46 protein-coding genes, 1 tRNA gene and 3 pseudogenes (2 of these 50 only partly in view) are annotated in these 57,671 nt (G+C 71.1%); 21 read left to right on the top strand and 29 right to left on the bottom strand.

Annotation, left to right across the window (positions count from 1 at the left end; translation table 11 throughout):
* Together BFN33_RS14860 and BFN33_RS14855 are read left to right on the top strand one after the other, a co-directional pair.
* On the top strand, nt 1-457 hold the final stretch of the coding sequence (locus BFN33_RS14860) for an Ig-like domain-containing protein (RefSeq protein ID WP_069760494.1). Its footprint begins 776 nt before the window's first position; 457 of the gene's 1,233 nt are visible here — the last part of the coding sequence; its start codon lies off the left edge, out of view; the stop codon is at nt 455-457.
* 168 nt (nt 458-625) lie between these two features.
* Nucleotides 626-2,011 carry a glycoside hydrolase family 16 protein gene (locus BFN33_RS14855; RefSeq protein WP_069760493.1) on the top strand — a complete coding sequence of 462 codons (1,386 nt, stop codon included), beginning with the start codon at nt 626-628 and terminating at the stop codon, nt 2,009-2,011.
* 56 nt (nt 2,012-2,067) lie between these two features.
* On the opposite strand, the gene BFN33_RS14850 is transcribed toward BFN33_RS14855, so the two are convergent.
* The 5 genes from BFN33_RS14850 to BFN33_RS14830 all read right to left on the bottom strand — a co-directional run bounded on the left by BFN33_RS14850 (nt 2,068) and on the right by BFN33_RS14830 (nt 6,825).
* Entirely contained in the window at nt 2,068-3,087 is a 1,020-nt protein-coding gene (locus BFN33_RS14850) for a TolB-like translocation protein (protein WP_069760492.1), read from the bottom strand.
* Nucleotides 3,084-4,385, bottom strand: coding sequence for an MFS transporter (locus tag BFN33_RS14845; protein WP_069760491.1), 1,302 nt, complete (start codon nt 4,383-4,385; stop codon nt 3,084-3,086). The genes BFN33_RS14850 and BFN33_RS14845 overlap by 4 nt, the downstream gene beginning before the upstream one ends.
* Before the next feature lie 5 nt (nt 4,386-4,390).
* On the bottom strand, nt 4,391-5,281 hold the full coding sequence (locus BFN33_RS14840; RefSeq protein WP_069760490.1) for an alkaline phosphatase family protein: 891 nt from the start codon (nt 5,279-5,281) through the stop codon (nt 4,391-4,393).
* 231 nt (nt 5,282-5,512) lie between these two features.
* A complete protein-coding gene (locus tag BFN33_RS14835) occupies nt 5,513-5,899 on the bottom strand; it encodes a VOC family protein (RefSeq protein ID WP_069760489.1) in 387 nt (128 codons plus the stop codon).
* Nucleotides 5,900-5,910: 11 nt separating this feature from the next.
* Nucleotides 5,911-6,825, bottom strand: coding sequence for an AraC family transcriptional regulator (locus tag BFN33_RS14830; protein WP_069760488.1), 915 nt, complete (start codon nt 6,823-6,825; stop codon nt 5,911-5,913).
* A 146-nt stretch (nt 6,826-6,971) separates the two neighbouring features.
* On the opposite strand from BFN33_RS14830, the gene tkt reads away from it, so the two are divergent.
* From tkt to BFN33_RS14785, 9 genes and pseudogenes are all read left to right on the top strand, one after another.
* Complete coding sequence (tkt, locus tag BFN33_RS14825; protein ID WP_069760487.1) at nt 6,972-9,047, top strand: transketolase; 2,076 nt, start codon at nt 6,972-6,974, stop codon at nt 9,045-9,047.
* A 19-nt stretch (nt 9,048-9,066) separates the two neighbouring features.
* Nucleotides 9,067-10,212: a transaldolase gene (tal, locus tag BFN33_RS14820; protein WP_069760486.1), complete on the top strand. Its 1,146-nt coding sequence runs from the start codon at nt 9,067-9,069 to the stop codon at nt 10,210-10,212.
* The gene (gene zwf / locus BFN33_RS14815) at nt 10,209-11,744 is read left to right on the top strand and encodes a glucose-6-phosphate dehydrogenase (protein WP_069760485.1); all 1,536 of its coding nucleotides are present in this window, start codon (nt 10,209-10,211) and stop codon (nt 11,742-11,744) included. The genes tal and zwf overlap by 4 nt, the downstream gene beginning before the upstream one ends.
* Nucleotides 11,741-12,676 (top strand): glucose-6-phosphate dehydrogenase assembly protein OpcA, encoded by a 936-nt coding sequence (gene opcA / locus BFN33_RS14810; RefSeq protein ID WP_069760484.1) that lies wholly within the window; start codon nt 11,741-11,743, stop codon nt 12,674-12,676. Before zwf ends, opcA begins: the two co-directional genes overlap by 4 nt.
* A pseudogene (locus BFN33_RS14805) lies at nt 12,669-13,463 on the top strand (glucose-6-phosphate isomerase); the annotation flags it as partial. The gene opcA and the pseudogene BFN33_RS14805, both read left to right, overlap by 8 nt.
* Nucleotides 13,464-13,525: 62 nt before the next feature.
* Nucleotides 13,526-14,545, top strand: a pseudogene (pgi, locus tag BFN33_RS14800) (glucose-6-phosphate isomerase); the annotation flags it as partial.
* 10 nt (nt 14,546-14,555) lie between these two features.
* On the top strand, nt 14,556-15,434 hold the full coding sequence (gene gnd / locus BFN33_RS14795; RefSeq protein ID WP_069760742.1) for a phosphogluconate dehydrogenase (NAD(+)-dependent, decarboxylating): 879 nt from the start codon (nt 14,556-14,558) through the stop codon (nt 15,432-15,434).
* Between the two features lie 7 nt (nt 15,435-15,441).
* Nucleotides 15,442-16,029: a histidine phosphatase family protein gene (locus tag BFN33_RS14790; protein ID WP_069760483.1), complete on the top strand. Its 588-nt coding sequence runs from the start codon at nt 15,442-15,444 to the stop codon at nt 16,027-16,029.
* Between the two features lie 99 nt (nt 16,030-16,128).
* On the top strand, nt 16,129-17,592 hold the full coding sequence (locus BFN33_RS14785) for a membrane-associated oxidoreductase (protein WP_069760482.1): 1,464 nt from the start codon (nt 16,129-16,131) through the stop codon (nt 17,590-17,592).
* 7 nt (nt 17,593-17,599) lie between these two features.
* Here BFN33_RS14785 and BFN33_RS14780 read toward each other — a convergent pair whose 3' ends face one another.
* Nucleotides 17,600-18,475 (bottom strand): shikimate dehydrogenase, encoded by an 876-nt coding sequence (locus BFN33_RS14780; protein WP_069760481.1) that lies wholly within the window; start codon nt 18,473-18,475, stop codon nt 17,600-17,602.
* 130 nt (nt 18,476-18,605) lie between these two features.
* On the opposite strand from BFN33_RS14780, the gene BFN33_RS14775 reads away from it, so the two are divergent.
* Both BFN33_RS14775 and BFN33_RS14770 read left to right on the top strand, forming a co-directional pair.
* Nucleotides 18,606-19,271, top strand: a complete 666-nt coding sequence (locus tag BFN33_RS14775; protein WP_069760480.1) for a TetR/AcrR family transcriptional regulator — start codon at nt 18,606-18,608, stop codon at nt 19,269-19,271.
* Between the two features lie 125 nt (nt 19,272-19,396).
* Nucleotides 19,397-20,737 carry an MFS transporter gene (locus tag BFN33_RS14770; protein ID WP_069760479.1) on the top strand — a complete coding sequence of 447 codons (1,341 nt, stop codon included), beginning with the start codon at nt 19,397-19,399 and terminating at the stop codon, nt 20,735-20,737.
* Between the two features lie 83 nt (nt 20,738-20,820).
* On the opposite strand, the gene BFN33_RS14765 is transcribed toward BFN33_RS14770, so the two are convergent.
* Together BFN33_RS14765 and BFN33_RS14760 are read right to left on the bottom strand one after the other, a co-directional pair.
* On the bottom strand, nt 20,821-21,231 hold the full coding sequence (locus BFN33_RS14765) for a VOC family protein (RefSeq protein WP_069760741.1): 411 nt from the start codon (nt 21,229-21,231) through the stop codon (nt 20,821-20,823).
* 127 nt (nt 21,232-21,358) lie between these two features.
* Nucleotides 21,359-21,808, bottom strand: coding sequence for a PPOX class F420-dependent oxidoreductase (locus BFN33_RS14760; protein ID WP_069760478.1), 450 nt, complete (start codon nt 21,806-21,808; stop codon nt 21,359-21,361).
* Between the two features lie 159 nt (nt 21,809-21,967).
* Between BFN33_RS14760 and BFN33_RS14755 the strand changes: the two genes are divergently transcribed.
* Nucleotides 21,968-23,194: a serine hydrolase gene (locus tag BFN33_RS14755; RefSeq protein WP_069760477.1), complete on the top strand. Its 1,227-nt coding sequence runs from the start codon at nt 21,968-21,970 to the stop codon at nt 23,192-23,194.
* Here BFN33_RS14755 and BFN33_RS14750 read toward each other — a convergent pair.
* The 4 genes from BFN33_RS14750 to ribA form a co-directional block, all read right to left on the bottom strand.
* Nucleotides 23,191-24,363 carry a saccharopine dehydrogenase family protein gene (locus BFN33_RS14750; RefSeq protein WP_069760476.1) on the bottom strand — a complete coding sequence of 391 codons (1,173 nt, stop codon included), beginning with the start codon at nt 24,361-24,363 and terminating at the stop codon, nt 23,191-23,193. The genes BFN33_RS14755 and BFN33_RS14750 overlap by 4 nt on opposite strands.
* The gene (locus BFN33_RS14745; protein WP_069760475.1) at nt 24,356-25,420 is read right to left on the bottom strand and encodes a saccharopine dehydrogenase; all 1,065 of its coding nucleotides are present in this window, start codon (nt 25,418-25,420) and stop codon (nt 24,356-24,358) included. Before BFN33_RS14745 ends, BFN33_RS14750 begins: the two co-directional genes overlap by 8 nt.
* A complete protein-coding gene (locus BFN33_RS14740) occupies nt 25,417-26,565 on the bottom strand; it encodes an FAD-binding oxidoreductase (RefSeq protein ID WP_069760474.1) in 1,149 nt (382 codons plus the stop codon). The genes BFN33_RS14745 and BFN33_RS14740 overlap by 4 nt, the downstream gene beginning before the upstream one ends.
* Before the next feature lie 148 nt (nt 26,566-26,713).
* A complete protein-coding gene (gene ribA, locus BFN33_RS14735) occupies nt 26,714-27,373 on the bottom strand; it encodes a GTP cyclohydrolase II (protein WP_057612671.1) in 660 nt (219 codons plus the stop codon).
* A 38-nt stretch (nt 27,374-27,411) separates the two neighbouring features.
* On the opposite strand from ribA, the gene BFN33_RS49760 reads away from it, so the two are divergent.
* Nucleotides 27,412-28,164 (top strand): creatininase family protein, encoded by a 753-nt coding sequence (locus BFN33_RS49760; RefSeq protein ID WP_079140830.1) that lies wholly within the window; start codon nt 27,412-27,414, stop codon nt 28,162-28,164.
* Nucleotides 28,165-28,274: 110 nt separating this feature from the next.
* Here the strand turns inward: BFN33_RS49760 and BFN33_RS54280 are convergent.
* The 5 genes and pseudogenes from BFN33_RS54280 to BFN33_RS14710 form a co-directional block, all read right to left on the bottom strand.
* Nucleotides 28,275-29,558: pseudogene (locus BFN33_RS54280) on the bottom strand (lysylphosphatidylglycerol synthase transmembrane domain-containing protein); the annotation flags it as partial.
* Entirely contained in the window at nt 29,555-30,562 is a 1,008-nt protein-coding gene (locus BFN33_RS14725; RefSeq protein WP_069760473.1) for a class I SAM-dependent methyltransferase, read from the bottom strand. The pseudogene BFN33_RS54280 and the gene BFN33_RS14725, both read right to left, overlap by 4 nt.
* On the bottom strand, nt 30,559-31,743 hold the full coding sequence (locus BFN33_RS14720) for a glycosyltransferase family 4 protein (protein ID WP_069760472.1): 1,185 nt from the start codon (nt 31,741-31,743) through the stop codon (nt 30,559-30,561). The genes BFN33_RS14725 and BFN33_RS14720 overlap by 4 nt, the downstream gene beginning before the upstream one ends.
* Entirely contained in the window at nt 31,740-32,138 is a 399-nt protein-coding gene (locus BFN33_RS14715) for a 6-carboxytetrahydropterin synthase (RefSeq protein WP_069760471.1), read from the bottom strand. The genes BFN33_RS14720 and BFN33_RS14715 overlap by 4 nt, the downstream gene beginning before the upstream one ends.
* 115 nt (nt 32,139-32,253) lie before the next feature.
* A complete protein-coding gene (locus BFN33_RS14710) occupies nt 32,254-33,234 on the bottom strand; it encodes a zinc-binding alcohol dehydrogenase (protein WP_069760470.1) in 981 nt (326 codons plus the stop codon).
* Nucleotides 33,235-33,354: 120 nt separating this feature from the next.
* Between BFN33_RS14710 and BFN33_RS14705 the strand changes: the two genes are divergently transcribed.
* The gene (locus tag BFN33_RS14705; protein ID WP_069760739.1) at nt 33,355-34,146 is read left to right on the top strand and encodes a CDP-alcohol phosphatidyltransferase family protein; all 792 of its coding nucleotides are present in this window, start codon (nt 33,355-33,357) and stop codon (nt 34,144-34,146) included.
* Between the two features lie 19 nt (nt 34,147-34,165).
* Here BFN33_RS14705 and BFN33_RS14700 read toward each other — a convergent pair whose 3' ends face one another.
* The 5 genes from BFN33_RS14700 to BFN33_RS14680 form a co-directional block, all read right to left on the bottom strand.
* On the bottom strand, nt 34,166-34,615 hold the full coding sequence (locus BFN33_RS14700; RefSeq protein ID WP_069760469.1) for an N-acetyltransferase: 450 nt from the start codon (nt 34,613-34,615) through the stop codon (nt 34,166-34,168).
* A gap of 959 nt (nt 34,616-35,574) precedes the next feature.
* Nucleotides 35,575-36,786: an MFS transporter gene (locus BFN33_RS14695; RefSeq protein WP_069760468.1), complete on the bottom strand. Its 1,212-nt coding sequence runs from the start codon at nt 36,784-36,786 to the stop codon at nt 35,575-35,577.
* Nucleotides 36,783-38,525, bottom strand: a complete 1,743-nt coding sequence (locus BFN33_RS14690) for an ABC transporter permease subunit (RefSeq protein WP_069760467.1) — start codon at nt 38,523-38,525, stop codon at nt 36,783-36,785. The genes BFN33_RS14695 and BFN33_RS14690 overlap by 4 nt, the downstream gene beginning before the upstream one ends.
* 3 nt (nt 38,526-38,528) lie before the next feature.
* Nucleotides 38,529-40,013 (bottom strand): ABC transporter substrate-binding protein, encoded by a 1,485-nt coding sequence (locus BFN33_RS14685; protein ID WP_069760466.1) that lies wholly within the window; start codon nt 40,011-40,013, stop codon nt 38,529-38,531.
* Nucleotides 40,014-40,020: 7 nt separating this feature from the next.
* Nucleotides 40,021-40,557, bottom strand: coding sequence for a GNAT family N-acetyltransferase (locus BFN33_RS14680; RefSeq protein ID WP_079140828.1), 537 nt, complete (start codon nt 40,555-40,557; stop codon nt 40,021-40,023).
* Between the two features lie 115 nt (nt 40,558-40,672).
* Here BFN33_RS14680 and BFN33_RS14675 point away from each other — a divergent pair, with 115 nt between their 5' ends.
* Both BFN33_RS14675 and BFN33_RS14670 read left to right on the top strand, forming a co-directional pair.
* On the top strand, nt 40,673-41,638 hold the full coding sequence (locus BFN33_RS14675) for an ATP-binding protein (protein WP_069760464.1): 966 nt from the start codon (nt 40,673-40,675) through the stop codon (nt 41,636-41,638).
* 43 nt (nt 41,639-41,681) lie between these two features.
* Nucleotides 41,682-42,074, top strand: a complete 393-nt coding sequence (locus tag BFN33_RS14670; RefSeq protein ID WP_069760463.1) for an SCO5389 family protein — start codon at nt 41,682-41,684, stop codon at nt 42,072-42,074.
* Between the two features lie 54 nt (nt 42,075-42,128).
* On the opposite strand, the gene fusA is transcribed toward BFN33_RS14670, so the two are convergent.
* Together fusA and BFN33_RS14660 are read right to left on the bottom strand one after the other, a co-directional pair.
* Entirely contained in the window at nt 42,129-44,174 is a 2,046-nt protein-coding gene (fusA, locus tag BFN33_RS14665) for an elongation factor G (RefSeq protein ID WP_069760462.1), read from the bottom strand.
* Between the two features lie 300 nt (nt 44,175-44,474).
* Nucleotides 44,475-45,587, bottom strand: a complete 1,113-nt coding sequence (locus BFN33_RS14660; RefSeq protein WP_069760461.1) for a serine hydrolase — start codon at nt 45,585-45,587, stop codon at nt 44,475-44,477.
* A gap of 128 nt (nt 45,588-45,715) precedes the next feature.
* Here BFN33_RS14660 and BFN33_RS14655 point away from each other — a divergent pair, with 128 nt between their 5' ends.
* Nucleotides 45,716-47,911 (top strand): NB-ARC domain-containing protein, encoded by a 2,196-nt coding sequence (locus BFN33_RS14655; protein ID WP_069760460.1) that lies wholly within the window; start codon nt 45,716-45,718, stop codon nt 47,909-47,911.
* A 367-nt stretch (nt 47,912-48,278) separates the two neighbouring features.
* On the opposite strand, the gene BFN33_RS14650 is transcribed toward BFN33_RS14655, so the two are convergent.
* Nucleotides 48,279-49,535, bottom strand: a complete 1,257-nt coding sequence (locus BFN33_RS14650) for a hypothetical protein (protein WP_069760459.1) — start codon at nt 49,533-49,535, stop codon at nt 48,279-48,281.
* A gap of 216 nt (nt 49,536-49,751) precedes the next feature.
* On the opposite strand from BFN33_RS14650, the gene BFN33_RS14645 reads away from it, so the two are divergent.
* Nucleotides 49,752-52,967, top strand: coding sequence for a tetratricopeptide repeat protein (locus tag BFN33_RS14645; RefSeq protein ID WP_370743288.1), 3,216 nt, complete (start codon nt 49,752-49,754; stop codon nt 52,965-52,967).
* Nucleotides 52,968-53,260: 293 nt separating this feature from the next.
* Here the strand turns inward: BFN33_RS14645 and BFN33_RS14640 are convergent, their stop codons facing one another.
* Nucleotides 53,261-53,731, bottom strand: coding sequence for a hypothetical protein (locus BFN33_RS14640; RefSeq protein ID WP_069760458.1), 471 nt, complete (start codon nt 53,729-53,731; stop codon nt 53,261-53,263).
* A gap of 165 nt (nt 53,732-53,896) precedes the next feature.
* Nucleotides 53,897-53,984 (bottom strand) — tRNA-Leu (locus BFN33_RS14635).
* Nucleotides 53,985-54,167: 183 nt separating this feature from the next.
* Between BFN33_RS14635 and BFN33_RS14630 the strand changes: the two genes are divergently transcribed.
* A complete protein-coding gene (locus BFN33_RS14630; RefSeq protein ID WP_069760457.1) occupies nt 54,168-54,596 on the top strand; it encodes a PAS domain S-box protein in 429 nt (142 codons plus the stop codon).
* Between the two features lie 67 nt (nt 54,597-54,663).
* Here BFN33_RS14630 and frc read toward each other — a convergent pair whose 3' ends face one another.
* Together frc and oxc are read right to left on the bottom strand one after the other, a co-directional pair.
* The gene (gene frc, locus BFN33_RS14625; RefSeq protein WP_069760456.1) at nt 54,664-55,920 is read right to left on the bottom strand and encodes a formyl-CoA transferase; all 1,257 of its coding nucleotides are present in this window, start codon (nt 55,918-55,920) and stop codon (nt 54,664-54,666) included.
* Between the two features lie 29 nt (nt 55,921-55,949).
* Nucleotides 55,950-57,671: the 3' portion of an oxalyl-CoA decarboxylase gene (gene oxc, locus BFN33_RS14620; RefSeq protein ID WP_069760455.1), read on the bottom strand. Its footprint extends 27 nt past the window's final position; the window shows 1,722 of its 1,749 coding nt (coding positions 28-1,749); its start codon lies beyond the right edge, outside the window; its stop codon occupies nt 55,950-55,952.

The following is a 57,671-nucleotide window of genomic DNA, read 5'->3' as shown; positions in this document are numbered from 1 at the left end:
GGAGATGGTGGTCAGGAGGGACGGCGAGACGATCGCCACCCATCCCGTCTCCGGCGGCGACTCCGACCACACCACCTGGTCCGGGATCATGGTGATCAGCGAGCGGTTCAAGCAGACCCGCATGGAGTCCTCGACGGTCGGCCTCGGCGACGAGTACGACATCTCCGACGTCCCGCACGCCCAGCGCCTGACCACGTCCGGCACCTTCGTGCACGGCAACTACTGGGCGGCCACCGCGGTGTTCGGCAGCCGGAACACCAGCCACGGCTGCGTCGGCCTGCACGACGCCAAGGGCGCGAACGACAGCTCCGTGGACGGCTACAAGTTCTACGAGAGCTCCATGCTCGGCGATGTCGTGATCGTCAAGAACTCCGGCGACAAGACCGTGGAGGCGTCGAACGGGCTCAACGGCTGGAACCTGTCCTGGTCGGACTGGAAGGCGGGCAGCGCCGTTTAGCCCGTATGCGGCGTTCAGGACGTGAACTTCCCTTCCCCCAAAGGACTTTCCCTGCTTTAAGTCTTGACGGCCTCCGTGACGGAGAGCACATTGGGCCCACTTTGAGAGCGCTCTCAAACGCTCTCAGGGGCACCCGCGCACTCATCTCCGTACCCGAGAGGCACCTCCATGAGCGAAACCTCCGGCATACCCGGACGGCGGCGAGCCCTCGTCGCCGTACTGAGCACCCTCGGTCTGGCCGCCGCCCTCGCGACGGCCGCCACCCTCCCCGCCGACGCCTCCGCCCCCACACCTCCCACCGGCTGGTCACAGGTCTTCCTGGACGACTTCAACGGCTCCGCCGGGACCGGCGTCAACACCTCCAACTGGCAGTACTCGACGGGCACTTCCTATCCCGGCGGCCCCGCCAACTGGGGCACCGGCGAGGTCGAGAGGATGACCAACAGCACCAGCAACGTGGCGCTGGACGGCAACGGCAACCTGCGCATCACGCCGATCCGCGACTCGGCAGGCAACTGGACCTCGGGCCGTATCGAGACCAACCGCACCGACTTCCAGCCCCCGGCCGGTGGCAAGCTGCGCGTCGAGGCGCGCATCCAGATGCCCAACGTCACCGGCACCGCGGCCGAGGGCTACTGGCCGGCGTTCTGGGCGCTGGGCGCGCCCTACCGCGGCAACTACCAGAACTGGCCGGGCGTCGGTGAGCTGGACATCATGGAGAACGTCCAGGGCATGAACCGCGTGTGGGCCACGATGCACTGCGGCACCAACCCGGGCGGCCCGTGCAACGAGACGACGGGCATCGGCAACAACGTCCCCTGTCCGGGCTCGGCCTGCCAGTCGGCGTTCCACACCTACACCATGGAGTGGGACCGCTCGGTGAGCCCCGAGACGATCCGCTTCTTCGTGGACGGCACCCAGTTCCACTCGGTCAACGCGAGCCAGATGGACGCGACGACCTGGGCCAACGCCACGGGCCACGGCTTCTTCCTCATCCTCAACGTGGCGATGGGCGGCGCCTTCCCGGACGCGCTCGGCGGCGGTCTCGACTCCGGAACCCAGTCCGGGGTGCCCATGACCGTCGACTACGTCCAGGTGCTGTCGGCGAGTGGGAGCGGTACCACTCCGCCGCCGACGGGCGGCGTCGGTGCCTACGGCACCATCCAGGCGGAGTCATACAACGGCCAGAGCGGCGTGAACGCCGAGACCACGACGGACACCGGCGGCGGCCAGGACATCGGTTCGCTCGCGAACGGTGACTGGGCGCTGTACCAGAACGTCGACTTCGGCTCCACGGCGGCGACTCAGTTCTCGGCGCGGGTGGCGAGCGGCGCGGCGGGCGGCGTCAGCGGTCTGGTCGAGGTGCGCCTGGACAGCCGTACCGCCACTCCGGTCGGCAGCTTCTCGATCGCCAACACGGGCGGCTGGCAGTCCTGGAGAACGGTTCCGGCGAACATGAGCGCCGTCACCGGCACCCACAACGTCTATCTGACCTTCACCAGCGGCCAGCCGGCCGACTTCGTGAACGTGAACTGGTTCACCTTCGGTCACTGACCCATGCGTTGACGCCGCCCCGCGAGTCCTGTGCGGTCTCGCGGGGCGGCGTCGTGTCACCCCAGGTAGGCGGGGGCGACCGCGGAGGTCATCAGGCGGCGGGCCGTGCCGGTGCCGTCGGCGGGGACGGTCCACAGGTCGGAGCCGTAGTCGCCGGGGAGGGCGTAGACGAGGGTGTCGTCGGCCCACAGTGCCTGGTCGTCGATGTCGCGCGACTCGGCGGTCGCGGTCTCCCTCATGGTGCGCAGGTTCAGGACGTACAGGCGCCAAGGGGCGTCGGGCGAGGCGCCCTTGACACGTTTCTTGTAGGCGACGCGGGTGCCGTCCGGCGAGAGGGAGGGGCATTCGACGTTGCGGTGCAGCGTGGTGAGCGTGCGCGCGGTGACGTCGCCCCGCACGAGGTACGTCCGGCCGCCGGTCGCCAGCGTGGCGTAGAAGTGGTCGTCGTCGGCGAAGGTGACGCCCCAGACGTTGGTGTCGGCGGCATGGTAGGTCCGGCCGTCCTTGACGATGTGGAAGGTCTCCAGGTTGTCGGCGATCGCCCAGGTGCGGGTGTCGACGACGGCCGTGCGGGTGGAGAAGTTCGTTCCGGCGTACGAGTCCCCGCTGACGAACACCGTCCAGGCGACCATGTGTCCGGAGGGCGAGACCCGGGCCCGGGTGGGGATGCCGGCCACCGGGAAGCGGTGGCGTTCGCGCAGGTGGGCGTCGAGCACCACCGCGCGGTAGGTGTCCTGCAGCGCGCCGTGCACGGCCTGGAGGCAGATGCCGGTACCGGCGGCCGCGTGGAAGCGCAGGCACTTCACCCCCGAGGCGGTGCGCGGGCCCTCAGGGTCGTCGGCGGGGACGGTGGTGATCTCGTCGCGGTGCGGGCCCCAGGCCAGATTGCGTACCAGCAGCCGCCGTTCGGTGGTCGGCCGGAGCGAGACGGTGCCGGCCCGCACGGTGGGGCCGTTCGCCTGCTGCTGGTCCCGCATGCCCGAGCGGTGGGCGGCGTACAGCACCGACCCGGTACCGACCGCGCCGAGCAGCACGACGGCGACAAGGAGGGTCACCAGACGGGTCGTTCGGGTCATGCGGACACCTCCTCGGTGGTTGCGGGGCTCTCGTCCGTGCCGCGCAGGACGAACGCGGACACGACGGCGGCGGCGGCCAGTGCGGCCGCGGTGACGGTGAGCGCGGTCCGGCCGTCCCACAGGCTCCAGGCCGCCCCGAAGGCGAGCGAGCAGGCGAACCGGGCCAGCGCCTGCCCGGTGCCCACCAGTGCCTGTCCGGCGCCCTGGTGCCGGGCGGGGACGACTCCGGCCGTGGCGGCCGCGAGCACTCCGTCGGTGGCCGCGTAGAAGGTGCCGTGCAGTACGAGGACGGCGAGCACCGCCGGGACGCCGTGCCACGGGGAGAGCACCAGGCCGTAGCCGAGCAGCAGGACACCGTGGCCGGCCAGGAAGAGCCGACGGCGGCTGACGCGGTCGGCCAGTGCGCCGAGCGGCACGGCGAGCAGCAGGAAGAAGGCGGCGGTGCCCAGCGGCAGCAGCGGGAACAGGTGGGCGGGCAGGTTCCCTGCACGCTGGAGCAGCAGATACAGGAAGGAGTCGCTGACGGTGGTCAGGCCGAGCAGGCTCGCGCAGACGGTGAGCCGGCGCAGCTCGGGACGGCGCAGCAGCCCGAGGGCTTCCCGGAGCAACGGCCTTTCCTGTTCGGGCTGTTGCGGGACCGCCGGGGTGATACGGCCGGGCACGAAGAGCACCAGCACCAGGACGCCGAGGGCGGCGACGCAGCCGCTGACCGCGAAGACCGCGTCGTAGCCGTCGACGGTGGCCCGCAGGACGGCGAAGGCGACGAGCGGGCCGAGAAGCGCGCCGGTGGTGTCCATGGCCCGGTGGACGCCGAACGCCCTTCCCCGGTGGGCGGGTTCGCTCGCCAGCGAGATCATCGCGTCGCGTGGGGCGGTGCGCAGTCCTTTGCCGGTGCGGTCGACCGCGAGCACGGCGCCGAGCACGGGGAGGGTGTGGGCGAGGAGCAACAGCGGTTTGCACAGCGCCGACAGACCGTAGCCGAGGCCCGCCACGACCTTGTGGCGGCGGCCTCCCCGGTCGGCGAGGTGGCCGCCGGCCAGCCGGACGAGGGCGCCGACGCCGTTGTTGATGCCGTCGAGGAGGCCGAAGCCGAGCGGCGACAGGCCGAGGCCCGCGACCACGTACAGCGGCAGGACGGCCGTGACCATCTCCGAGGAGACGTCCGTGATCAGGCTGACCGCGCCCAGGGCCAGCACGGTGGAGGGCACGGCGGCCGGCCGCCGCCTCGGACGGGTGTCCGGGACGGCGGCGGCCTCGGTGCCGCGGGAACCCGCGCTCCGGGAGTCCGCGAGGTACACGGGCGTCAGTTCCAGATGCCGGTGATGTCGGAGGCCGAGGCGGCGTTGCCCGCGTGGGCGCTCAGACCGGCCAGGTCCTCCACCGTGCGCAGCACGTTGTAGTGGTTGTAGGTCGTGGAGCTGGAGCTGCCGGGGGCCACGTGCTGCCCGTAGAACAGGGTGGGGATGCGGTTGCCGGAGAGCTTGTTGTCCTCGTCGAAGGTGACGGCGAGGATGCTGTTGTGGGTCTTGGCCCAGGTGGCGTAGGCGCCCAGGTTGTTCTTGATCCAGGTGTCGCCGGTGGCGACCGAGCAGTCGTGCATGTCGCTGCACAGGTTCGGGACGACGAAGGACACCTTGGGCAGGGTCGTGTAGTCGGCCGGGAACTGCGCGAAGGTCTTCGCGGTGCTGGTCGGCACGTTGGAGAAGCCGAACCACGGATTGTGCTTCTGCGCGTAGTTGCCGCTGCTGCAGGTCGTCGAACCCTGGCTGGGCAGCGACTCGTTGTAGCTGGCCCAGGTCTTGCCCGCGGTGATCAGCTCGGAGGCGAGGTTGGGCTTGTTGATGGAACCGACGCCGACGCAACTGTCGTCGGTACGGCCCTGGTTGGAGCCGGAGAAGAGCATGTAGTAGTTCGGCTCGCTGGGGTGGGTGAGGCCGTAGGACTGGGTGAGCTCGGCGCCACCCGCCTTGAGGGTGTTGTTGAGGTAGGGGGCGCTGGAGCTGCCGATGACCTGCGAGTAGGCGTGGTTCTCCAGCACCACGACCACGACGTGGTCGGGGGTGGGGAGAGCGGCTGCCTCGGCGGTGGAGGCCGTTGCGGCCCACACACCGATCGAGGTGGCGGTGAGGGCGAGGGCTCCGGCGAGTGCGGAGAGGGAACGTCGGTTGCGCTGCGGTGCCTTGACGGCGGCCATGACTGTCCTCCGGACAGAGGTGACGGACGTTCGGGGGAGCGGCGCCGCAACCCTAGGAGCCTTCGGCCGGGTCCGCGTGAAGGCCGGGCGAACCGTGGGTTCCGCCGGGCAAAGATCACCCCATGCACAGGTCACGCACGGCAAAGCGCGAGTCAAGTGGCCGTCGGGCGGGCGCGGTTCGACGGGCTGTCATCAGCGGATGCCGTCAGTGGATGCCATCAGCAGATGCCGTCAGCCCTCGTCGATGAGACAGAACTCATTCCCCTCGGGATCGGTCAGCACCAGATGGTCCGGGTACCGGTCCCGGACCGTCGCGCCGAGTCCGACGAGCCGCTCGGCCTCCGCTTCCCTGTCCGTGACGGAAAGGTCCAGGTGGACCCGGTTCTTGCAGCTCTTGCCCTCCGGCACCAGCTGGAACCAGAGCCGGGGCCCGCCCCGCGAGGACTCGACGAGCACGGTCGGGTCGTCCTCGACGTCGGCGATCCCGAGGGCCCTCAGCCGGGCCAACTCCTCGTCGTCGTACGGGGCGACGGCACAGCCGTCCAGCGCGGCCGCCCAGAACCGTGCCGTGGCGGCGGGGTTGGCGCAGTCGAAGACGATGTCTCGCAGTCGGGCCATTCGGTGCACTCCTAGAGAAGTTCCGTCCGGAACGCCGCCGGCGTCATGTCGGTGTGCTGATGGAAGAACTTGGAGAAGTTCGCGGCGTCGGGAAACCCCACCGCCGCCCCCACCCGACCGATCGGCAGGTCCGTGTGGGCGAGCAGCCGCTTCGCCTCCAGCACGACCCGCTTGTCGATGAACCCTTTGGGCGTCTCCCCCGTGGCGGCGCGCACCGCACGCACCAGGGTCCGGCGGGAGTAACCCAGCGCGTCGGCGTACGCGCTGACACTGTGGTTCGTGGCGAAGCCCTTCTCCACCGCGTCCCGGAACAGGGTGAACGTCGACTCGGTCCGCCGCCCCGCCTCGGCCGAACTCGCCGCGAGATGGGCCAGGCGCAGCAGGAACGCCGTCAACGAGTGCCGCAGGACCGAGGTGTGCAGGCTCAGCGGGAGGGTCGACGTGTCCTCGTACTCCCGTTGCAACTGGTCCAGTGCGGCCTGGAGGCCCGTCAACTGGGCGCCGGAGGGCCGCAGCAGCGGCGGCAGGTCGTAGCGGTAGAGCCCCGTCGCCTCCACCGTCGCCCGCGGCAGGAAGCCCGGTTGCATGGTCAGCACGGTTCCGCGGTACTCGCTCGTCGGTGAGAAGCGGTGGACCTGACCCGGCCGGATCCACACCAGGTCGCCCGCCGTCGCCTCGTACTCGGCGAAGTCGATCATGTGGCGTACGGGACCGCCGTCGAAGAGCATCACGACATGGAAGTCAATGCGGTGAACCCGCTCCAGCGGGGCATCCGCGTGCCAGATGCGGCCGGTGCCCATCGCGCCGACCTGCATACCGACGCCGCCCACGCTCAGCTCTATGGGGAAGGGGAACGTTCTGATCCCGTCCACTCCGCCGTCACCGTCTCCGCCAAGGATGGAGTCTTGGGTTGTTCTGTCCGCCATGTCCTGCTCGCGCCGCCTGCCTGGAGCGTTCCGTGTCCCACTTTCACCACAGGCTGACACACGGCGACCTTCCCTCGTAAAAGTCAGACTTTTAAGTTTGAACGCGTCAGACCAGCTACTTCGCTCCGATCGAGGACTTCTTGAAGATGAGCACGCAGACACCGGACCGCTTCGAATGGACCGAACTCGACCGGCGTGCCGTCGACACCGCCCGCCTCTTGGCGGCGGATGCCGTGCAGCAGGTCGGGAACGGACACCCGGGCACCGCGATGGCCCTGGCCCCCGCGGCGTACACGATCTTTCAGAAGGTGATGCGTCATGACCCGGCCGACCCCGAGTGGACCGGACGTGACCGCTTCGTCCTCTCCCCCGGTCACACCTCGCTGACGCTCTACACCCAGCTCTACCTCTCCGGGTACGAGCTGGAGCTCGACGACCTGAAGGCCTTCCGGACCCACGGCTCCAAGACGCCCGGTCACCCGGAGTACGGGCACACCGCCGGTGTCGAGACCACCACCGGTCCGCTCGGCCAGGGTGTCGCCAACGCCGTCGGCATGGCGATGGCCGCCCGCTACGAGCGCGGTCTCTTCGACCCGGAGGCCCCCGAGGGCGAGTCGCCCTTCGACCACACCATCTGGGCGATCGTCTCCGACGGCGACCTGGAGGAGGGCATCTCCGCCGAGGCCTCCTCCCTCGCGGGCCACCAGAAGCTCGGCAACCTGGTCTTCGTCTACGACGACAACCACATCTCCATCGAGGGCGACACGGCGACCGCGTTCTCCGAGGACGTGCTGAAGCGGTACGAGGCCTACGGCTGGCACACCCAGCGCATCGAGCCCGGCGCCGACGGCGACATCGACGTAGCCGCCCTGTACGCGGCGCTGAGGTCGGCGCAGGCCGAGTCCGAGCGGCCCTCGATCATCGCGATGCGCACCATCATCGCCTGGCCCGCCCCGAACGCCCAGAACACCGAGGCCGCCCACGGTTCCGCGCTCGGTGCCGACGAGGTCGCCGCCACCAAGCGGGTCCTCGGCTTCGACCCCGAGCGGAGCTTCCAGGTCGACGACGAAGTGCTCGCCCACACCCGCCAGGCGCTGGACCGGGGCGCCGAGGCGCACGCCGCCTGGGACAAGCAGATCTCCGGGTGGCGCGGTGAGCAGCCCGAGCGGGCCCGGCTCTTCGACCGGATCGTCGCCGGCCAGCTCCCCGAGGGCTGGGAGTCCGCGATCCCGGTCTTCGAGGAGGGCAAGTCCGTCGCCACCCGCGCCGCCTCGGGCAAGGTGCTCCAGGCCCTCGGCGCGGTGCTCCCCGAGCTGTGGGGCGGTTCCGCCGACCTCGCCGGCTCGAACAACACGACCATCGACAAGTCGAGCTCCTTCCTGCCGAAGGGCAACCCGCTGCCGGAGGCCGACCCCTACGGCCGTACCGTCCACTTCGGCATCCGCGAGCACTCGATGGCCGCGGAGATGAACGGCATCGCGCTGCACGGCAACACGCGGATCTACGGCGGCACCTTCCTGGTGTTCTCCGACTACATGCGCAACGCCGTACGGCTGTCCGCGCTGATGCAGCTGCCCGTCACCTACGTCTGGACGCACGACTCCATCGGCCTGGGCGAGGACGGCCCCACCCACCAGCCGGTCGAGCACCTCGCGTCGCTGCGCGCCATCCCGGGCCTGAACATCGTCCGCCCGGCCGACGCCAACGAGACCGCGACCGCCTGGGCCGAGATCCTCCGCCGGCACGCCAGCGACCCGGCCCCGCACGGACTCGCGCTGACCCGGCAGGGTGTGCCGACGTACGCGCCGAACCCGGACGCGGCCAAGGGCGGGTACGTCCTGTTCGAATCGTCCAAGGAGACCCCGGACGTCGTCCTCGTCGCCACCGGCTCCGAGGTCCAGCTCGCCGTCGCCGCGCGGGAGCAGCTGGAGGCGGAGGGGGTCGGCACCCGAGTGGTGTCGATGCCGTCCGTGGAGTGGTTCGAGCAGCAGCCGCGGGAGTACCGGGAGAGCGTCCTTCCGCCGTCCGTGCGAGCCCGTGTCGCGATCGAGGCCGGTATCGGCCTGACGTGGTACCGCTTCGTAGGTGACGCGGGACGCATCGTCTCCCTCGAACACTTCGGTGCCTCCGCCGACGCGAAGACCCTGTTCGCCGAGTTCGGCTTCACCGCCGAGAACGTCGCCGCAGCAGCCCGGGAATCCGTGGCCGCCGCGCGTGGTTGATCCGACCGCCAGAAAGAAGATGATCACTGTGACCGAAGCGACCGCGACCGCGGGAGCACTCAAGCGCCTCTCCGACGAGGGCGTTGCCATCTGGCTGGACGACCTGTCGCGCAAGCGGATCGAGTCGGGGAACCTCGCCGGACTCGTCGCCACGAAGCACGTCGTCGGCGTCACCACCAACCCGTCGATCTTCCAGGCCGCCATCGGCTCGGGAGAGGGCTACGAGGAGCAGCTGACCGACCTCGCCACCCGGGGCGTCACGGTCGACGAGGCCGTACGGATGATGACCACGGCCGATGTCCGCGCCGCCGCCGACGTGCTGCGCCCGGTGTACGACGCGACCGGCGGCCGGGACGGCCGGGTCTCCATCGAGGTCGACCCGCGCCTCGCCCACAACACGGCGGCGACGATCGCCGAGGCCAAGCAGCTCGCCTGGCTGGTCGACCGCCCGAACGTCATGATCAAGATCCCGGCGACCACGGCGGGCCTCCCGGCGATCACCGAGGTCATCGGCCTCGGGATCAGCGTCAACGTCACGCTGATCTTCTCGCTGGAGCGCTACCGCGAGGTCATGGACGCCTACCTGGCCGGTCTGGAGAAGGCCGCCAAGAAGGGCCTCGATCTCTCCACGATCCACTCCGTCGCCTCCTTCTTCGTCTCCCGCGTCGACTCCGAGATCGACAAGCGGCTCACCGTCCTCGGCACGGACCGGGCCCTGGCTCTCAAGGGCAGGGCGGCCCTCGCCAACGCGCGGCTCGCCTACGAGGCGTACGAGGATGTCTTCACCGGGGAGCGCTGGAACTCCCTGGGCGGCGCCCGCGCCAACAAGCAGCGCCCGCTGTGGGCCTCGACCGGCGTGAAGGACCCGGCGTACAAGGACACCCTCTACGTCGACGACCTGGTCGCGCCCGGCACGGTCAACACCATGCCGGAGGCCACGCTCGACGCCACCGCCGACCACGGGCGGATCACCGGCGACACGGTGACCGGCGGCTACGCGCAGGCCCGCGCCGACCTGGCCGCCGTGGAGGCGCTGGGGATCTCGTACGACGAGGTCGTGCAGCAGCTGGAGGACGAGGGCGTCGCCAAGTTCGAGGTGGCCTGGCAGGACCTGCTGGACGCCGTCACGAAGTCGCTGAACAGCAAGGGAGTTGACGCGGAATGACCGTCACCGCCGACTGGGAGAACCCGCTGCGCGACGAGCGCGACCGGCGCCTCCCCCGGATCGCCGGACCGTCCGGACTCGTCATCTTCGGGGTCACCGGCGACCTGTCCCGCAAGAAGCTGATGCCGGCCGTCTACGACCTCGCCAACCGTGGCATGCTGCCGCCGGGCTTCTCGCTCGTCGGGTTCGCCCGCCGGGACTGGGAGGACGAGGACTTCGCGCAGATCGTGCACGACTCCGTGCGCGAGCACGCACGGACCGAGTTCCGTGAGGAGGTCTGGCAGCAGCTCGCCGAGGGGATGCGGTTCATCCCGGGCGACTTCGACGACGACACGGCGTTCGAGCAGTTGCGCCAGACCGTCGACGAGCTGGACAAGGTCCGCGGCACCAGCGGCAACTACGCCTTCTACCTCTCCGTACCGCCGAAGTTCTTCCCGAAGGTCGTCCAGCAGCTCAAGAAGCACGGGCTGGCGGACGCTCCGGAGGGTTCCTGGCGGCGCGCGGTCATCGAGAAGCCGTTCGGCCGCGACCTGAAGAGCGCCCGCGAGCTCAACGCCCTCGTGCACGACGTGTTCGAACCGGACCAGGTCTTCCGCATCGACCACTACCTCGGCAAGGAGACCGTCCAGAACATCCTGGCGCTCCGCTTCGCCAACCAGATGTACGAGCCCATCTGGAACCGGTCGTACGTCGACCACGTCCAGATCACGATGGCCGAGGACATCGGCATCGGCGGCCGGGCCGGCTACTACGACGGCATCGGCGCCGCCCGTGACGTCATCCAGAACCACCTGCTGCAGCTCATGGCGCTGACCGCCATGGAGGAGCCGGCCGCCTTCGACGCCGAGTCGCTGCTCACCGAGAAGCTGAAGGTCCTCAGGGCCGTGAAGCTGCCGGAGGACATCGGGGCGCACGCCGTGCGCGGGCAGTACGCGGGTGCCTGGCAGGGCGGCGAGAAGGTGGTCGGGTATCTGGAGGAGGAGGGCATCGACCCCGCCTCCACCACGGACACGTATGCGGCCATCAGGCTGAACGTCGACAACCGCCGCTGGGCGGGCGTCCCCTTCTACCTGCGCACCGGCAAGCGGCTCGGCCGCCGGGTCACCGAGATCGCGGTCGTCTTCCAGACGGCCCCGCACTCGCCCTTCGACTCGCAGGCCACCGAGGAGCTCGGCTCCAACGCGATCGTCGTCCGGGTGCAGCCGGACGAGGGCATGACCGTCCGGTTCGGGTCGAAGGTGCCGGGCACCTCGATGGAGATCCGGGACGTGACGATGGACTTCGCCTACGGCGAGTCGTTCACCGAGTCCAGCCCGGAGGCCTACGAGCGGCTCATCCTGGATGTTCTTCTCGGGGACGCGAACCTGTTCCCCCGCCACCAGGAAGTGGAAGAGTCCTGGAAGATCCTCGACCCGATCGAGGAGCACTGGGCGAACCACGGCCGTCCGGCGCAGTACGCGTCGGGTACCTGGGGACCCGAGGAAGCCGACGAGATGCTCGCACGAGACGGACGGAGCTGGCGCAGGCCATGAAGATCGACCTGACCGACACCACGGCAAGCAAGATCAACAAGGCGCTGGTGCAGGGTCGCCGCGCCATCGGCACACCGGCCGTGGGCATGGTCCTGACGATGGTGATCGTCACGGACGAGGAGAACGCCTACGACGCGATCAAGGCGGCCGAGGAGGCCTCGCACGAGCACCCCTCGCGCACCCTGGTCGTCATCAAGCGGCACGCCCGCACCCCGCGCGACCGCACCAACTCGCACCTCGACGCCGAGGTCCGGGTGGGCGCCGACGCCGGCACCGGCGAGACGGTCGTCCTGCGGACCTACGGCGAGGTCTCCGAACACGCCGACTCCGTCGTGCTGCCGCTGCTGCTGCCGGACGCCCCGGTCGTCGTGTGGTGGCCGGTGGAAGCGCCGGAGAACCCCGCGAAGGACCCGCTGGGCGCGCTGGCCCAGCGCCGGATCACCGACCTGTACGCCGTCGAGAACCCCCTCGACGTGCTCGCGACCCGGGTCCGCTCCTACGCGCCCGGCGACACCGACCTCGCCTGGACCCGGCTGACCCCCTGGCGGTCCATGCTCGCGGCGGCCCTGGACCAGGCCCGTGCGGAGATCATCTCCGGGGCCGTGGAGGCCGAGGCCGACAACCCGGCCGCCGAGCTGCTCGCGCGCTGGCTGGAGGCGCGGCTGAAGGTGAAGATCGACCGCGTGGTCACCGCCGGTCCGGTCGTCACGGCCGTCCGCCTGGGCACCGCGAACGGCGAGGTCGTCATCGACCGCCCCGAGGGCCCGCTGGCCACGCTGTCCCTGCCGGGCCAGCCCTCCCGGACCCTCGCACTGAAGGTCCGCACCACCTCCGAACTCATCGCCGAGGAGCTGCGGCGCCTCGACGCGGACGAGATGTACGCCGTCGCTCTGCGGGGCGAGGCCACCAAGGAGACCCCCTCTCATGTCTGACTCCCCCAAGCTGACGCACCGCCCCGAGTGGACCGCGCTGGCGGACCACCGCGCCGAGGGCACCCCCCGTCTGCGTGAGCTGTTCGCGACGGACCCCGGGCGCGCGGAGCGGTACGTCGTGCGCGTCGGCGATCTGCGCATCGACTACTCCAAGCACCTGATCACCGACGAGACCCTGGCCCTGCTCCAGGAACTGGCCACCGCCACCGACGTGTTCGGGCTGCGGGACGCCATGTTCCGCGGCGAGCGGATCAACGTCACCGAGAACCGGGCCGTGCTGCACACCGCGCTGCGCGCCCCCGCCAACGCGGTGGTCGAGGTGGACGGGGAGAACATCGTCCCCCGCGTGCACGCCGTGCTCGACAGGATGAGCGACTTCGCGAACCGGGTCCGCTCCGGCGAGTGGACCGGTCACACCGGCAGGCGCATCAAGAACGTCGTCAACATCGGCATCGGCGGCTCCGACCTCGGTCCCGCGATGGCGTACGAGGCCCTGCGGGCTTACACGGCACGGGAGTTGACCTTCCGTTTCGTGTCCAACGTGGACGGCGCCGACCTGCACGAGGCGGTGCGGGACCTGGACCCGGCGGAGACCCTCTTCATCGTCGCGTCCAAGACCTTCACCACGATCGAGACGATCACCAACGCCACCTCGGCCCGCACCTGGCTGCTCGAAGGCCCGGCCGGACTCCACGACGACAAGGCCGTCGCCAAGCACTTCGTCGCCCTGTCGACGAACGCCGAGAAGGTCACGGACTTCGGCATCGACCCGGACAACATGTTCGAGTTCTGGGACTGGGTCGGCGGCCGCTACTCCTTCGACTCGGCGATCGGCCTGTCGCTGATGCCACGATCGAGACGATCACCAACGCCACCTCGGCCCGCACCTGGCTGCTCGAAGGCCCGGCCGGACTCCACGACGACAAGGCCGTCGCCAAGCACTTCGTCGCCCTGTCGACGAACGCCGAGAAGGTCACGGACTTCGGCATCGACCCGGACAACATGTTCGAGTTCTGGGACTGGGTCGGCGGCCGCTACTCCTTCGACTCGGCGATCGGCCTGTCGCTGATGATCGCCATCGGCCCGGACCACTTCCGCGAGATGCTCGACGGCTTCCGGATCGTCGACGAGCACTTCCAGAACGCGCCCGCCGAGGCCAACGCCCCCCTGATCCTCGGCCTGTTGGGCATCTGGTACGGCAACTTCCACGACGCCCAGTCGCACGCGGTACTGCCGTACTCCCACTACCTGTCGAAGTTCACCGCCTATCTCCAGCAGCTGGACATGGAGTCCAACGGCAAGTCGGTGGACCGTGACGGCAACCCCGTGGAGTGGCAGACCGGCCCGGTCGTGTGGGGCACGCCCGGCACCAACGGGCAGCACGCCTACTACCAGCTCATCCACCAGGGCACCAAGCTCATCCCGGCCGACCTGATCGGCTTCGCCCGGCCGATCGACGAGCTGAGCGACGAACTCAAGGCGCAGCACGACCTGTTGATGGCCAACCTGTTCGCGCAGGGGCAGGCGCTCGCCTTCGGCAAGACCGCCGAGGAGGTCCGCGCGGAGGGCGTGGCCGAGGAGCAGGTGGCGCACCGCACCTTCCAGGGCAACCACCCCACGACCACCATGCTGGCCAAGGAGCTCACCCCCTCGGTCCTGGGCCAGCTGGTCGCCCTCTACGAGCACAAGGTGTTCGTCCAGGGCGCGATCTGGAACATCGACTCCTTCGACCAGTGGGGCGTCGAGCTCGGCAAGGTCCTCGCCAAGCGCGTCGAACCCGCCCTGACCGAGGGCGCCGACGTCCCCGGCCTCGACCCCTCCACCACCGCCCTCGTGGCCGCCTACCGTGAACTGAAGGAAGTGCTCTGACATGACAGCGATGCAGCTCGGCCTCATCGGCCTCGGCAAGATGGGCGGCAACATGCGCGAGCGCATCCGCCGCGCCGGCCACACCGTCATCGGCTACGACCGCAACCCCGACGTCTCCGACGTGGCGAGCCTGTCCGAGCTGGTCGAGAAGCTCGAAGCGCCACGCACGGTGTGGGTGATGGTCCCGGCCGGCGCCGCCACCCAGTCCGTCGTGGACGAGCTCGGCGAGCTCCTCTCCCCCGGTGACATCGTGGTCGACGGCGGCAACTCCCGCTGGAGCGACGACGAGAAGCACGCCGAGGAACTGGGCGCCAAGGGCATCGGCTTCGTCGACGCCGGTGTCTCCGGCGGTGTGTGGGGCCTCCAGAACGGCTACGCCCTGATGGTCGGCGGCGACAAGGACCACGTGGACCGGCTCCAGCCGATCTTCCACGCGCTCAAGCCCGAGGGGCCGTACGGCTATGTCCACGCGGGCAAGGTAGGCGCCGGGCACTTCTCCAAGATGGTCCACAACGGCATCGAGTACGCCATGATGCAGGCGTACGCCGAGGGCTGGGAGCTGCTGGAGAAGGTCGAGTCGGTGGACAGCGTCCGGGAGGTGTTCCGCTCCTGGCAGGACGGGACCGTCATCCGCTCCTGGCTGCTCGATCTCGCGGTCAACGCCCTCGACGAGGACGAGCACCTGGACAAGCTCAAGGGGTACGCGCAGGACTCCGGCGAGGGCCGCTGGACCGTGGAGGCGGCCGTGGACAACGCGGTGCCGCTGCCGACGATCACCGCCTCGCTCTTCGCACGGTTCGCGTCCCGCCAGGACGACTCCCCGCAGATGAAGATGATCGCGGCGCTGCGCAACCAGTTCGGCGGCCACGCCGTCGAAGCGAAGAAGTAGGCGCGCGGTGGGGGATCTTTTCCTGGTCCGCCACGGCGAGACGGAGTGGAGCGTGTCGGGACAGCACACCAGCTGGACCGACCTGCCCCTCACCCAGCACGGCGAGGAACAGGCCAAGTCACTCGCTCCGCTCCTCTCGGGCCGGACCTTCTCGCTCGCCCTGACCAGTCCGCTGGGCCGCGCGATACGCACCGCCGAACTGGCGGGCATCACCGGGGCCCTGACCGATCCCGACCTCCACGAGTGGGACTACGGCGCCTACGAGGGCGTCACCACCGTCGAGATCCACCGCACCCGCCCCGACTGGTACCTGTGGACCGACGGGGTCCCGCCCGGCCCGCAGGGGCACCCCGGCGAGTCCCCCGAGGAAGTGGGCCGGCGCGCCGACCTGGTGCTGTCCCGGGTGGACGCCGCCCTCGCCGAAGGTGACGTGGTCCTGGTGGCCCACGCCCACTTCCTGAGGGTGCTGACGGCCCGCAGGCTCGGTCTCGCCCCGGCCGAGGGCCGGCTGTTCCAGCTGGCGACCGGGACGGTGAGCCGGCTGTCGACGGAACACGACCGTCCGGTGGTCGCGGAGTGGAACACCAGGGCGTAGCACGGCAGTTGTGGACGGCCCGGGAGCACAGGCTCCCGGGCCGTCCTCGTCCGCAGGGCCTGTTGACACCGTGCCGTGGGCGATGGAGAGTCGCGGCTGATGGAGATCGACAACTTGACCCCGGCCGAACGGCGTGTGTGGCGTGCCTTCCCGAAGGGCGAGGCCGTGGACTTCCGTACGGCGGAGGACGAAGACGTGGCGGAGGGCGCCGAGTGGGGTGCCGAACGCACGGTCCGGGCCACCGTGTTGCGGGCGCTGATGCTCAACGGGCCGCAGGAGGACGGTGAGATACCCGCCCTCAAGCTCGCGGGCGCCCGGATCACCGGTGTGCTCGGGCTCCAGTACGGGACGGTCGACCACGCCGTACGCCTCAGCCATTGCCACTTCGACGACGTACCGCTGCTGTACGGCTGCCGGCTGCGCCAGCTGAACCTCAGCAACTCCGTGCTGCCGGGACTGACCGCCGCCACGATGCGCGTGGACGCCGTGCTGCGGCTGACGGACTGCAAGGTGAACGGCCCGGTCCGGCTCGGCGGTGCGCAGATCTCCGGAGCGCTGTTCATGGACCGCGCCGAGATCACCGCGGTCGACGCCGGTGAACCCGCGCTCCAGCTCAACCACATGACCATCGGCGACGACCTGTGGGCGCCGGGCCTGCGCACCCACGGCGAGGTCCGCCTCAACGGCGCCACCGTCGCCGGTTCCGTCAACCTCATCGACGCCCGGCTCAGCCACCCCGGCGACATCGTCCTCGACGCGCAGACCCTCGTCGTGGAGGGCGACGTCCACTTGCGCCGGGTGCACACCTTCGGCTGGATCGGTCTGCGCGGCGCACGGATCGCGGGCCGGCTCGACTTCTCGTACGCGCACCTGTCGAACCCGGGCGACGCGGCGCTCAGGGCGAACAGTTCCACCATCGGGGAGCTCTGGCTGCGCAAGGGGCCGCGCATCGAGGGCACCCTGAGCCTGCGCCGCGCCCAGATCGACGACCTGTTCCTGGAACCCGAGGTGGTGCCGGAAGAGGTGCAGTTCAACAAGCTCGTCTACACCTCGCTCACCCCCCAGGAGCCCGCCGACCGCCGCCTGCCGATGCTGGAGCGGGACCGTGAGGGCTATGTCCCGCACGCCTACGAGCAGTTGACCGCCGCCTACCGCCGCATCGGCGACGACCGCGCCGCACGACTGGTCCAGCTCGCCAAGCAGCGCCGCCACCGCGCCACCCTCGCCTGGTACGGGCGCCTGTGGGGCCACGTCCAGGACGCCACCGTCGGCTACGGCTTCCACCCGCTGCGGGCCTGCGTCTGGCTGGTCTCCCTGCTCGCCGTCGGCACGGTCGCCTACAGCCTCCATCACCCGCCACCGCTCAAGGCGGACGAGGCCCCGCACTTCAACGCGCTGTTCTACACCCTCGACCTGCTGCTGCCAGTGATCTCCTTCGGCCAGGAGGGCGCCTTCGCCCCGCGGGGGTGGTACCAGTCGCTGTCGTACGCGCTGGTCATCGCGGGCTGGATCCTGGCGACGACGGTCTTCGCCGGTGTGACGCGGACCGTCAACCGTCAGTGAACACGGGCTACTTGGGGGCGCCTGCCACGCCCGCCAGTTCCGCGATGTCGCCGAGCATCCGCGCCGCGTCCGGCTCCCGCCCGGTGAACAGCCGGAACGCGTCCGCGGCCTGGAAGACGGCCATCCCTCCCCCGTCCAGAGTGGCGCAGCCGAGCGCTCGGGCGGTCCGGAGCAGCTCCGTCTCCAGCGGGCGGTAGACCACCTCGGCGACCCACAGCCCGGGGCGGAGCAGGTCGGCCCGGAAGGGCAGGCCGGGGTGGGCGGCCATGCCGGTGGGAGTGGCGTGCACGATGCCGTCGGCGTCGGCGAGCAGCCGCGGCAGTCGGCCGGGGATGGCCGCGGCCGCCCGGCCCTCGCCGAAGTGACGGTTCAGCGAGGCCCCGAGAGCCACGGCCCGGTCGGCGAGCGCGTCGACGACGGTGACCCGGCCGGCGCCCAGGGTCAGCATGGCGTGCGCGACGGCCGCCCCCGCACCGCCCGCCCCCAGCTGCACCACCCGTTCGAGCGGCACGTCGGGCAGCCCGCGCGCGAAGGACGCCGCGAAACCGGTGACGTCGGTGTTGTGGCCGGTCGCCCGGCCGTTCTCGAAGACCACGGTGTTGACCGCGCCGAGCGCCTCGGCCTGCGGGGCGAGCGCGTCCAGGTGCCCGATGACCAGCTGCTTGCACGGGTGGGTGATGTTCAGCCCGTCGAAGCCCAGGTCACGGGCGGCCCGCACCAGATCCCCGACCGCCTCGGGGCGCACCCCGAGCACGTCGATGTCGATGAGCCGGTACAGACAGCGCAGGCCCTGCCGGTCCGCCTCCCGCTCGTGCAGCGCCGGGCTCAGCGACGGGCCGATGCCGGCGCCGATGAGTCCGACGAGAAACGAGTCCTTGGCCACGCGGACCTCCCGAGGCGAGCTCTAATGTACGAACCAGTACGTTAGCTATATCAGCCGGGCTGCCGCCGGGGAAGACTCCGACCGCGCCTTCTAGAATCTGCGCCACCGGCCGCACTCCCGAAGGAACCCGATGACCAGCGTCGACGAACCGGCACGACCGAACGGGCGGATCCGCGACGCCGCCCGCACCCAGGCCGAGATCCTCGACGTGGCGACCCAGGAGTTCGCGCGGGCCGGCTACGACGGCGCCCGCGTCGACGAGATCGCCGCCCGCACCCGCACCACCAAGCGGATGATCTACTACTACTTCGGCGGCAAGGAGCAGCTGTTCACAGCCGTCCTGGAGCGGGCGTACGGCGTGATCCGCGAGGCCGAGCAGGAGCTGGACGTCGAGCACCTGGACCCGGTCGCGGCGATCCGGCGGCTGGCCGAGGTGACCTTCGACCACCATGAGCAGCACCCGGACTTCATCCGCCTGGTCAGCATCGAGAACATCCACGGGGCCGAGCACATCGCCGCCTCCGAGAAGCTGGGGAAGATCGGCTCGCCCGCGCTCGACGTGATCCGCCGCATCCTGGCCTCGGGGCAGGAGTCCGGCCTGTTCACCGCCGACGTGGACGCGGTCGACCTGCACGCGATGATCAGTTCGTTCTGCTTCTTCCGGGTCGCCAACCGGCACACCTTCGGCGCCCTCTTCGGCCGCGATCTGGTCGCCGCCGAGCAGCGGGAGCACTACCGGACCATGTTGGGGGACATGGTGATCGCCTACCTGACGGCGGACCGCGCGGCGGACTGACCCGGCACGTCCGGACCCCTTGACACCCGGGATGCGCGGGCGCACCATCCTCGGCAACCGCTACTAACTATCCAGTGGGTTAATTAACTGGATAGCTCCCGGAGTCCCCCCGAAGGAGCACCCCCGTGTCCGTCCCCGCCGAAGCCGTCGGGCAACCGAAGAAGGCGGCGACCGCCGCCTGGATCGGCAGCGCCCTCGAGTACTACGACTTCTTCATCTACGGCAGTGCCGCAGCCCTGATCTTCCCCAAGGTGTTCTTCGACGAGTCCGACCCGGCCACCGCGACCCTGCTGTCGCTGGCCACGTTCGGTGTCGCCTACGCGGCCCGGCCGGTCGGCGCGCTCTTCCTCGGGCATGTCGGCGACCGGGTCGGCCGTAAGAAGATCATGGTCTTCACGCTGATCCTGATGGGCCTGTCGACCTTCCTCATCGGCTGTCTGCCGACCCGCCACCAGGTCGGCACCCTCGCCCCGGTCCTGCTGGTCCTGTGCCGCGTCCTGCAAGGCATCTCGGCGGCCGGTGAGCAGGCCAGCGCCAACTCCATGAGCCTGGAACACGCACCGGCACACCGGCGGGGCTTCTTCACCAGCTTCACGCTCAGCGGCACCCAGGGCGGACAGCTGCTCGCCACCCTGGTCTTCCTGCCGGTCGCCGCGCTGCCCGAGGACCAGTTGCTGTCCTGGGGCTGGCGAGTGCCGTTCTGGCTGAGCGTGGCGGTCGCCGTGGTCGGCTTCGTCATCCGCCGCAGGCTGGACGAGACACCGGCGTTCGAGCAGCAGGCCGCCTCCGAGGGCGTCCCGAAGCTTCCGCTGGTGGTCCTGCTGCGGGAGCACTGGGCGGATGTGCTCCGGGTGATCGGGGGCGCGCTGATCGCCTCGGTCTCCACGATCTTCACGGTGTGGGCGCTGGCGTACGCGACGAGCGACGCGGTCGGGATGAGCCGTTCCTCGATGCTGTGGGTGGGCGCGCTGGCCAACCTCGTCGCGCTCGCCGCGATCCCCCTGTGGGCCACGCTGTCGGACCGCGTCGGCCGACGTCCGGTCTTCCTGATCGGCGCGGCGGGCAGCGCGGTGACGATGTTCCTCTACCTCTGGGCGATCTCCACGGGCAACTACCCGCTGACCCTGCTGCTCGGCATCGTCGCCTTCGGCGTCGTCTACAGCGCCGCGAACGGGGTCTGGCCGTCCTTCTACGGCGAGATGTTCTCCACCCGGGTCCGGCTGTCGGGCATGGCGATCGGCACCCAGATCGGTTTCGCGGTGGCCGGTTTCGCGGTCACCTTCGCGGCACGGATCGCGGGCCCCGACGGCACCGACTGGTCCTCGGTGGCCCTGTTCACCGCGGCCCTGTGCGTCCCCCCGCTGATCGCCGCCCTGACGGCCCGCGAGACCCACAAGGTCCCCACGGAGGACCTGGGCTCCCGTACCTCCCGGGAGGCGCCCCGCCCGGAGAAGGTGACGGCCTGACCCTCCCCGTTCCGCTCCCCCACGTCGAGCCCCCCGGGTGCCCTGCCGGCACCGGGGGCTCGGACGTGTCCGGTCCGGGGCGCCTACGCGTTGGACCAGCCCCGCGTGCACAGCACCAGCCGGTACCCGTCCGGGTCCTCCACCGTGACGCCCCACTCGTTCCAGTAGGGGTTGGGCGACGGCACCCGTTTGCCGCCGTGGGCCTCGAGGCGGGCCAGGAGGTCCTCCGGTACGGGCCCGTCGACGTAGATCACCAACAGGTCCTCCTCGGTGGGGCGGGGTTCGACGGGGTGGCCCTGCTCGTGGACGAGTTCCAGGTGCCAGTCGGCGTCCGGCCACCCGAGCATCAGCAGGTCGTGCTCGCCGGGTTCGGGGCCGCCCTCGGCGCGCCACACGACTCCCAGACCGAGCCCCTCCACCCAGAACCGCTCGGCGGCGGCCAGGTCCCGGGACGGGCGGGCGATGCGGATGTGGCTGCGGCCGTTGACCGGCATGGTGACCTCTTCCCCCTCGGTGTGGCGGTCAGCGTAGGCAGGCACCGATCACCGGCGCATCGGCCATGCGCCCTGCTTCCCGAGTCGTAGGACCTCTCCCGCCGGGGTGCGCGGGGCGTCCCCTCGGTCAGCCGCGGTCCGTCCGGGCCGGAATCCCGTACGCCCGTTCCACCCGCAACCGCAGCACCAGCCTGCGGTCCCGGACCATCGCCGCGCGGTAGTCGTCCCAGTCGGGGTGTTCGCCCTGGACGTCCCGGTACAGACGGACGAGTTCCTCGACCGTGTCGTCGTGCGGGTCGTCCGCGACGGGGGTGAGGTCGGCCGTGCCCTCGGCGACCGTGTACGCCCATCGGTCCGGCGTCGTCACGTGGTACGAGGCGCGGGGGTCCCGGCGCAGGTTGCGGGTCTTGGCGCGGTCGTCGGTGAGGGAGACCCGGATGATCCGCTCGTCGGGGTAGTAGGCGTGGCTGACGTTCGACAGCTGGGGCCGGCCGTCGCGTTTGAGGGTGACCAGCACCCCGCCGTGGCCCTGGGAGAGCAGCCGGAGCAGTGCGTCCTGCGTCGCGTCCTGAGTCATACCACGATCAACCGGCCCGGCCGCACCCGGCATTCCCGTGACCGGCGATTCGCCGCCGACCCGCGGCTCGTGGCGGTTTCCTGAGCGACGATGATGTCTGAGGTGGTCCGGGCCGGGTATATCGGTCCGCACCTCGTAGGACGGCGACGGAGGAGAGCGATGGCACAGCTTCGGCAAGAGGTCGATCCCGCTGAGGTGGGGCTGGACGGCAAGGCGCTGGACCGCCTCGACCAGCACTTCGCCCACTACGTCGACGAGGGCCGGATGCCCGGCTTCCTGGTGTCCGTCGCCCGCGGCGGACGCGTCGCCCACCTCACGGCGCACGGCCACCGTGACCTCGCGGCCGGCCTGCCGGTCGAGGCCGACACCCTGTGGCGGATCTACTCGATGACCAAACCGGTCACCTCGGTGGCCGCCCTCCTGCTGGTGGAGGAGGGACGGCTGTCGCTGGACGACCCGGTGGCCGACTATCTGCCGGCGTTCGCGGAGCCCCGGGTCTACGTCGACGGTTCCGGCGAGAGCCTCACCACCCGCCCGGCCGACGGTCCGATCCTGATCCGGCATCTGATGACCCACACCGCGGGTCTGACTTTCGCCTTCTACCACTGCCACCCGGTCGACGCCCTCTACCGCGAGGCCGGCCTGGAGTCGTCCGTGCTGCCGGGCTCGGACCTCGCCGAGACCGTCGCGGTGTACGCGAGCCTGCCGCTGCAGTTCGAGCCGGGTACGCAGTGGAACTACTCGGTCGCCTCCAACGTCCTGGGCCGGGTCATCGAGATCGCGTCCGGTCAGACCCTCGACGCCTTCTTCGCCGAGCGCGTCCTCGGGCCGCTCGGGATGACCGACGCCGGCTTCTGGGTGCCGGACGAACAGACGGACAGGCTCTCGGAGTTGTACGGCGAGAAGGACGACGGCACCATCGAGCCGGTCCCCGGCCTGCCGCTGCGGGGCCGCCCCCGCCTGCTGTCCGGCAGCGGTGGCATGGTGGCGTCCGCCTACGACGTCCACCGCTTCGCGGAGCTGCTGCGCCGCCGCGGCGAACTGGACGGCACCCGTCTGCTGTCCGCCGAGACGGTGGACCTGATGACCTCCAACCACCTCCCGGACGGCGCCGACCTGCGCTCCTTCGGTGCCAAACCCGCCCACGACGAGTCCGGCAACGACGGCGTCGGCTTCGGCCTCGGCGTCTCCGTGGTGACCGACCCGGCCCGTACCCTGGCCCCTTCCGGCCTCGGTTCCTACGGGTGGAGCGGGGCGGCGTCCACGACCTTCTGGGTCGACCCGGGCCGCGATCTGACCGTGCAGTTCTTCACCCAGGTGCGGCCGAAGACGCTGAAGCTGTTCCCCGACCTCAAGCGGCTGGTCCACGAGGCGGTCGTGGACTAGGCGCCCCGGGTCGCCTGGTGATCGACCCGGAGCGTGAAGTGGACGCCGTCGCGGGCGAGTTCACCCAGCCACTGCTCGGACCGGGCCGCCGTCTCCGCCGCCCGGTTCAGGCCTGCCGGAACAGAGCCGTCCAGGATGTGACCGGTGCCGAGGGCGAGGGTGCGGGAGACACAGCGGGCCATGGCGCTGTCCTCCTCGTCACCCACCAGGTCGAGGAGGTAGCCGCCGGACCAGGTGCGGCCGTCCTTCGCGCGCACGTCGAGGGAGACGGCGAGGACGACCCGGTCGCGGTCGGCGTCCGTCGTCGGGTATCTGGCCGCCAGATCCTGGGCCAGGGCGGCGATCCGGGTGTCGTCGCCGGTCCTCAGCTCCTCGAAGACCGGTTCCCAGGCGCGCAGCCAGCCGTCAAGACGGAGGGTGCCGCGCACGAAGGTCCGCGGTGTCCAGGCGGCCGGCAGTCCGTACTGCTCGATGAAGGGGACGCTGTCGCGGTTGGGGTAGACCTCGAAGGTCTCGCCGTCCACGACATGGCGCCGGGTCGCCTCCCAGGGTCGGTCGGCGGTGGTCGGGTTGCCGTTGTCGAGGTAACGGGCGGGTGAGCGCAGGGCGTTCAGGACGCCGGCGGGGGCCCAGCTGAAGCGGTACCTGAAGTCGTTCGGGACGGCGGGGACACCACCGCAGTAGGAGGTGAGGCTGTACGACGCCGGTGTCGCGTCGCCGATCACACCGCGGGCCCGGGCGACGAGGCTGTGCGCGAAGAGGTGGTCGATGCCCGGGTCGAGGCCCGCCTCGGTGAGGACGACGATCCCGGCCTTCTCCGCCTCCGGCACCTGTTCGAGGACGGCGTCGGACACATAGCTGGAGCAGGCGAAGTGGGCCTTTCCCCGCACACAGGCGGCGAGGATCCCGGCGTGCTCGGGCGCGGGCAGCATCGACACGACGACGTCCCCGGGCGCCAGTGCGGCCGCGAGCGCGGACAGCGAGTAGGCGCCCGGCTCGGCCCGTCCGGTGAGCCCCAGTGCCGCGACGGCCTCGGCGGCACGCTCCTCGGTGCGGTGCCACAGGCGGACCCGGTCGGCGGTGTCGCACAGCTCGGCAAGGCCGCTGCCGGTGGAGAGCCCGGCGCCGATCCAGTGGACGGTGCCGGTCGCGGGAACCAGGTCAGGCACGGCGGAACTCCCCTTCGTCGATGCCGAGTTCACGGCACGCCTGATGGAACCGGTCCAGACAGCGCCCCCAGGGGCCGGCGACCCCGAACGCCGGCAGCAGGGGCAGCAGGGACGCCGAGAAGTCGACGCTGGCCTCCTCCGGGAGCAGGGACGGCAGGTTGTCGATGGCGATCAGGTCGAGCGGGGGCTCCTTGTGCAGCCGGCGGACGGGCTCGGCCCACTCGGTGACACGGTCGTAGACCGGCAGGACGTTCAGGGGCGAGCCGACGTCGCAGGTGACGTCGGAGAGGGTGCGCAACCGGCGGGCCGGGTCGTCCAGGTCCGCCTCGCGGACGAAGGGCGGGACGGGAGTGGTGGCGAGGACGCAGTTCACGAGCAGGTCGTGGGCGAGCAGGGCGGGGCGGTCCAGGGCGCGGGTCTCCTCGAGGTCCCAGCAGACCGGCTCGACCCCGGCGGCCCGGAGCGCGACGCGCGCGCCCCGGCCGCTGCGGCCCAGGGCCCCGATCACCAGCGCCCTGAACTCCTCGTCCCCGGCGACGGGCCGCAGCACCTCCGCCAGCTCCTCCTGCGAGGTGGGCGTGAGGGGCGCGGACAGCCTGCCCCGGTGCTGGAGCACGGCCAGGGCCGCACCCAGGTAACCGGCCCAGTAGCCGAAGGCGGTGAGCCTGCGGCCCTGGTCGTCGACCAGGTACTCCAGGTCGAGGAGCGCCCCTCCCCCGGCGGCGAACCGGCGCAGCAGTTCCGGGGCGCCCGGCTGCCCCTTGTAGGCGTGCCCGAAGAAGACGTGCCGGTGCGGCAGGGCGGCGGGCTCGTCGGGGAGTTCCTTCAGGCCTACGACCACGGCGTCCAGCGGCGCCCGGGACGCCCACGAACCCGCGGGCGCGACTCGGCAGCCGGCCGCCTCGTACTCCTCGACCGGGAAGATCCGCTGCGGGGACTCCTCGACGGTCAGCGTCACCCCGCTGTCGACGAGCCGCCGGGCGTCGGACGGCACGACGGGTGTGCGTCGCTCGGTGGAACGGACCTCGTGGCGCAGCCACAGATGGAGCTCGGTCATACGCGGTTGGCCTCCGGGCGCGGGGCGTCGGCCGCGAACCGGCCGGCGCTGAGCGGGCTGATGTCCACGAAGGGTACGCGGCCGAGGTACAGGTCGCGGACGACCTCGCCGACGGCCGGCCCCTGGAGGAAGCCGTGACCGGAGAAGCCGGTCGCGTACAGGAAACGGGACACCGAAGTGGCCTCGCCGATCAGGGCGTTGTGGTCGGGGGTGAGCTCGTACAGGCCGGCCCAGCCGCCGGTGCGGCGCAGGTCGAGCAGGGCGGGAGCGCGAAGGCTCATGGCCTCGGCGAGGCGGGGGATCCAGCGGTCGTGGGTGGCGGTGTCGAAACCGGGTGTCTCGTCGGGGTCGGACATGCCGAGGAGGAGGCCGGGGCCCTCGCCGTGGAAGTAGAGGCTGCTGGTGAAGTCGATGGTCATGGGGAGGTCGGGCGGCAGCCCCTCGACCGGTTCGGTGACCGCGATCTGGCGGCGCAGCGGCTCGACCGGCAGGTCCACGCCGACCATCGCGCCGACGGCCCGCGACCAGGCGCCGGCCGCGCAGATCACCGTGCCGGTGGCGATCCGGCCCCTGCTCGTCACGACGGCCCTGATGTCGTCGCCGCGCAGTTCGATGCCGGTGACCTGCGTGTGCCGCAGGATCGTCGCGCCGTGGCGGCGGGCGTCGGCGGCGTAGCCGTGCACGACGGACTCGGGGGTGCAGTGGCCGTCCTCGGGCGAGAAGGCGACGGCGAGCAGGCCGTCGGTGGTGATGAGGGGGGACAGCCGGCGCGCCTCGGCCGGGTCGGTCATGCGGCTCGGGACGCCGACGGAGTTCTGGAGGCGCACGCTCTCCTCGAAGGAGGTGACCTCTTGCGGGGTCGACAGGAGGAACAGATAGCCGACGCGGTGCAGTCCGATGTCCTGCCCCGTCTCCTCCTCGAAGCGGCCGAACGCCTCGAGGCTGCGCGCCCCGAGCCGGATGTTGAGCTCGTCGGAGAACTGGGCCCGCACCCCGCCCGCGGCCTTCGAGGTGGAGCCGGAGGCGAGTTCGTCGCGCTCGACGAGCACCACGTCCCGTACGCCGGCGCGCGCCAGGTGGCGGGCGATGCTCGTGCCCATGACTCCGCCGCCGATCACGACGACATCGGCCGTGTACGTGCTCACCGGCGCGCCCCCGTCGCCGCGGCCGCGTCCTGGATGCCGAGGCCGGCGGGATCGGTCGGCAGCCCTGCCTTGAGCGGGCCGGAGAGGAAGAGGACGTCGGTCATTCCCTCTTCCTGTCCGGATTTCCCGTCCCGGAATCAGTCCGTGATCAGGACAGGTGGGCCACCGCGTCCAGATGGGGCAGGACGTGGTCCAGCCGCTCCCGCTTGGTGCGCAGATAGGTGATGTTGCTCTCGCACGGCGTGATCAGCAGCGGCACCGTCTCGGCGACCTTGATGCCGTGCCGCAGCAGCGCCTCACGCTTGCGCGGATTGTTGGACATCAGGCGGACCGAGTTCACGCCCAGGTCGTGGAAGATCCCGGCGGCGACGCCGTAGTCACGGGAGTCCACGGGCAGCCCGAGCGCGAGGTTGGCCTCCACCGTGTCCAGACCCTCCGCCTGGAGCGCCATCGCGCGCAGCTTGGCGAGCAGTCCTATGCCCCGGCCCTCGTGGCCCCGCAGGTAGACGACGATGCCGCTGCCCTCCTTGACCACGGCCCGCAGCGCGGCATCCAGCTGGTCGCCGCACTCGCAGTGCTGGGAGCCGAACGCGTCACCGGTCAGGCACTCCGAATGCAACCGGACGAGGACGTCGTCCGAGCCGATGTCACCGTAGACCAGGGCGACCTGTTCGTCACCGCGGTCGTGATCGAGATAGCCGACCGCCTGGAATTTCCCGTACACGGTGGGCAGCGGGGCATTCACCACGCGTTCCACGCCGGTGCGCTGTGGTGCCTTCTTGCCGAGGACGCCAACTTTATCTGTCATGATCTGTTTCCTAAGCAGAGACGAAAGGCCGTGAAAAGATGAGCGGTTCGGGAATACGGTCGGCGGCGTACGGTCTGTTGCCGACGGACACTACGGAAGACGTACGGACGCGGGGCGCGGGCGTTTCAACGCAGGTCGCCGTCCTTCCGGTCGGAAGCTTCGAACAACACGGTCCGTACCTCCCCCTGGCGACCGACACGCTCGTCGCCTGTGCCGTCGCGCGGGAGATCGCCGCGGCGTACCCGGTGCACCTCCTCCCCCCGGTGACGATCTCCTGCTCGCACGAGCACGCGGCCTGGCCGGGGACCGTCAGCATCTCCTCCGTCACCCTTCATGCGGTGGTACGGGACATAGCGGCCTCGCTGCGCCGCTCGGGCGTCGAGGCGCTGGTCGTGGTCAACGGACACGGCGGCAACTACGTGCTGGGCAACGTCGTCCAGGAGGCCTCCGCCCGCGGGGAGCGGATGGCGCTCTTCCCGGCCGCGGAGGACTGGGAGGCCGCCCGTGTGGAGGCCGGCGTCGTCACCTCGCTGCTCACCGACATGCACGCGGGTGAAATCGAGACCTCCATTCTTCTGCACACCGATCCGGAATGTGTCCGATCCGGTTACGAGACCTCCGATTTCGTCGCGGACGACCGTCGTCATCTCCTCACCCTCGGTATGTCCGGTTACACCGATTCCGGTGTCATCGGGCGCCCTTCACTGGGCTCGGCGGAAAAGGGGAAAGCCTTGCTGGAGAGCCTCGCGGCGTCCTTCGGTGCGTATTTCTCGGCGCTCACCGGGGAGTAGCGGTTCGCCGGGCGCAGGCCCTGGTACCAGCGGACGACCAGGACGACCGCGCCCGGCAGGCTCGCCACGAAGCTGAGGACGCCGTACACGATGGCGGTCGCGAGGCCGGCGCCGGCGCCGAGGCCCATGGCGGCGAACGCCCAGGCGGTGACGCCCTCCCGGGGCCCGAACCCCCCGATGTTCAGGGGTAGTCCCATGGCGAGCAGGGCGAGCACGGCCAGGGGCAGCAGTTCGGCGACGGTGGCGTCGGAGCCCGCGATGCGGGCGGCGAGCACGAACATCCCGAGGTGGCCGGCGAGGACGACGGCCGAGGAGAGCGCGACGCCCGGCCAGTTGCGGCGGGACAGCAGTCCCTCGCGGGCCTCGCCGAGGGTCGCCCGCAGGAGGCGGCGCCGGCGCGAGGAAGGGGTCCGGTTCATCCGCAGGGCCACGACGACGGCGAGCGCACCGAGGGCGGCGAGGCCGACGACGGGGGCGAGGTGGCGGGCCTCGGCCAGCACCGGGGACTCCATGGTGAGCAACACGGCACCGCCGACGACGGCCAACGCGATCTGCCCGGCGACCCGTTCGAGGACGACCGCCCGTACGCCGCGGCCCATGTCACCGGTGCTCTGCCCGTGCCGCACCGCGCGGTGCACATCGCCGAGGACACCGCCGGGCAACGCCGCGTTCAGGAACAGGGCGCGGTAGTAGTCGGCCACGGCCTCGCCGAGCGGCAGCCGGATGCGCAGCCCGCGGGCCACCAACTGCCAACGCCAGGCGCTGAACACGGTGGTCAGCACGCCGATCGCGAGCGCCGCCAGCAGGGCCGGGCCGTCGATCCGGCGCAGCCCGTCGAGGAAGACGCCGGTGCCGAGGCGCCACAACAGGACCGCGAGGATGGTGACGCCCGCGACGGTGCCGATGTGGGTGCGCAGGGCGCTGGAGCTGAGGACTCCGCGCAGCGCGGTACGCCAGCGGGGGGCCTGAGCGGGCAGGGGCCGTGCCTCGGTCACGATCACGCCGATCCGGTCCCGGGAGACGGCGGCGGTCAGGTCCGCGACGGACTCTCCGGCTGCCTCCAGGATCCGGGCCCGGGCCACGAGCGCATCGGCCCGCGCCGTGAGCACCTCGTCCCGCGTCTGGACCACCTCGGCCTGGAGCGTGAGGGCCCGGCGCGAGAGGGCGCCCGGCTCGGACGCCTCCGCGGATCGCCGGACGGGCAGCCGCGCCGCGCCGTGACCGGTGCTGCGGACCGGGAGGCTCGCCTTGCTCTGGTCGGCGCTACGGACCGCAAGGGGCCCGCGCCCCTCGCCCGCCCCGGCGTCGTCGCCGCGCGTCGAGTGGTCCTCCTCCCGGCGTCCGGTGCGCTCCGTATGCCGCTCGGTGTCCGGCCGCACCGTCTCCACGCTCATGACGCTCCGCCCGTCGGCCGGGACAGCGCCAGCAGGTCGCTGTGGTGGACGACGACCTTCAACTCGCCCGCGCGGCAGGCCTCCAGACGGTCCCGGAGGTAGCGCTCGGCGGGCTCCTTCAGCTCGGGCCGCTCCTCGACGGCCGCGCCGACCCAGCCGCGCAGCCACTGGGCGGTGAGCGCGGACTCGGCGGGGCCGAGGCGCCAGGCGCTCGGATGCAGCCGTACCGTCGCGCCCCGTTCGGAGAACGCCTCGCAGGCGACGGTGACGGCGTCCGGGCCGAGCAGTCCGCCGCGCCGCTGATGGGCGTTGAACGCGTCGGCGATCTCGTCGTCCAGCGGGTCGGACGGAGTGAGTTCGACGCGGCCCGCCACGGACAGGGTGAGCAGGGCCGGGCAGCCGGCGCCCGTGCAGGCCGTGGCGAGGGTCCCGATCTCCTCGCGGGTGAGGACATCGAGGAGCGCGGAGGCCGTGACCAGGGAGGCGCCGGCGAGGGCGTCCGGGGTGAGCAGGCCGACGTCGCCGCGGCGGGTCTCGACGGTGACCCGGCTGCCGTCGGCGGCGGAACGCGGGGAGGCGACCGCCGCGAAGTGCAGGAGGTAGGGGTCCCGGTCGTGCAGGATCCAGTGCTGGGGGCCGTCCAGGCGGGGCGCCAGCCAGCGGCCCATCGAGCCGGTGCCGCAGCCCAGGTCGTGGATGACGAGGCCGGCCTTGCCCGGCAGGTTCGCCAGCCGGATCCGCAGCGGGTCGATCAGATCGCCCGCCCGCGCGGCCGCGTCGGGCCCCTCCCGGAGCTCGAGCCACTCGGGGGCGTAGCGGGGAGCGTCGTCGGGACCCGCGTCCCTGAGCCGCACGGTGGGACGCTCGCCGGGGTGGGCGCTCGGACCGGCACCGGGGATGACCGATTCCGCGTCGGAAGGAACTCCGGGCTTCACGGACGCCACCTCCCGCGGCCCCGGCTGTGCCGGGATCTTCCCGTTCTGCTTGGTCGCCGTGTTCCTCATGCCGCCCTCCAGGGCTCGCTCGGGAGTCGGCCGAGTACTCCGGCCAGGCTGCGGGCCGTGGTCGCCCAGCCGTCCAGGGCGGCCCGCCGGCCCCGGGCAGCCGCCTTCAGTCGGCGTCGTACGTCCGCCTCGCCGAACCAGCCGCGCAGTTCCGCGGCGAGGGCGGCGGGGTCCTCCGGCGGGACGAGGATGCCGGGCACGCCGCCGTCGGGGGCGCGGCCGACGGCCTCCGGCAGTCCGCCGACGTCGGTGGCCAGCACCGGGATGCCGCGCGCGAGGGCCTCGGTGACCGCCATGCCGTAGGTCTCGGCGTAGGAGGCGAGGACCATCAGGTCGGCGGCGGCGTAGCTGGCGTCGAGCTCGGCCCCGGCCTGCGGTCCCACGAGATGCAGGCGGTCCTGGAGGCCGTACTTCTTGATGAGCATCCGCAGACTGGCGACGTACTCGGGATCCTGGGTGATCCCGCCGACGCACACACAGCTCCACGGCAGGTCCTGCGCGCCGGCCAGTGCCTCGATCAGCCGGTGCTGTCCCTTGCGGGGGGTCACGGCGGCCACGCACAGCAGCCGGGAGACACCGTCGGTGCCGGAGGCGAGCGGGGCGATGTCGGCACCCGGGGTGGCGACGTGGACCCGCTCGGGGGCGAGGCCGTGGTGCGAGACGAGTCGTCGTACGGCCCAGTCGCTGGTGGCGATGACGGCGGGCACGGCCCGCAGCACCTCGCGCTCCTTGGCGTCCAGTTCGAGGGCGAGATTCGGTTCGAGCCCGGTCTCGTCGCCGAGCGGCAGGTGGACGAGGACGGCGAGCCGCAGCCGCTCCGCCTCGGGGACGATGATCTCCGGGACCCCGCAGGCGACCAGTCCGTCGATCAGGACGACGGTGTCGTCGGGCAGGTCCCGCAGCGTGCGGGCCAGTTCGGAACGGGCGGCGGCTCCCGGACGCGGCCAGCTGCCGGCCACCGCGTGGCGCTCGACCTGCCAGCCGAAGCCGGGCAGGTCGAGGCAGACCCGCCGGTCGTAGGCGTTGCCGCCGCTCGGCGCGGTCGAGTCGTCCACGCCACCGGGCATCACGAAGTGCACGGACCGCAGGGACATCGGGATGATCTCGGCCTTCGTGAGGGCGGAGTGCTGCACGGGCACGTAGTCCAGCGTGCCCGTCCGCCCGGTGGTCATGTCGGTCACAGGGCACGCTCGTAACTCGCCCAGGCGACGTGCGACTCGTGCAGGCTCACGGTCAGGCCCGCGAGGCCCTTGGCGCCCTCGCCGAGAGCGCCTTTCGCGATGCGCTCGGCGAGCCGGTCCGCGATGACCTTGGCCAGGAACTCCGTCGAGGTGTTGATCCCGGCGAAGTCGGGTTCGTTGTCGAGGTTGCGGTAGTTCAACTCGCTGACGACGGCACCGAGTTCCTGGGTGGCCAGTCCGATGTCGACGACGATGTTGTCGTCGTCCAGCTGTTCGCGCCGGAACGTGGCGTCCACCAGGAACGTGGCTCCGTGCAGACGCTGCGCGGGCCCGAAGACCTCGCCGCGGAAGCTGTGGGCGATCATGATGTGATCGCGGACGGTGATGCTGAACAACGGACGACCCTCCAGGTGCGGCGCGTCTGGTCCCCGGCTGAACCCTGCCGGGGGATGCCGTGTAGTACGGCCCTTCGCGTCCCCTTGTTCAGCCGTCTCTCACTCTTTTCTCAGGTCAGGCGCTCTTGCCGTACCTCACGAGGTGACAGAGGGCCGGAATTTCCCCACTGGCCAGCTTCGGCATCACCTCGGGGAGTTCTTCGAACGCGCTTTCCCCCGTGATGAGGGCGTCGAGCGCCGGATCGGCGAGCAGCTTCAGCGCGAGGGCGAGCCGGTCGCCGTAGCTGCGGTTGCCGCGCGCCGGGGACACGGTGCCGACCTGGCTGCTGCGGATGACGAGCCGCCGGGAGTGGAAGGCCTCGCCGAGCGGGAGGGCGACCTTGCGGTCGCCGTACCAGCTCAGTTCGAGGACCGTGCCCTCGGCGCGGAGAAGTTCCAGGGAGCGGGCGAGGCCCTGTTCGGTGGCGCTGGCGTGGACGACCAGGTCGCAGCCGCCGAGGGCGTCCGCGGGGGTCGCGAAGCCGACGCCGAGGGCCTCGGCGGTCTTGGCGCGGGCGGGGTCGGCGTCCACCAACTGGACCCGGACGCCCGGAAAGCGGGCCAGCAGCGCGGCGACCGAACTGCCGACCATGCCGCCGCCGACCACCGCGATCCGGTCGCCGACCAGGGGGGCCGCATCCCAGAGGGCGTTCACTGCGGTCTCGACGGTGCCGGCGAGGACGGCTCGTGCGGCGGGCACGTCGTCCGGTACGACCGTCACGGCGCTCGCGGGAACTACGTACCGCGTCTGATGCGGGTACAGACAGAAGACGGTCCTGCCCTTCACCGCGGCGGGCCCCTCCTCCACCACTCCGACGCTGAGGTAGCCGTACTTCACCGGCCCCGGGAAGTCGCCCTCCTGGAACGGTGCCCGCATGGCCGCGTACTGGCTCTCGGGCACTCCGCCGCGGAACACGAGTGTCTCCGTGCCCCTGCTGACTCCTGAGTACAGCGAGCGGACCAGCACCTCGTCCTCACGCGGGGCCGGAAGCGGTTCCTCCCGTATCTCGCCCTCACCCGGAGAGCGGAGCCAGAAGGCGCGTGCGGCGCCCTTCATCGAGAACCTCCTGAACGATCGGGAACCCGGGCACGTACCTCGTCACGTACCGAGATGTGCACAGGCCGCGCACAGTACGCGGCCTTGATCGACTCTGTCATCTGGCCGGAGGAATGTGCGGTGGCCCTGAACAACACTTACGAAGCAAGGCTGGTCCAGCAGGAGACCGCTGTGGGAGCGGGTCTGCAGATCCTGTTGCTGGCCCTGCTCGGCACGGCGATCGGCATGGGGCCCGCGGGCTGGCTGACCGGCCTCGCCTTCGCCGTCGCCACCTGGGCCGTGCTCTCCAGGGCACTGCACCGCACCCGCCCTCGCTCCTTCGGACCGGCCAACCGGGTGACCCTCGGCCGGGCGACCCTCGTCGGCGGAGTGACCGCGCTGGTCGCGGACTCCTTCCAGGACTCCCCGCCGGTGACGCTGTTCGTGGGTCTGACCGCGGTGGCGCTGATCCTCGACGGTGTCGACGGCAAGGTCGCCCGTGCGACGGGCACCTCGACCCCGCTGGGCGCGCGGTTCGACATGGAGGTGGACGCGTTCCTGATCCTGGTGCTCAGTGTGTACGTCTCGATGTCGCAGGGTCCGTGGGTCCTGCTGATCGGCGGCATGCGCTACGGCTTCGTCGCCGCGGCCCGCGTCTGGAACTGGCTGAACGCGCCCCTGCCGTCGAGCATGGCCCGCAAGACGGTGGCCGCGCTGCAGGGAATCCTGCTGCTGGTGGCGGCGTCCGGATACCTCCCGCACACCGCGACCTTCGGGGTCGTGGCCGTCGCGCTGGGGACGCTGGTCTGGTCGTTCGGCCGGGATGTCCTGTGGCTGTGGCGCACGCACCGGGCGGACCAGGCGGCGGTGGGCGAGCTGCTGCAGCTGGAGTTCGCGGCGGTGGAGCGGGAGCCGGAGGCTGTGGCCTCCTGAGGTCCTGCCGGCTCGAGGGTCACCCTCTGAGCGGCACCCGGTACACCGTCGACTCCCGCTGGTGGAATCCCTGCCGCTCGTACAGCCGGTTGGCCGCCGCCCGGTCCGGGCGGGAGGTCAGATCGACGGTACGGGCGCCGGCCTCCCGGGCGAGCCGGATGGCCTCCCGGATCAGCAGTCCGGCGATGCCCTGACCGCGTGCCTCGTGGTCGACGATCACGTCCTCGATACGGGCCCGCAGTCCGGCTGGCGCGGGGAACATGACCAGGGTGAGGGTGCCGATCACCGACCCGGCCGACGACCTGGCGATCAGCATGGTGTTGGCGTCACAGGCCAGGATGCGGTCGAGCGCCGCGAGGTCGAGGGCCTCGGCCGTCGAGGACAGCTGCGGCAGCATCCGCCCGAAGGCGTCGACAAGCTCCTGATCCGCCTCCCGGGCGATCTCCACCCGGATGTCCTGAGTCTCCATGGAGCGGACTCTATCGCCGAGAACTCCGCGTCACGCCGGATCGAGCGACCGCGGCGACAGAGCCGTCCGGCGGATTCCTGACCGGGCGCACGTGAACGGTCCGCTGTGGACCTGCCTGCCCCTTCTACGGTTTCCAGACCCGGGAACTGTGCCCCGACGGTCCCCGGTCCGGGACGGCCGCGCGCCGCCGACCAGACGCTGCCGCTCAACACCAGAACCGGCACCCACGGAACGGCGAGCCCACCCGGCACCGAACGGCCCCGGCCCTGCGACAGGGCCCTACCGCCACGGCAACAACCCGACCCCGCGACCGGTCCTCCCTCCGTGTCGGCGCCGACACCCGCCCATCGGCCGACCCGACCAGAGCCAGACCGCCTCGGCCCACCCGTACAGGCCCTACCGCCACGGCAACAACCCGACCCCGCGACCGCCACCAGCCACGCCACGCTGACCGACCAGTCCTCCGTCCGCGGCGGGCCCGGCACTCCCAGAACGGCGAGCCCGCCCGGCACCGGACCACCCCACCCCTGCCACAGGGCGATACCGCCGCGGCAACAGCCCAGTCCCCGCGACCGGCACCGTGCCCAGGCCGGTCCTCCCTCCGTGGCGGGGCCGACACCCGCCCAACGGCCGACCCGACCAGAGCCGAACCGCCTCGGCCCACCCGTACAGGCCCTACCGCCACGGCAACAACCCGACCCCGCGACCGGCACCAGCCACGCCACAGTGACCGACCAGTCCTCCGTCCGCGGCGGGCCCGGCACTCCCAGAACGGCGAGCCCAACCGGAAACGGACCGCCCTCCCCTCCCGCAGACTCCTGCCGCCGCGGCAGCCCTCCGATCGCCACGACCGGCACCACTGCCGGCACCAGCCACTGCACCATGACCGGGCGGCCCTCGGCCCGATGCGAGAACGGCACGGTGACGAACCCGACCGCCCCACCCCTCCCGCAGGATCCCTACCGCCGCGGCAGCACCCCGATCGCCGCCACCGGTACGGCCGCGAGCATCAGCCACGGCAGCGCGGTCGGCAGTCCGCCGTCCAGTAGGGAGCCGGTGACCGAGCTGCCGAGCAGGACGATCAGGCCGGAGACCGAGGACAGGGCTCCGGTGTAGAGGCCGAGTCGGCCCTCCTCGGCGAGGTCCGGGACCCACGCCCGGGCCACGGGGGCGACGAGCATCTGCCCGAAGGTGAGCAGGACGACGAACCCGGCGGAGGGCAACAAGCCCGCCGGACCGGTCCAGTCGGCGGGACGGGACGCGGCGACGACCGCGAACCCCGCGCCGATCAGCAGCAGTCCGGCCACCATGGAGCGGCGCAACGACAGCCTGGAGCCGACCCAGCGGGTGACGGGGAGCTGCGCGGCCACCACCAGCAGCGAGGACAGCGCGAACAGCCAGGCCAGCGCGGACTGCGAACCGGTCGCGCGCTCCACCTCGTCGGGGAGGGCGAGGTACAGCTGGTTGTACGCGAGCAGATAGGCACCGTACGCGCAGCACAGCGCCAGGAAGCGGCGGTTGCGGACCAGCGCCCCCAACCCCCCTTCCAGCCGCACCCGTTGTCGCCCCGGGATGCGCTGCGGCAACATCCACGCGTGCCCGGCGAGGACGAGCACGAAGACCCCGGCACCCGCCAGACACACCGTCCGGAAGTCCACCGACAGCAACAGCGCGCCGAGCAACGGCCCGACGAACGCCCCGGCCTGCCCGGCCACGGTGAACAGCGCGAGCACTCGGGTGCGTTGACCGCCCGCTTCCTCGTGGACGACGGCCTGGCGGGCGACCTCGGACTCCACCGCAGGCGAGAACAGGGCGGCCGCGAACCCGATGAGCAGGACGGCCCCGATGACCGCCCCGGTCCGTTCGGCGTACCCCAGCCAGGCGAACCCGGCGATCCGCAGCACACATCCGGCCAGCACGACCGGCCGGATCCCGTACCGGTCGGCGAGCGCCCCGCCCACCACGAACAGCCCCTGCTGACTGAAGGTCCGCAGTCCCAGCACGAACCCGACCAGCCAGCCCGCCATGCCGACGGCCTGTCCCAGGTGCACGGACAGAAACGGCAGCACGGCGAAGAAACCGACGTTGAAGGCGAGTTGGGTGAGGATCAGCAGTCGTAGCAGCGGGGAGAGCCGGACCGACTTCCGCGGATCGACTGGCGTGGACGTCATCCGGCCTCCACCCGTGCGTGCCGTCGCGGCCACCGCACCCCGCCCGCCGAACTCACCGCCAGCGCGCCCAGCAGGGCGAGGGCCGCGGCGGGCGCGAGGACGGCCCAGGGCGCGCGTTCGGCGTAGGGCTGGTTCTCGGCGAGGAGCAGGCCCCACTCCGGGGAGGGCGGCTGGGTGCCCAGGCCGAGGAAGCCGAGGGAGGCCAGGGCCAGGGCGACACCGGGCAGGCGCAGCAGGGCGTGCCGGGTGACGGGCGGCAGGATCGCGGGCAGCACTTCGTGTCGCAGCAGGTACCAGCGGCTCGCGCCCAGACCTCGGGTGGCCGTCAGATGCAGGGTGGCGTGCTCCTGCCGGAGCAGCGAGGACGTGTGCGCGGCGAGCGCCGCCCAGGAGACGGTGGCCACGGCGATCACGGGCGTGGCGGGGCCGCTCCCGGCGACGGCGGTCACGAGCAGCGCGGCGAGCACCGGCGGTACGGCGTTGACGGTGTCGACGAGCGGCCCGGACAGCCGGGGCAGCAGTCCGAGCAGAACGCCGACGACCAGCGCGCTGACGCTGACGGCGAGGGCCACCAGCAGGGTGTCGAGGGCACCGTGGCCAACCCGGGCGAGCAGGTCCCGGCCGAGCGCGTCGGTGCCGAACGGGTGTGCCCAGGAAGGGGATTGGAGGCGGGCGCCGGCGTCCAGGGCGAGCGGGTCGCGGAGCAGACCGAGCGCGCTGACGGCGATCAGGAGGCCGCCGTACACGAGAGGCAGGGCGCTGTGGTCGGACCGTCGCGGCCGGTGCAGGGAGCCCAGGGCGCCGTCGCGCAGGGCGGGGCCGGTCAGGCGGCGGACGGCGAGTGCCGCCAGGCCGGTGGCGGTGCCGGCGAGGAGCAGGAGGGCGAGGGTGCCGGCCTGCAGTACGGGCAGGTCCTGTGCGAGGGCGGCCTGCAGAGTGGTGCGACCGAGGCCGGGGATGTCGTAGATCTGCTCCACCGCGACGGAACCGGCCGTGAGGCCCACGACGAACAGGCCGAGGTTGGGCAGCAGGGCGGGGACGCAGCGGCGGACCGCCTTGGCGGCGATGGTTCGGCCGGGCAGTCCGCGGGCCTCCGCGGCCAACGCCCAGGGTTCGGCGAAGGCGCCGGGCAGCAGGTCGTCGAGGAGGCGCCCGAGCACGGCCCCGGCGGGCAGGCCTAGGGCGAGGGCGGGCAGGATCGTCCACTGGGGGCCGTACCAGCCGAGGGCGGGCAGCCAGCCGAGTTGTACGCCGACGACGGTGGCCAGCACGGAGGCGGTGAGGAACTCGGGCAGCGCGGCGAGCGTCGCCGAGGCACCGCCCCCGGCCCGTCGTCCGTCGAGGCGTCGGTGCGCGCCGAGCCACAGCGTGCGGGCGCACACCAGGGCAGCGGTGGCGGCGGCGACCGCGAGCGCCACGGTGACCAGCAGCAGGGACACCCCGAGTGCCTCCGCGACGGTCGGGGTGACCTGTGTGCCGTTCAGCCAGGACCGGCCCGCGTCCCCGCGGGGCAGCCCGCCGAGCCATTGGCCGAGCAGGTGCAAGGGGCCTTGATCCAGGGCGAGTTGGGTCCGGATGTCAGCCAGTACCCGCGGTGTCGGGTCGCGGTCCGCCGAGCGGGCCTTGAGCACGGTGAGCGCCGGGTCGGTGCGGGACAGCCAGGGCAGCAGGCCGATCCCGCACACCAGGGCCGCCGCGAGCAGGACCCGCCACAGCAGGGTGGACGTGCGGTGCCGCATGGATCAGCGTCGCGTTCCGGTGCCGACGAGGGTCCGCTCGTACGGGTCGAGGAGCACGCCCCGCACATCGGTGGCGACGCCGGCGAGGATCCCCTGGTGGGCCAGCGGGACCACGGCGTCGGTGCCGAGGATCGCCGCTTCGGCGCGCATGGCCGCGTCCTGCCGCCCGCCGGTGTCGGCCACGGCGACGGCCTCGGCGACCGCCCGGTCGGCCTTCTTGTCGCACAGGCGGGCGAGGTTGTAGCCGCCGTCGCAGGTGTAGTCGCTCGCGAGGACGCCGACGGGGTCGCCGGTGTCGACGAGGCTGTTGCGGGCACCGATGAACGCGTCGAACTTCCCGTCGAGCGCGTCCCTTTCGAGCCGTGAGTACTCGCGCACCTCAAGGGTGACCTTGAACCCGGCTTTCTGCAGCTGCTGTTGGAGGACCTGGGCGATCTCGGGGAGCTCGGGCCGGTTGTCGTAGGTGGCGAGGGTGACGGCGGTGCCGTTCGGCTTGGCAGCCCTCGCGCGTCCGGTGGGCTGTACGCGCTTGCCCTCGGCCCAGCTCACGGCCGGTCCGTAGATGCCGGCGCCGGGATCGGCGTACCCCTCGAAGACGCCCTTGACGACGGCGGAGCTGTCGACGGCCTCGCGGGCGGCGGCCCGCAGCTTCGGATCCTTGAAGGGGCCGGACCGGGTGTTGAGCTGCAGGCTTGTGGTGCGGGTGGTCGCGGTCTCCTCGAGGGTGGCCCTGTCGAGGGTGGCGGCCTGGGCGACGGGGATCGCCTCGGCGATGTCGACCTGGCCGGTGCGCACGGCGTTGGCGCGGGCGGTGCCGTCGGCGATGAAGCGGGCGTCGATGCCGGAGGCCTGGGCGCGGCCGCCCCAGTAGTCGTCGAAGCGGTCGAGGGAGGCGGAGGTGGAGCCGTTGACCTGGGTGAGTTCGAAGGGTCCGGTCGCGGTGCCGACCGGGTCGGCGCCGCCGTCCTTTGCGTAGGCCTTCGCGGCGAACACGGCGAGGCTGGGGCTGGACAGCCTGAGCGGCAGGACGGGGTCGGAGGCCTTCGTCGTGATGCGTACGGCGTCCCCCGCCGCCTTCGCCGTGAGGGTGACGCCGGACAGGGCGGCCGGGGCGGGCCTGGCCTCGGTGGCGTGGGTGAGGGCGGCGGCGACCGCGGCCGGGGTGACCTCGGAACCGTCCTGGAAGGTGGCCTCGCGCAGGGTGAACAGCCAGGAGCGGTCGTTCTCGCGGCGCCAGGACTCGGCGAGCGCGGGAGCGGCGGCGCCGTTGGCGTCGAGGGCGGTCAGGCCCTCGGTGACGCCGAGGCGGCTGAGGAGGGTGGCGTCGGCACCGTACGGCGAGAGGTTCTCGGCGGGCGGGAAGGCGAGGGCGACGCGGAGGCGGGAGCCGTCGCCTCCCTGGGCGCCGCCTTCGGAGCCTTGGGAGGCGAAGCAGGCGGTGAGGACGGGGGCGAGCAGCAGGGAGCCAAGCAGGTGACGGTGTCGCATGGTTGGCCTATCGCCCCATCGGTATCTCGAAGTGGACGACGCTGCTCGCGCCGCCCGTGGTCTCGCGTTCGTCGTGCACGACCTTGCCGATCGTCCGCCAGAAGGGTTCGGCGCCCGGGACCGCCGGGTCGGTGTGCAGATACACCGAGCGGTAGCCGCCGTCGGCGGCCGCGAAGGCGAGCAGTTGGTCGACCAGGCGGCGGGCGAGGCCGCGCCTTCGGTGCTCGGGGCGGACGTAGATCCGGCGCAGCTGGGCGGTCTCGCCGGAGGGGTAGCGCTCGGCCAGCTCGCGCGGGTTCGGCGGGTGGGCGGGGCCGCGGGAGTCGAGGGCGGCGGTGGCCACGACGGTCCCGTCCTCCGGGCCGAGGGCGACGAGGAGGGTGTGGCGGGCCGGGACGAGATAGGCGGCGGCCGGGTCGATGATGTCGCCGTGCCAGCGGGGCACGTACCCGGTCCTGAAGTCGCGGTAGACGGTGTCGAGCATCACGGCTCGCGCACCGTCGAGGTCGTCCGGGCTCGCGGCCCTGATGCCGTAGTCACGCACTTGCACATCATATGCATTAAGTCTTCCGGCTTGATCGCGGGGCGATTTGACAGTGATCGAATGGACGCCGTAAACCTAGCAACATGACATCCATTTTCAAAAAGAGGGGGCGGTAGTGCGCATCGCCTTCGTCGGCAAGGGCGGCAGCGGCAAGACCACGCTGTCGGCGCTCTTCTCCCGCCATCTGGCCCGTTCGGGCGCACCGGTGCTGGCCGTGGACGGCGACATCAACCAGCATCTCGCCGAGGCGCTGGGCCACGACGGCGACGACCTCGACGCTCCTCCGCTGGGCGCGCACGTGGCCGACATCAAGGACTACCTGCGCGGCAGCAACCCGCGCGTCACCTCCCGCGAGGCAATGGTCAAGACGACCCCGCCGGGCCGCGGTTCACGTCTGCTTCGGCTGCTGGGCGATGACGAACTGCACGCCAGACATGTCCGGCGGGTGGGTGACGTCCCGCTGATGGTGACGGGCGAGTTCGACGAGAGCGACCTGGGCGTTGCCTGCTACCACTCCAAGCTGGGCGGGGTGGAGCTGTACCTGAACCACCTGGTCGACGGTCCCGGCGAGTACGTCGTCGTCGACATGACGGCCGGCGCGGACGCCTTCGCCTCGGGCCTGTTCACCCGCTTCGACGTGACCTTCCTGGTGGCCGAGCCCACCCGCAAGGGCGTCTCGGTCTACCGCCAGTACCGGGACCACGCACGGGAGTTCGGGATCCGTATCGCCGTGATCGGCAACAAGGTGACCGGCGAGGACGACCTGCTTTTCCTCAAGGAGCACGTCGGCGAGGACCTGTTGACCCACCTGGTCCACTCGTCGTGGGTACGTGCCGCGGAACAGGGCCGGGACGAAGGCGACTTGGGTGGCCTTGGTGGCCTGGAGCCGCACAACCGGCACGCCCTGACGATCCTGCGCGAGGCCGTCGACTCCCACCCGCGCGACTGGTCGGCGCTCCACCGCCACGCGGTCGAGTTCCACCTGCGCAACGCCCGCTCCTGGGCGAACGAGGCGACCGGCCTCGACCTGACGGCCCAGGTGGACCCGGATTTCGTACCGGGCCCGGCCTCCCTCGCCTGATCCGCTCCTTTCAGTTCACGACAACAGGACAGGAACCCCTCACATGTCTCTCGACGTCTCCCCGAAGCTCCTCGCCGAAGCCGAACAGGGCGTTGTCCGCGAGGAGGACTTCGTGGCCACGGTCCGCACGTCCCTCCCCTACGCCTACGACCTGATCGCCTCCCTGGCCACCGAACTGCGCGACGGCGCGGTGGAGTTCACCGACAACCAGACCCCTCCCCCGTCCGAGCGGGAACGAGGCCAGCTGTTGCGCGCCCTCGCCAGCGACGCCATCCGCGGCAGCCTGGAACGCCACTTCGGCGTGGCCCTTGCCTTCCAGAACTGCCACCGGGTGGCGGCCTTCCGCCCCGAGTCGCTCACGGGCGAGACGTACGCGCGCTTCACGTCGGTACGGTCACAGGTGCTGAACCAGTCGCCGGAGTTCAGGGACTGCTGAACCGGCCCCGGCGGGGGGTGTGGCCCTCCCTTACGCGGGAGGGCCACACGCTTGTCACCGCCGGGCCACCGCCACCGCCTCGGAGGGAGCCGGCGCATACCCCGTCGGCCGGGCCGTGAAGGTGCCGCGGCCCTGGGTTCGACTGCGCAGCCTCGTCGCGTAGCCGAAGAGTTCGGCCAGCGGCACGGTTGCCGTGACGACCGCCGCGCCGCCGCGCGTGACCGAGCCCGAGACCCGGCCGCGGCGGGCGGCGAGGTCGCCGAGCACCGCGCCGACGGCGTCTTCGGGCACGGTGACCGTGACCTCGACGACCGGTTCCAGGAGGACCATCGCGCAGGCGCGCAGGGCCTCTCGGAGGCCGAACCGGCCCGCCGTGCGGAAGGCCGTGTCCGAGGAGTCCTTCACATGGGTCGAACCGTCGGCGAGCGTGACGCGCAGCCCGGTCACCGGGTGCCCGCCGAGAGGGCCCTCGGCAAGGGCGTCCCGGCAGCCGGCCTCGACCGCACGGACGTACTCCTGCGGGACCCGCCCGCCGACGACGGCCGAGCGGAACTCGAAACCCTCCGCCGACGGCTCCACGTCGAGCACGACATGCGCGAACTGTCCTGCTCCGCCGTCCTGTTTGACGTGCCGGAAGACCAGCCCGGACACCCCGCGTCCGACCGTCTCGCGGTAACTCACCCTCGGACGGCCGACGTTGAGCGTGAGGCCGTGCTCGCGCCGGACCTTCTCCACAGCGACCTCCAGATGCAGTTCACCCATGCCCGAGAGCAGTGTCTGACCGGTCTCGGCGTCCGTGCGGACGCCGAGCGACGGGTCCTCCTCGGCGAGTCGGGCGAGCGCCGAGGCCAACCGGTCGGTGTCGACGGACCGCTCCGCCTCGACCGCCACCGACACGACCGGTTCGGCCACGCCGGGCGGTTCGAGCACGAGCGGGGCGTCCGGCGCGCACAGCGTCGAGCCGGCGCGGGCCGACTTCAGCCCGACGACGGCGACGATGTCGCCGGCGACCGCCCTCTCCAACTGGGCGTGCCGGTCGGCCTGTACGCGCAGGATCCGTCCGATGCGCTCGGTGCGCCGCGCGCCGGCGTCCCACACGGTGGCTCCCTTCTCGATCGTTCCCGAGTACACGCGTACGTACGTCAGCCGCCCCGTCGGGGTGGCGTTCACCTTGAACACCAGCGCCGCGAAGGGCTCCGCCGGGTCGCAGGGCCGCTCGTCGCCGTTCTCGCCGCGTACGGCGGGCACGTCGAGCGGCGACGGCAGATACGCCACGACAGCGTCCAGCAGCGGTTCGACGCCGCGGTTGCGGTAGGCCGAGCCGCACAGGACGACCACGCCGTCGCCGCTGTGGGTGAGGTCCCGCAGGGCGGCGATGAGGGTGTCGGCGGAGAGGGTCTCCCGGTCGCAGAACTCCTCCAGGGCAGCCGGGTGGCGTTCGGCGACCGCTTCCTCCAGGAGCCGACGTCGCCGTAGGGCCTCCTCACGCAGACCGTCGGGCACGGGCCCCTCGTCGAGGGCGGTGGTGTCGTCCGCCCAGGTCAGTGCCCGCATCCTCAGCAGATCGACGACTCCGGTGAAGCCGTCCTCGCTGCCGATGGGCAACTGCACGACCAGCGGGGCCGGATGCAGCCGCTGCCGGATCGACTCGACGGCCGTGTCCAGGTCGGCGCCCGCGCGGTCCAGTTTGTTGACGAACGCGATCCTGGGCACACCGTGCCGGTCCGCCTGACGCCACACCGACTCGCTCTGCGGCTCCACGCCCGCGACCGCGTCGAACACCGCGACCGCGCCGTCCAGCACCCGGAGCGAGCGCTCCACCTCGTCGGCGAAGTCGACGTGTCCCGGGGTGTCGATCAGGTTGAGGCGATGCCCGTCCCACGCGCAGCTGACGGCCGCCGCGAAGATGGTGATCCCGCGGTCCCGCTCCTGGGGGTCGAAGTCGGTGACGGTGGTGCCGTCGTGGACCTCGCCGCGCTTGTGCGTGGTTCCGGTGGCGAACAGGATCCGCTCGGTGACAGTGGTCTTGCCGGCGTCGACGTGGGCGAGGATGCCGAGGTTGCGGACGACGGCGAGCGGGTTGAGGTTGTTGGTGCGCACGGCCCATGGCCTTTCGGATGCGGTGATGACAGGGCTGCGCAATGGCCCGTACGACGACATGACGGCACGTCACATGGGCGTGCTACGGCGGTGCTCGACCGTTCAGACAGTCGTCACGGGCATCCGGCGCCGGCCGCGCAGCGGGCACCGGAGGGTCGGGGACACGAGGATCACGTCGTACGACGTCCGGGGAACGGCGACAGCTGTGCGCACGCACATGGCCGTACTCCCCTCACTCGTCGTTCCCGGTCATGGCGAGTGTAGGGAGCCGGCCGGGTCGGCGCACGGGGTTTTCCGCGGTCAGCGGCTCAGCCCCTGGAGGCCGTCGTAGGCGGACATGACGAGGTCCAACCCCCGGGTGTCCGCGGCGGGTTCACGCATCTGGTTGGTCGCGTACGCCACCACCATGCGGGCGTCCGGGTCGATCATGACGAGGGAACCGCCCCAGCCGCCCCAGCCGAAGGTGTTGCCGAAGAGGCCGTAGCCCAGGCCGTACCGCTGGGTCATGCCGATCACACGGTCCTCGCCGGCGAACTGCTCCTCCCGGGCCCGCCGGGCGCCTGCGGCCGACAGCAGCCGTACGCCCCGGACCGTGCCTTCGCAGGCGAGCGCGGACTGGACGAGCGCGATGGAACGGGCGTTGCCGAACCCACTGGCGGCGGGGATCTGGGCGCGCCGCCACGCCACGCTGTTGCCGTCCCGGACGCGCAGGGCGGTCCCGGCGGAGGGTGTCGCGTCGGGGCCGGGGGTGGCGGCCCCCGCGGTGTAGTCCTCGTCCCGTCCGGGCGGCGGGACCGTGAGGGCGACGCGGTGATCGTGTTCGGCGGAGAGTCCGATGTGGAAATCGGCTCCGAGCGGCCCGGTCACCTCCTGGGCCAGGAACTCGCCGACGGTACGGCCGGTGATCCGGCGCAGGACCTCGCCGACCAGGAACCCCTGAGTCAGCGAGTGGTAGCCGGCCGCGGTGCCCGGCTCCCAGAGCAGCGGCTGGGCGGCGAGCCGGGCGGTGGCGGCCGGCCAGTCGTAGAGCTCCTCGACCGGGCCCTCCCAGTGGGGCAGTCCCGCGGTGTGCGAGAGCAGATGCCGTACCAGCACCTTCTCCTTGCCTGCGGCGGCGAACTCCGGCCAGTACCGGGCGACCGGGGCGTCCAGGTCGAGATCGCCGCGGTCGGCGAGGATCAGCCCACACAGCGCCGTCATCGTCTTGGTCGTGGAGAAGACGTTGGTGATCGTGTCCCGCTCCCACGGGGCCGTCCGAGCGGCGTCGGCGTGGCCGGCCCAGACGTCCACCACCGGTTCACCGTCCACGAAGACGGCCACGGATCCTCCGACATCGCCCTCCGCCAGCAGCTCTGCCAGCTTGTTGGGGACCGCGGAGAACAGATCGTCGTACGTGCCCTGGATGTCGGCCATGAAAGGTATTGGGCCCGTCCGAACTCGGCACGGTCAACCGAATTTGCGCGCCGACCAGGGATATCGATCACACGTACGGAAAGGATCTGTTCTGGGAGTCGGTACTTACACGCGGCGGGGGGGCACACGTGCGAAGCCACGAGCTCAGGTCGGACAACGAGTTGAGCGGCACGGTGCACGGTCCGACCATCCAGGCGGGTTCGGTGTACGGCGGTATTCGCATCGGCTCCGAACCACGCGGCGTGGGTCAGGCGCCCTGGCAGCTCCCACCGTCCATGCACGTGGTCGACCGGTCCCAGGAGTTTGAGGCACTTGAGCGGCACCGGACCCGAGCTGTGCGGGAGGAGCGTCCCGCACTGGCCGCGGTGAGCGGCCTGGGCGGGGTCGGAAAGACCACGCTCGCCCTGAAGTGGCTGCACACGTTGCGTCCCCATTTCCCGGCCGGGCAGCTCTACGCCGACCTTGGGGCGCAGGCCCCTGACGGACCGGCGCTCCCGGAAGAGGTGCTCGGGCGCTTCCTCCGGGCCCTGGGAATTCCCGCGCAGCAGGTGCCCGAGACGCTCGCCGAGCGGGCGGCGCTGTACAGATCCCTGACCGCCGACCGGCGCCTCGTCGTACTGCTCGACGACGCCTCGACCGCGGCCCAGGTCCGCCCGTTGCTGCCTGCCGGCAGAAACGTGACGGCGGTGACCAGCCGCAACCGGCTGCCGGGCCTGACCGTGGATGGCGGCTGCTCCGTCCACGTGGAACCACTGGGCCCCGAGGCGGCGGTCGAACTGCTGGCGGCCACCCTGTCCGACGGCAGGGTGGCCGCGCAACCCGAGGACGCGCGCACTCTTGTCGAGTTGTGCGCCGGCCTGCCGCTGGCCGTGCGGGTCGCCGGGGCCCGGCTCGCGGCACGGCCGGAACGGCGTATCACCACGATGGTCCGCGCACTCGCCGCGGAGCGCGACCGGCTGGAGGTGCTGGCGATCGACGGCGACCACAATGTGCGTGCGGCGCTCGATCTGTCGTACCGGGCGCTGCCGCCTCCTGCCGCCCGCCTTTACCGGCTGCTGGGACTGCATCCCGGTCCGGAGTTCGCGAGCCCGGTGGCGGCCGCGGTGCTTGCCGGTGAGGATGCGGCGGAGCTGCTGGACACTCTGCACGATGCGAGCCTGCTCGTGGACGCCGGAGAGGATCGTCACCGCTTTCACGACCTCGTCCGCCTGCACGCCGCCGCGAGGGCGCGGGAGGACGAGCCGGGACATGAGCGCGCGATGGCCTTTCGCCGTATCGCCGACCACTATCTGGCGAGCGCCACCCGAGCCGAGGAGGTCATCGATCCGCAACACCGCACGATGGCCCGCGACTACGGTCCCGGACCCGTGGTCACGACGGAAACCGACGACGATCCCGATGCCGCCCTCGACTGGCTGGAGCGGGAGTTGGCCAACCTGATGGCCGTGATCCGTCGGTCCCGCTCCGCCGGCTTCCCGAGCGTCGGCTGGCAGCTCGCCGATGCCCTGTGGCCACTGTTCCTGCGGCGCAAGTTCTACGACGACTGGCATGCCGCACACGAGGAAGGGCTCGCGGCGGCCGAGGAGTTGGGGGACATCGCGGCCGCGTGCCGGATGCTCACCTCGGGTGGCGTGGGGCAGCTCGGTTCCGGGCATTACAACCGGGCCCTGGAGATGTTCGAACGCGCGGCCCAGCTCTTCCTGGAGGCTGGTGACCGGCTCGGCCGGGCTCGCACACTCAACTACCGTGGGCTCGCCCTGCAGCGCCTCGGCCGTCTCGACGAAGCCGCCGTCCTCTTCCGGCGCGCCGCGGCGGAGCTGCCGGCGTGCGGTGACGTGCGGGCCGCGGCTCTGGCCCGGATGAACCTCGGTGACATCGCCCTCGCCACCGGGCCTGCGCTGGAGGCGGCCCGCCACGCTCGTGCCGCCCGCACCGTGCTGCAGGAGGCGGGCGACACCTACAACGCGGCCCGCGCGGCCACCCTGCTGGGCCGTGCTCATCTCGCCCTGGACCAGTGCGACCAGGCGCAGGAGAACTTCGTCGCCGCGCTGGCGACGCTGCGCGGCCTGACCGCGAACTACGAGACGGCCCGCGCCACGGCAGGTCTGGCCGAGGTCGCCGAACGTCGCGGGCAGGCGCAGGTGGCCCGCGAGCACTACCGGCAAGCACTGGAGCTCTACACTTCTGTGGGCCGGTCACGTTCGGACGAGGCAGAGTCCTCGCGGCAGCGGCTGCGGCAGTTGGGGGACGGAGAGTCCGAGCACCAGAGCCGAGCCGACGAACCGAATCCCCCGACGGACAGTCCGGCCACCAGCCAGGAATGAGCCAGCGAGGCGACGGCCGCCCACTCCTCAGCGGGCTCCCCCGCCCCGCGGGACTCGAACTCGATCACGGTTCCGTCCGGACCGAACCGCAGCCAGCAGCGGGAACCCCGATGCGCTGCCACCACGAGAGCGCCCGGATGCGCGGCCGCCGTCTCGGTGACCCCGCTCGGCCCGGTGCCGTGCCCGATCAGCACGTCACCGAGCGGAGACCAGCGCTTCGGTGCGGGAAGCCGGACCCGGACGTGCTCGTCCACGGTCCGGGCCCCGGTGTCCGGGTTCAGCAGCACGGTGCGGACCCGGTGCACAGGACCGTACGCGCTCGTGCCCGGGGACACGGCGGTGCACAGCGTGACGGCGACAAGCCCCGTCATGGCCTCGTCACGCTGCCCGGTTCGTCGTAGCGCACCGTGAGCGGGAGGCGCGCCGGCTGTGTCGTGGCCCGGGTGGTGGGGGCCCGTAATCGTAGTTTGCGGTAGAGCAGCGCGCGCATCCTGCGTTCGAAGCGGCCGGGCTCGGAGGAGATGCGGGCCGCCACCCGTTCACATCGATGCGGACGCCAGGACGTGGAGCTGCGCTTGAGTTGTGGCCGCAGCGGACGGTCCGCGTGCAGTCGGGGCGCGAAGGACATGAGTTCGGCGAGCGGCGAGCCCGGATCCACGTCGGCGTCGGACCGACCCGCCATAAGGATGGGTACGCCGGTCATCGCACCGTACAGAGAAACCGAGCCGTGATCGCCCACGATGTAGTCGGCAGCCACGAGTGCCCCGGTCCAGTCGCCGTGCGGGCTGACCAGGGTCAGTCCTGCGCGGGCCAGCCCGGCGAGCCAGGCACGGACCTGCCAGTCGCCGTGGGCGTTCCAGACGTGCGGATGCAGGAGTGCGGCGATCCGGAACTCGTCCCGGGGGAGTTCGCCGACCAGCCGCTCCAGGATGTCCCAGCCCTGCCCCAGGACCGAGTCGGGTCCCCAGGTGGAACAGACGAGGACGAGCCGCTGCCCAGCCCTCACCCCCAGAGCATCGCGGTACAGGGCCCGGAGAGGGAGGCTGACGGCGATGCGGTCGAAACACGGATCGCCCACCACTTCGGCCACCGGCAGGGCTTCGGGGCATTCACGGCCGAGCCTGGTCAGCTCTTCCTGATGGGCCAGTACGACCACCTCGGGCACCACCGCGCCGTCTCGTACCAGACGCTGCCTGCTGAGACCGTAGACATCGCGCTGCGCGACCGGGCGGCCGCCTCGGGCGGCCGAGGTGACCTTGTTGTGTCCGGCCCCGTGCGGAAGCACGATCACGGGTGTCTGGAGTTCGTGGAGGCTGCCGTGGCTCGCGGCCAGACCGAGGTCGAACTCCGTCTGCACCGCCTGACTCCACGGCAGCACGAGGCCCCTCAGCCGTTCCAGGAACTCCGCCACTCCGTTGCTGAACACGTCGGGTGCCTGGGTGAAGACGACCTGCACCCGTACGTCGCCTTCCAGCAGGCGTATCGCGTCGAGCAGCCGCTGCCCGGCGATCACCGTGTGCACCACGACCAGGACTCTCCTGCGGGGCCTTCTGGTGGCCCAGCGCTCGACGTCGAGTCGCACCGGTACATGACGCCAGTGCGACTCCGGCACTGTCACGCTCATCGTTGAACTCCCCCGGTTCTCCTTCGTGCCTTCGCGGCCGCGGAAACGGCCGGCCGATGACAGAAGCGTGCCCGGGCGTCTGGATGGCGGGCTTGCAGAAATCCTGCACAGCCGCACAACCGAGCATCCGGGCCATGTGCGCCCCCTCACGCTCCGGTGCGCCTCTGTCTTCACCCCCGGATTCAGCAGAACAGTTGCCCGAAGTGCTGGACAAATGTGCGAGCACTGCCGAAGTTGCAGGAAGAGGTACACCCACCGGGGGTGATCGTGGAACTTCTTGCTCTAGGACCTCTTGAGCTGTGGCACGGGCGGCAACAGCACGAACTCGGATCGCTGAAAGAGCGCTGCGTGCTGGCCACCCTGGTACACGCTCGGGGGGAGCCGGTCTCCGTGGACGCGCTGATGGACCGCGTCTGGAACGGGGATCCGCCACCAACCGCGCAGGACACCCTGCACAGTTATCTCTCGCGGTTGCGAAGTCGATTACGCAGGGCGGTGGGCGACGACCTGGCGCGGGTCGAGCGGCCCTCCCCCCGGCTGTACCAACTGCGGGTCGATCCGGAGGACATCGACCTGCTGCGTTTCCAGCGCCTGCGTAAGGATGCGGCGGCCGCCGGGGCACGAGGTGAACGCGAGCTCGCGATCGGGCTGCTGCGCACTGCTGAAGCCCTGTGGCGCGGCGATCCGTTGACCGAGTTCAATGACAACTCCTGGGCACTGTCCGTGCGGTCGCGGCTGACCGAGGACCATCGCCGGGTCCGGGAGGAGCGCATCGGTCTGGAGATGGAGTTGGGGCGCCACGCGGACCTGGTCGGCGAACTCCAGGAGCTTGCGTCACAGAACCCCTTCGCCCAGAAGGTGGTCGGTTCCCTGATGCTGGTCCTGTACCGCTCCGGGCGTCACGACGAGGCTCTCGCCGTCTATCGCGACACTCGTGAAAGGCTGCACGAGAGCCAGGGCATCGAACCTGGCTCGGAACTCCAGGAACTCCATCTCCGCATGCTCGAACAGGACCACACTCTCCTGGGCACGGAGGCCGGGCCCCCTGTTGCGGCCGCCGCGCAGGAACCGCGCGACTGCCTGCCCCGGGACACCCGCGACTTCACCGGCCGCGTCGGTGAACTGCGCATCCTGTTGGCCGCCTCCGCGGCGGACAACGGCACACCGGACGCCCTGCCCGTCACCGTCGTGCACGGTATGCCCGGAATCGGCAAGACGACACTCGCCGTACACGCAGCCCACCGGCTGCGCGCTGCCTACCCGGACGGTCTGTTCTTCGTGGACCTGCGGGGTTTCGGCAGCCGCCAGCCCCTCGCCCCGGCGGAGGCCCTCGCGATCCTGCTGCACTCGGCCGGGTGGTCCGGCGAGTTGCCCGCCACGACGGACGAGAGGGCGGCGAGGTGGCGGGAGTGGACCGCGCGGCGCCGTGCGCTCGTGGTGCTCGACAACGCCAGGGACGCCGCTCAGGTCACCTCCCTGCTGCCCGGCGCACCCACATGTCGGGTCATCGTGACCGCCCGCAGCCGACTGTCCGGACTCGACAGTGCCTCGTCCCTGTTCGTGGACACGCTGTCCCGGGCCGAGGCGGCGGCTCTCTTCAGTCGGGTCGTGGGCTCCACGAGAGCCTCCGCCGAGCCCGAAGCGCTGGCGAAAGTCGTGGAGGCCTGCGCGTGCCACCCCCTGGCCATCCACCTTTTGGCGAGCCGTTTTCGCCACCGTGACTCGTGGGCACTCCAGGACCTGCTCGACCGGCTGACGCACGCGGCCAATCCGCTGGACGAGTTCGACACCCTGATAGAGGCGGTCTTCCGGTTCTCGTACGCCGAACTCGAAGCTCCTGCACAGCGCTTGTTCCGCTGCCTCGCCCTGCACCCCGGCCCGGACATCACCCTCCACGCGGCAGCCGCGCTGGCCGGGCCGGACTTCGACGACGAAGACGGACCGCTCCAGCGGCGTGTCGAGGACCTGATGGACTCCAGTCTCCTCGAAGAACCGGTACACGGACGCTATCGCCTGCATGATCTGACTCGGGCCTTCGGCCTCCAGGTCGGCACCCGCACGGATCCGGAAGCGGACCGTCGTGCATCAGTCGGCCGTCTCGTCGGCAGCCACCTCGTCAGCGCCCGGCAGGCCGACCGCCTGGTGCATCCGCACCGTCGGCCGATCCCGCTCAGCCCGGAGCAGAAATCCCACGCCCCACGGACGTTCCGCGACGCGGACGACGCCTCGGTCTGGCTCTCGGTGGAACGTGCCAACCTGCTGGCGGTCGCGCATGCGGCCGCACTCGATCACCCGGAGCACGCGGCGCTGTTCCCCAGCGTTCTGGCGAGATCCCTCAAGCGGTGGGGGACCTGGGACATCGCTGCCGAGCTTTTCGACGTGGCGCTGCCCGCCCTCCGCGCCCGCGGAAACCGGAACGCACTCGCCCATGCCCTGACGGACCGCGCGGATCTGCTGGCGCAACGCGATCATGCTGACGCCCTGCGGTGCGCGACGGAGGCCCTGTCGATCTACGAGGAGCTGCACGACGTCAACGGCCGCGCCGACGCGCTCCTCCAGTCGGGCCGCGCCCACCTCGCGGCCGGTCGCAGCGCCCAGGCCATGTCCGACCTGGCGGAGTCACTCGCACTGTACGGCGAGGCCGGCAATCGGCCCGGCGAGGCCGACTGCCTCAACGTCCAGGGAATCGCGCTGTATTACGCGGGTGAGTACGACGAAGCCCTGCACCGGGTCCAGCTGATGGAAGACATCTACGAGGAGCTGCCGGATCCCTACGGGCTGGCCCAGGCCCTGAACAACCGTGGCGAGCTGCACTGTCTTCAAGGACGCCACGACGAGGCCCGCGACTGCTATGAGCGGTCTCTGGTGTTGATGCGGGATCACGGCGGCCGACCCGAACTGGCGATCTTGGACACCAATCTGGGTGCTGTGCACCAGGCGACGGGCCGGACCGACCTCGCCCTCGTCTGCTACCGCAGAGCCCTCGCCAGCCACCGGAGCATCGGCGACGCGCTGGGCGAAGCAGATGTGCTGATCAGCATGGGGGTCGCCCACGCCCAGTCCGGTCGCCGGGGCGAGGCACTGCTGCACTTCACCATGGCGGAACAGGTCGCCACCGGCATCGACAACCCGTACGAGACACTGCGCGCGAAGATCGGGGCGGCTGACGTCCAACGGGAATCGGGTCGGCTCGACCTCGCGCTCACAGGGTACGAGGAGGCTCTCGAACTGGCCGAAACCGTCGAGTTCCCGCTGGGCTCGGCCCAGGCGCTCGCGGGACTCGCACGGACCGCGTTCCTGTGTCCCCGCGGCGACCAGGAGGCCCACCGGTACGGAGAGCGGGCGATCGCTCTGTACAGACGCCTCGGCGCCGACGGGGAGGCGGAGACACTGCTCCGACTCCTCGCGAGGCACGAGTCGACCGGCTCCTGAGCCCCCTCCCAGGAGCCGGCGGACTCCGCCTCGCGGACCAGGTCGGCCGACCGTTCAGCCGGCCGCGGCCCTCGGCGGTGTCACCACATCCAGCGGAACACCACCAGTGTCACGTAGGTCGCTCCCAGGACTGGCAGTGAGGCGGTGCAGATCCGCAGCAAACGGGATTTCAACGTGCTCCTCGAAGATCGACGGGACAGTTCTGCCGCGGGTGATCACTCCGGCTGGGCGAGAACGTACTAGATCCACGCGGAGCCGAGGAACGCGTTTGCGGAATACGAACACATGCGGTATTAGGACATGTGACCGTCATGTCGGTCTGATGTGCGATAACCCTGGTCGCTGCCCGAGCCGTTGAAGGTCAGCCCGGAGAAGCTCTGCCCTTGCAGGACCGGCCCGTGCTGCACACCCCCGCTGATGCTGTTGCGCACCGTCTGCGACACCGCCTCCCCCGCGGCCGGGGAGAGCTCCGCCAGCATGGACCTCAACTCCTCGGCGGCATCCGGATCGGCCTCCAGCGCGCGGCGCAGCCTGATGCGCCACCCGGCCTCGATGTCGGCCACCACGGCGTCGTCCGCCGCGTTCCGGGCCGCCATCAGCTCCCGCTGCGACGCCCGCAGTTCCTCCTCGGCCGCGTCCTCGTCACCGGCACGCGCGAAGATCCGCACCAATCGGTCCCGTGCCTGCGTCCAGGTGTCCGACACCATGAGCCCGATCAGCGTCGTCGCCCCGGACGTCGCCAGTGCCGCAAGCTCAGCTTCCACTGCCGCCCCCCTGTACCGGCGCTCTGTAGCCCCCGTAGAAGCCAAGGTAGGGAGACCGCACGGGCTTGGGTAGACCCGGCGCCGCGCCGGTCGGTGCCGACCACGCGGCCCGAACGTGAATGGGTGCCGACCGGAAACCGGTCGGCACCCATTCACGTGTTCCTATGGTGTCCGAGGGGGGACTTGAACCCCCACGCCCGATAAAGGGCACTAGCACCTCAAGCTAGCGCGTCTGCCATTCCGCCACCCGGACCAGGTGTCTGCCGCCTTGACGGAGGTGTTCCGCGCGGCGACATGGACAACAATACCAAGCTTTCGGAGTGCCCTTCACCTGCATTTCCGTCCTCCCCGAGAACCCATGAGCGCCGCGCCAGAGTATGTGGCGACAGTATTCTGTATACTGTTGGCCACCAAATGGCCCCTGCTCGGAGGCGACATGGCAGATCTGGATTCCGCGGTGGTGCTCGGCATGGCAGAGCAGGCCCCCGACGGCATAGTGATCATCGACAGCGAAGGGCTGATCCGCTACTGGAACCGGGGCGCGGAGCGCATCTTCGGGTTTCCGGCGGCCGACGTGGCCGGCCGGAGCCTGGACGTCATCATTCCCGAGAGGCACCGCAAGCGGCATCAGGACGGCTTCGAGGCGGCCATGGAGCGGGGGTACAGCAAGTACGGGGACGCGGATCTGCTGAACGTCCCCGCGCTGGCCGCGGACGGCCGCAAGCTGTCCATCGAGTTCAGCGTGGTGCTGCTGGCGGGCCCCGACGGCAGCAGCTACTGCGGCGCGGTCATCCGGGACGTCACCGCGCGACGCGAGCGGGAGCGGGAGCTGATGCGGCGCCGGGCCGAGACGACGACGGTCTGAGCCCCGCCGGGCAGCGCGGAAGCGGCCGTGACCTTCGGGTCACGGCCGTTTCCACGCCGGCTCCACGTCAGACGATGACGCCGCTCTCCTTCAGCCGGCCGATGGTCTCCTCGTCGTAGCCCAGCTCCACCAGGACCTCGGAGCTGTGCTCGCCCAGGAGCGGGGCGCCGACGACCTCCGGCTTGAAGGAGGAGAACTTCACCGGGCTGCCCACGGTCAGATAGGTGCCGCGGCCCTTCTGCTCGACCTCGACGACCGTGCCGCTGTTGCGCAGGTCCTCGTCGTAGGCGATCTCCTTCATGCTCATCACCGGGGCGCAGGGCACCTCCCACTCCCGCAGGATGTCCACCGCCTCGTACTTGGTCTTGTCCGCGAGCCACTTCTCGATCTCCTCGAAGATCTCGAAGATGTGCGACTGGCGGGCTCGCGCGGTGGCGTACTCCGGGTCCTCGGCCCACTCGGGGCGGCCGATCACCTCGGCGGTGCGCTTCCAGTTCTGCTCCTGGACGGTGAAGTAGATGTACGCGTTCGGGTCGGTCTCCCAGCCCTTGCACTTGAGGACCCAGCCGGGCTGGCCGCCGCCGCCCGCGTTGCCGCCGCGCGGCACGACGTCGGTGAACTCGCCGTTCGGATACTGCGGGTACTCCTCCAGGTAGCCGACCCGCTCCAGGCGCTGCTGGTCGCGCAGCTTGACGCGGCAGAGGTTCAGTACGGCGTCCTGCATGGAGACGGAGACCTTCTGGCCCCGCCCGGTCCTGCCCCGGTCGATGATCGCGGTGAGGATGCCGATCGCCAGGTGCATACCGGTGTTGGTGTCGCCGATGGCGGCGCCGGAGATGGTGGGAGGGCCGTCCCAGAAGCCGGTGGTGGAGGCGGCGCCGCCCGCGCACTGGGCGACGTTCTCGTAGACCTTGAGGTCGTTCCAGGACGACTGGTCGTTGAAGCCCTTCACCGAGCCGAAGATCAGCCGCGGGTTGAGCTCCTGGATGCGCTCCCAGGTGAAGCCCATGCGGTCCAGGGCGCCCGGGGCGAAGTTTTCCACCAGGACGTCGGCGTCCTTGATGAGCTTCTCCAGGACCTCCTTGCCCTCGGCGGTCTTGGTGTTGATGGCGAGGGAGCGCTTGTTGCTGTTGAGCATCGTGAAGTAGAGCGCGTCCAGGTCCTCGATGTCCCTGAGCTGACGGCGCGTCACGTCGCCGCCGTTGGGGCGCTCCACCTTCAGGACGTCGGCGCCGAACCAGGCGAGCATCTGCGTGCAGGCGGGACCGGCCTGGACCCCGGTGAAGTCGATCACCTTGATTCCGGCGAGCGGCTTTTCACTCATGTGTGCTTCCTTTTCGTGAAGTTACGTGGTCACTTCTTGGCCGGCGTGATGTTGCCGACGGTGATGCCCTTGGGGTTGAGGTGCGAGATGTGGCCGCTCTCGGTACCTGCCGAGGGGTCGATCACGCAGTCGATGAGCGCCGGGCCACCGGCGGCGAGGGCCTCGGTGAGGGCGGCGGTGACCTCGGCGGGCGTGGTGGCCCGGTAGCCCTTGCCGCCGAACGCCTCGATGAGCAGGTCGTGGCGGGCCGCCGACATCAGGGTCGTGGGCGCGGGCGCGTCGTCGTAGGGGTTGGTGTCGTCGCCGCGGTAGACACCGCCGTTGTTCATGATCACGGTGATGACGGGCAGCTTGTAGCGGCAGATCGTCTCGATCTCGATGCCGCTGAACCCGAACGCGCTGTCCCCCTCGACGGCCACGACCGGGGCGCCGCTCTCGACGGCGGCGGCGATCGCGTAGCCCATGCCGATGCCCATGACGCCCCAGGTGCCGCTGTCCAGGCGGTGGCGCGGCACATGCATGTCGATGACGTTGCGCGCGATGTCCAGGGCGTTGGCACCCTCGTTGACGAGGTACGTCTCCGGGTGCGCGTGCACGACGTCGCGTACGGCCTTCAGGGCGCCCATGAACTGCATGGGGTGCGGGTCGGCCGCCAGGCGCGCGGCCATCTTGGCGACGTTCTGCGTCGAGCGCGCCCCGAGTTCCTCGCGCCAGGCGGAGGGGGCCGTGATCTGGCCTGGCTTGGTGCGTTCGGCGAGCGCGTCGAGTACCGACTCGATGTCACCGACGAGGGGTGCGGAGATGGGCTGGTTGCTGTCCATCTCCTTGGGATCGATGTCGATCTGGACGAACTTGGCGTCGGGGTTCCATCCCGTCTGGCCGTGGCCGAGGAGCCAGTTGAGGCGGGCGCCGATCAGCATCACGACGTCGGCCTTCTTCAGCGCCAGGGAGCGGGCGGTGGCCGCCGACTGGGGGTGGTCGTCGGGCAGCAGGCCCTTCGCCATCGACATCGGTACGTACGGAATGCCGGTCGACTCGATGAACTGCCGCACCTTGGCGTCGGCTTGGGCGTACGCGGCCCCCTTGCCCAGCACCACCAGCGGGCGCTCGGCGGAGGCGAGGAGCTCGATCGCGCGGTCCACGGCCTCCGGCGCCGGCAGCTGGCGCGGCGCGGGGTCGACGAGACGGCTCAGCGTCCGGTCGCCCTCCGCCTTGGGCATGATGGCGCCGAGCACCGCGGCGGGGATGTCGAGATAGACGCCGCCCGGGCGCCCGGAGATCGCGGTGCGCAGGGCGCGGGCGATGCCCCGGCCGATGTCCTCCACCCGGCTGACCCGGTAGGCGGCCTTCACGAAGGGCTGCGCGGCGGCGAGTTGGTCCATCTCCTCGTAGTCGCCCTGTTTGAGGTCGACGAGGTGGCGCTCGCTGGAGCCGGAGATCTGGACCATCGGGAAGCAGTTGGTGGTCGCGTTCGCCAGGGCGACCAGGCCGTTGAGGAAGCCCGGGGCCGAGACCGTGAGGGCCACGCCGGGTTTCTTGTTGAGGTAGCCGGCGATGGCCGCCGCGTGTCCGGCGTTGCTCTCGTGGCGGAAGCCGATGTAGCGGATGCCCTGCGCCTGGGCGAGACGGGCCAGGTCGGTGATCGGGATGCCGACCACCCCGTAGATGGTGTCGACGTCGTTCATCCTGAGCGCGTCGACGACCAGGTGGTACCCGTCGGTGAGCTCGGTCGGAACGTCGGCGGCTGCCGC

This window comes from Streptomyces sp. LUP47B, assembly GCF_001746295.1.
Classification (GTDB): Bacteria; Actinomycetota; Actinomycetes; order Streptomycetales; family Streptomycetaceae; genus Streptomyces.
The sequence above is the reverse complement of the archived record's forward strand: the minus strand, read 5'-3'. Positions and strand labels throughout refer to the sequence as shown.

Excerpts from the sequence above, each read along its gene's own strand:
- BFN33_RS14855 (WP_069760493.1), top strand. The coding sequence starts at position 626 with ATGAGCGAAACCTCCGGCATACCCGGACGGCGGCGAGCCCTCGTCGCC.
- BFN33_RS14850 (WP_069760492.1), bottom strand. The coding sequence starts at position 3,087 with ATGACCCGAACGACCCGTCTGGTGACCCTCCTTGTCGCCGTCGTGCTG.
- BFN33_RS14840 (WP_069760490.1), bottom strand. The coding sequence starts at position 5,281 with ATGGCCGCCGTCAAGGCACCGCAGCGCAACCGACGTTCCCTCTCCGCA.
- BFN33_RS14835 (WP_069760489.1), bottom strand. The coding sequence starts at position 5,899 with ATGGCCCGACTGCGAGACATCGTCTTCGACTGCGCCAACCCCGCCGCC.
- BFN33_RS14830 (WP_069760488.1), bottom strand. The coding sequence starts at position 6,825 with ATGGCGGACAGAACAACCCAAGACTCCATCCTTGGCGGAGACGGTGAC.
- tkt (WP_069760487.1), top strand. The coding sequence starts at position 6,972 with ATGAGCACGCAGACACCGGACCGCTTCGAATGGACCGAACTCGACCGG.
- tal (WP_069760486.1), top strand. The coding sequence starts at position 9,067 with ATGATCACTGTGACCGAAGCGACCGCGACCGCGGGAGCACTCAAGCGC.
- zwf (WP_069760485.1), top strand. The coding sequence starts at position 10,209 with ATGACCGTCACCGCCGACTGGGAGAACCCGCTGCGCGACGAGCGCGAC.
- opcA (WP_069760484.1), top strand. The coding sequence starts at position 11,741 with ATGAAGATCGACCTGACCGACACCACGGCAAGCAAGATCAACAAGGCG.
- gnd (WP_069760742.1), top strand. The coding sequence starts at position 14,556 with ATGCAGCTCGGCCTCATCGGCCTCGGCAAGATGGGCGGCAACATGCGC.
- BFN33_RS14785 (WP_069760482.1), top strand. The coding sequence starts at position 16,129 with ATGGAGATCGACAACTTGACCCCGGCCGAACGGCGTGTGTGGCGTGCC.
- BFN33_RS14775 (WP_069760480.1), top strand. The coding sequence starts at position 18,606 with ATGACCAGCGTCGACGAACCGGCACGACCGAACGGGCGGATCCGCGAC.
- BFN33_RS14765 (WP_069760741.1), bottom strand. The coding sequence starts at position 21,231 with ATGCCGGTCAACGGCCGCAGCCACATCCGCATCGCCCGCCCGTCCCGG.
- BFN33_RS14760 (WP_069760478.1), bottom strand. The coding sequence starts at position 21,808 with ATGACTCAGGACGCGACGCAGGACGCACTGCTCCGGCTGCTCTCCCAG.
- BFN33_RS14755 (WP_069760477.1), top strand. The coding sequence starts at position 21,968 with ATGGCACAGCTTCGGCAAGAGGTCGATCCCGCTGAGGTGGGGCTGGAC.
- BFN33_RS14745 (WP_069760475.1), bottom strand. The coding sequence starts at position 25,420 with ATGACCGAGCTCCATCTGTGGCTGCGCCACGAGGTCCGTTCCACCGAG.
- ribA (WP_057612671.1), bottom strand. The coding sequence starts at position 27,373 with ATGACAGATAAAGTTGGCGTCCTCGGCAAGAAGGCACCACAGCGCACC.
- BFN33_RS49760 (WP_079140830.1), top strand. The coding sequence starts at position 27,412 with ATGAGCGGTTCGGGAATACGGTCGGCGGCGTACGGTCTGTTGCCGACG.
- BFN33_RS14725 (WP_069760473.1), bottom strand. The coding sequence starts at position 30,562 with ATGAGGAACACGGCGACCAAGCAGAACGGGAAGATCCCGGCACAGCCG.
- BFN33_RS14710 (WP_069760470.1), bottom strand. The coding sequence starts at position 33,234 with ATGAAGGGCGCCGCACGCGCCTTCTGGCTCCGCTCTCCGGGTGAGGGC.
- BFN33_RS14700 (WP_069760469.1), bottom strand. The coding sequence starts at position 34,615 with ATGGAGACTCAGGACATCCGGGTGGAGATCGCCCGGGAGGCGGATCAG.
- BFN33_RS14695 (WP_069760468.1), bottom strand. The coding sequence starts at position 36,786 with ATGACGTCCACGCCAGTCGATCCGCGGAAGTCGGTCCGGCTCTCCCCG.
- BFN33_RS14690 (WP_069760467.1), bottom strand. The coding sequence starts at position 38,525 with ATGCGGCACCGCACGTCCACCCTGCTGTGGCGGGTCCTGCTCGCGGCG.
- BFN33_RS14685 (WP_069760466.1), bottom strand. The coding sequence starts at position 40,013 with ATGCGACACCGTCACCTGCTTGGCTCCCTGCTGCTCGCCCCCGTCCTC.
- BFN33_RS14670 (WP_069760463.1), top strand. The coding sequence starts at position 41,682 with ATGTCTCTCGACGTCTCCCCGAAGCTCCTCGCCGAAGCCGAACAGGGC.
- BFN33_RS14660 (WP_069760461.1), bottom strand. The coding sequence starts at position 45,587 with ATGGCCGACATCCAGGGCACGTACGACGATCTGTTCTCCGCGGTCCCC.
- BFN33_RS14650 (WP_069760459.1), bottom strand. The coding sequence starts at position 49,535 with ATGAGCGTGACAGTGCCGGAGTCGCACTGGCGTCATGTACCGGTGCGA.
- BFN33_RS14630 (WP_069760457.1), top strand. The coding sequence starts at position 54,168 with ATGGCAGATCTGGATTCCGCGGTGGTGCTCGGCATGGCAGAGCAGGCC.
- frc (WP_069760456.1), bottom strand. The coding sequence starts at position 55,920 with ATGAGTGAAAAGCCGCTCGCCGGAATCAAGGTGATCGACTTCACCGGG.